This window comes from Bacillus sp. NP247, assembly GCF_018966865.1.
Taxonomy (GTDB): Bacteria; Bacillota; Bacilli; order Bacillales; family Bacillaceae_G; genus Bacillus_A.
Genome location: NZ_CP076653.1, coordinates 3,371,199 through 3,412,500, shown reverse-complemented (window position 1 = coordinate 3,412,500; position 41,302 = coordinate 3,371,199). Strand labels below are relative to the sequence as shown.

Sequence of the window (41,302 nt, the reverse complement as noted above, 5' to 3'; positions counted from 1 at the left end):
AACTTACTATACACTATCATCAACCAGACAGTATTCCACATAAATTCCTAATCTTTAGCCCTCTTCCTTTTAAATTTCACAATAACCATAACTCTACTTAAGAAGGACAAATAACCATTTAAATGTAGAGTAACAAAAAACGAGTCCACTATACTAGAGCAAAACTTTAATTAATGCTTCTCTTCAACAATCAGGAATTTCACTTGCATAAATAACGAACTTCCCTTCAAAATATTAACTTAAGATAATTGTTAGAATTTTTTTACATTTAATTAATGAAAAATATCCATTTTTTGTTATATAGTAAGAAAGTGCCCACAAAACTATAAATAAACTAATGGAGGAATTATCTTATGGATAGGTTAACAAAGTTTTCATTAAAAAACCGAGCCGCTATTATCATCATGGTTTTTCTTATTTCCATACTCGGCGTTTATTCCGGCTCTAAATTACCTATGGAATTTTTACCAAGCATCGATAACCCCGCAATAACTGTTACGACATTGTCTCAAGGGCTCGATGCTGAAACGATGACCAAGGACGTGACTGACCCTCTCGAAAAACAATTTCGTAATTTAGAACATATCGATGGCATCACTTCTTCTACACATGAAGGGTTATCACGCATCGACATCGCATATACATCCAAGGCAAATATGAAAGACGCGGCACGCGAAGTCGAGAAAGCAATTAATACAATTAAGTTACCTAAAGATGTAACTAAGCCTGTAGTTAGTCAATTAAATACTTCTATGATTCCACTCGCTCAAATCACCATCCAGAAGCAAAACGGATTTTCAAAAGCTGACGAAAAACAAATCGAGAAAGAAATCGTACCACAACTCGAAAGCATTGATGGTGTTGCCAATGTTATGTTTTTCGGAAAATCAACTTCCGAATTATCCATCGTACTTGATCCTAACCAACTAAAAGATAAAAACGTAACATCACAGCAAGTATTAACAGTTTTACAAGGAAAAGAAACGTCCACCCCAGCCGGAGCAATTACCGTTAATAAGGAAGAATACAATCTTCGTGTCATCGGAGATATAAAAAATGTAAATGACATTAAAAATATTACCGTTACACCTCAAGTAAAGTTGCAAGATGTCGCTCAAATTGAACTAAAACAACATCATGATACAATCTCGCACATAAACGGAGAAGAAGGAACAGGATTAGTCATCATGAAAGAGCCGAGTAAAAACGCGGTTGCAATTGGAAAAGAGATTGATAAAAAGATTAAAGATATAAGTAAGCAATATAAAGATCAGTATTCTATTAAACTTTTAGCTTCAACTCATGAGCAAGTTGAAAATGCTGTTACTAGTATGGGCAAAGAAGTAATCCTTGGGGCAATTGCTGCAACTCTCATTATCTTAATCTTTTTACGTAGCTTTCGAACAACGCTCATCGCTGTCGTCAGTATCCCATTATCTATCCTATTAACACTATTTTTACTCCACCAATCTAACATCACACTTAACATTTTAACTCTAGGTGGCTTAGCCGTTGCAGTTGGACGTCTCGTCGATGATAGTATCGTTGTCATCGAGAATATTTTCCGTCGTTTACAAAAAGAATCTTTCTCTAAAGATATTATTCTCGATGCAACAAAAGAGGTCGCCGTCGCAATTACCTCTTCTACTTTAACAACAGTCGCCGTTTTTTTACCTATCGGTCTCGTATCGGGAGTAATCGGAAAACTAATGTTACCTATGGTGTTAGCAGTTGTATATTCTATACTTTCTTCCTTAATTGTGGCATTAACAGTCGTTCCACTTATGGCTTTTTTACTGCTCAAAAAAACAAAACGTCGCAATTCACATTCTTCACCGCGATATGTCGCTACATTAAAGTGGGCTCTTTCTCATAAGTTTATCATTCTACTCACTTCTTTTTTATTATTTGCAGGATCAATCGCAGCCTACATACTACTTCCGAAAGCGAACATAAAGTCTGAGGATGATACAATGCTTTCCGTTAACATGACATTTCCAGCTGGTTATGATTCTGAAGCTAAAAAACAAAAAGCCTTTGATTTCGAAAAGAAACTACTCTCTAATTCTGATGTAACAGATGTTATTTTGCGAATGGGATCTAGCGCAGAAGATGCACAATGGGGACAGACAACTCAAAACAACCTTGCAACTATATTTGTAGTCTTTAAAAAAGGTTCTGACATCGACCAATATATTAAAGAATTAAAAAAGGATCATACAGCTTTCGAACCAGCTGAACTTGATTATATAAAAACGAGTTACTCTGAATCCGGAGGCGGAAACAACTTACAATTTAATGTAACAGCTACTAACGAAACAAATTTACAAAAGGCCGCTAACATCGTCGAAACAAAACTAAAAAGCATGGATTCTCTTTCCAAAGTAAAAACAAATATAGAAGAATCTAAAAAAGAATGGCAAATTCATATCGATCAAACAAAGGCTGAGCAACTAGGTTTAACACCAGAAGTAGCAGCACAACAAGTATCATTCCTTATGAAGAAATCTCCTATTGGGGAAATCTCAATCAATAATGAAAAAACAACTATTATGATAGAACATAAAAAGGCATCCATTAACAAACAAGAAGATATTTTAAATACAAACATACTATCACCTATTAACGGACCAATTCCTTTAAAAGACATTGCAACTATTTCAGAAAAACAACTTCAAACGGAAATCTTCCATAAAGATGGGAAAGAAACGATTCAAATTACTGCAGAAGCTTCAAGTGAAGATTTAAGTAAAGTAAGCGCTGAAGTAAACAAAGCGATAGCTGACTTAGATTTACCTAACGGGGCAAAAGTAAATATCGCAGGTGCTACTGAATCTATGCAAGAGAACTTCACTGATTTATTTAAAATTATGGGGATTGCAATCGGGATTGTATATTTAATTATGGTTATCACATTCGGGCAAGCACGTGCTCCTTTCGCGATTTTATTCTCTTTACCATTAGCTGCTGTCGGCGGTATTTTAGGATTAATCATTTCAAGAACACCTGTTGACGTAAATTCATTAATCGGCGCATTAATGTTAATCGGGATTGTCGTTACAAATGCTATTGTATTAATAGAAAGAGTGCAACAAAATCAGGAAAACGGTATGGAAACAAGAGAAGCCTTACTAGAAGCAGGATCTACTAGATTACGCCCAATTATTATGACAGCTATAACAACAATCGTCGCTATGCTACCGCTCCTATTCGGTCAATCTCAAGCAGGAAGTATGGTATCCAAAAGTCTGGCCGTCGTTGTAATCGGTGGTTTGGCAGTCTCAACCGTTCTTACATTAGTAGTCGTTCCCGTTATGTATGAACTATTAGATAAAATCGGGAGAAAAAGACGCTCCCGCAGAAAAATAAATACGTCAACAGAAACACCTGATATTTAAACCAAAAGGCGTTATCTTCATAATTGAAGATAACGCCTTTTGTATCCCTCTACCTATCCATAAAGTGAAACTTTAATCAGTGAGGGCTTTGTCCTCCATCCCCCACTGATTATTAGCCCGCACCAATTGGGCGTTTACGGGCAGTTTAGCTCCCATCTAACTTTTTTGCTCCAGCTGAATTTTGAGGTGGGAGTTTTACTGCCCACAAATAGCAGGATAAATATAATCCATCACTTTTTTACCATACTTCTCTAGCGGCTCTCCAGAATCCACAATAAGATATTCACCATGTAAAGGCCTTTTACTGCCAGCCAGACATTTTTGAAATGCTACTTCTGATTCTACTTTTGTAATTTGACTTATCTTACGTTCACGCGTTTGTAACCTACGATTAATTTCTTCTATATTATTAAGATAACATTCAATATATTTATATGTAGCACCATGTTTCCGACATAAATCTATTCCTTTTTTAACCATCCCTTCGTAAAGACACGGACTATCTAATATCACACTGCGCTTTTGCCCCAACAAAAAACCGATCAGTTCCCACTCAATATCATAAGAGATTCCCCCAACCACTGTTGGTTCGACACCTTTTTCCTTTAATGATTTTAATAAAGCTGATTTCATGACGGCATGATCTACAATAACAGCACCTGTTAATTTAGCGATATACTTAGAAAGTGTCGATTCCCCAGATCCAGGAAACCCCGACATTTGCAGAAAAAACACTTCTAAACCCCTCCCTATTTTCATTCGAATTTCTATATATCAAGTTACCTATTTGGTCACTCTTCTTCTTTTCCTGCCAACAACAAAATGACCGTAAAAAAACTCCCTGTTTATAAACAGAGAGTTCTTACCTTCAACTTATGCCACTTTTACCTTCTTCGTCGTTTTACTTTTTCTTTTCGTTCCTGTAAAGCGCTTATGCAATACAGATGCTACCAAGCGTGAAATGACATTGAATAGTAATACCATAATAATTAATACAGCTGCAGATTTCGTTGCAATTAACTTCGCATCTGGGATAATCCCTTCCGAGTTTAATTTCCAAATGTGAACAGCTAACGTTTCAGCTGGTCTAAATGGATTTAAAGGATGCGCAGGGCTCGAGAAGTCCGCTGCTGAATTTAAAATAGGTGATGTTAAACCCGCTGTGTAAATTAATGCCGCCGCTTCACCAAATATACGGCCAGCCGCTAAAATAACACCTGTAATAATTTGTGGCAATGACGACGGGATAATAATACGCGCGATTGTTTGCCACTTTGTCGCACCTAATCCAAGACTCGCCTCTTTTACATTATGAGGAACTTCAGAAATCGCATTTTCACACACACGTGTTAAACCTGGTAAGTTTAAAATAGTTAAAGCAAGAGCACCACCCATTACTGTGTATCCCCAGCCTGTCATTGTAACGAACACTAACAAACCGAATAAACCAACAACAATAGAAGGTAAGGATGCCATTGTCTCAATGCATAAACGAACAAAACTTAAAAAACGCCCTTGTTTTGCATACTCAGCTAAATATATTCCAGCACCTAATCCAAGAGGAATAGATATAACAAGCGTTATAACAAGCATGTAAAAGGAATTGAATAACTGCGGACCAATTCCACCACCAGCTCTTGTATTGCTTGGTTCTCCGAATAAGAAACTAGGATCCCAAAATCCCCATCCCTTTTGCAGAATTTCATACATTAAAAAAGCCAGCAAAGCTACAACTAAAGCTGCAACCGCATAAAAGATACCTGTCCAAGCTTTATTTACCGTTCTTGCATTCATTATTATCGCTCACCTCTTTGACCAATCGCTCGAATTACTAAAATAAACAGGAATGAAATAACAAGTAAAATCATCGCTAACGTCCATAGCGCATTGTTCCAAGCCGTTCCGTTCAATGTATTCGTCATATCCATCGTCAGAATACCAGTTAACGTTGCTGTTGGACTATATATTCCTTCCGGTAATTTAATCGTGTTCCCGATTACCATTTGAACCGCTAACGCTTCACCAAAAGCACGCGCTAACCCTAAAACTATACCTGTTAAAATCCCTTGTTTTGCAGCAGGAACAATAACTCGGCTAATCGCTTGCCATTTCGTCGATCCTAGACCGTAAGAAGCTTCCAAGTAATCAAACGGAACAGAGCGTATTGCATCAGAGGCAATACTAGCAATAGTAGGTAAAATCATAATACTCAGGACAATAATACCCGCAATTAAACTAAAGCCCACTCCACCGAAAGAATCACGTAATAGAGGAACCAGGATCGTAACCCCTAATAATCCATATACAACTGATGGAATACCGACTAATAATTCTAAAACAGGCTTTAATACTTTATTCCCAAACTTCGGCGAAATTAAATTCATGAATATAGCAAGAGCTATAGCAATTGGTGCACTAATGACAACAGCACCTAACGACACAAGCGTCGAACCAACAATAAAGATTACAGCACCATACGTACCTTGATCAGCATTTGGATTCCATTTTGTCGAAGTTAACACCTCAGAAAATGAGATACCACTTTGCGTGAAAGATTGAATTCCTTTGCCGCAAATAAACGCAATAATAGCTAATGTAATAAAAACAATCAAGATACCGCAAAACGTAACAAGTGATCTACCTATATATTCACTCTTTACGTAATTAATTTGTTTTTTCCCCTTCATCACAGGACAGACCCCACTTCATAGATTGAAATGAACAGGACTGGCATTGCAGCCAGCCCCATAAAATTTTATTACTTATTTAATTTAGACATTGGGATGTAACCCATATCTTCTACTTGCTTTTCGAAATCTTTACCTTTTACATAGTCAATGTAAGCTTTTGTGGCTTCTTTTGCCTCACCTTTAGTTACCATGTACTCGTAAGACCAGAATGGATATTTACCAGCAGAGATATTTTCAACTTTCGGTTCAGATCCATCAATTTTAACCGTTTGTAACGCACCTTTTTTCTCACCAACCATGTAAGACATTGCTAAGTAACTAACTGAACCTGGAGTAGAGTTAATTGCTTGCTCTACAGCACCATTAGAATCTTGTGTCGTACCAGTTCCATCATTAATTTTCGCGTCTTTCATCACTGTCTTTTCAAAAGTAGCACGTGTACCAGATGAAGCTGGTCGGTTAATTACATTGATTTTTTCATCTTTTCCGCCTACTTCTTTCCAGTTCGTTACTTTTCCAGTGAAGATATCTTGCACTTGTTTTACTGTTAAGTTATCAACTTTTACATCTTTATTTACGACAAGTGCGAATGCGATACCCGCAACTTTGTTATCTACTAATTCTTTTGCTTTTTCAGCATCTTTTATTTTATCTCCAGCTGGAACATCTGAGTTACCAATTTGTACCGCACCTGAAGCTACTTGGTTAATCCCTGTTCCACTACCGCCACCTTGAACTTGAATAGAAACTTTTGAATTTTTCTCCATGAATTTCTTTCCAGCTTCCTCTGCAAGAGGTTGAAGCGCTGTAGAACCTGCAGCTGCAATCGTACCTGACAATTCTTGTTTTGCATTATCGCTTCCTTTAGCATTATCTTTACTAGCTGTATCTTCTGCTTTCCCACATCCAACTAATGCTCCTGCTACCACTAAAGCTGCTAAAGAAAATTTAATACCCTTTTTCATAACCATGTCTTGTACCCCCATTTGGATTATCACTTTTCACATTCGTCTACTTTTTTCGAACACAAACTCATTGTAGGACAACAATATTATGTGAGTGTTAAGCAATTTTTAATTTTAAGTAAATGGCGATAATAATCCTTAAAAGCTAGGAATCCCAACATTTATAGTTAAAGAACCCAACAAAATCCACACTAAACGAGCTGTAATGTAAATTTATTCTTAACAATGTAAACTCAATGTAAATATTTTTCTTCCTTTTCACCTTTTAGTTAAAACTACATTTACAATTCCCCTATATTTTTAAGTTTTTACACTCTTACTTTATTTACATTAAGAAGAATTTCAGTAATATTTTTTGGTACAACTAAATAAATTGGAACAATTCTAAAAATAATTGAATATTTTTAAAGTACTAATTGACAGCATCATCCAATGTGGTCTACTATATTACTAACAAAAAGTTTACCTTAGGAAACTTTTTAAACTTAAACTAACAATATAGAGATGAGGTAACTTTTATGGTATCGGCTAATACAAAACCACTTTCTGAATTTAAAACAGGAGAGTTTGTACAAATTGAGAAGATACAATTAGAAGGAACTATGAAACGACGTTTATTAGACTTAGGATTTATCCCTGGGGCAACGATTAAAGTATTACAACGCAGTCCACTTGGAGATCCGGTCGCTTATCAAGTAAGCAACACAACTATTGCACTACGTAAGGAAGAAAGTTCCCTTATTTTCGGGGTATTAATAGGAGATGATTTCAGATGAGCAAACATCGTATTGCTTTAGCTGGCAACCCGAATACCGGGAAAAGTACATTATTTAATACTTTAACAGGCTTAAAACAACATACTGGAAACTGGACGGGAAAAACTGTTTTAAAAGCTGAAGGGGAATATAAGCATAGCGGAAATATATATACATTAATTGATTTACCTGGAACTTACTCACTATATTCAAATTCCGCGGACGAAGAAGTAGCGAGGGATTATATTATATTTGAAAAACCAGAAGTAACTGTAGTTGTTATAGATGCAACGGCAATGGAAAGAAATTTAAATTTAGCACTCCAAGTGATGGAAATGACAAACGATGTGGTCATTTGTATTAACTTAATTGATGAAGCGGAGAAAAAAGGAATCATTATTGACGAAAAGAAATTAGCAAAATCACTCGGTGTACCTGTAGTTAAGATCTCTGCACGTAATCGAGTAGGCATTGGACATTTGCTAAATGTGATCGCTAAAGTAGCAAATAAAAAACTAATTCCAACACCAATTAAAATTTCTTACAGCGAAAAAATCGAAAGTATGATTCAGGAATTAGAACCACAAATTTATAAAGTGTTCGGTGATACGTATCCAGCACGTTGGATTGCGTTACGTATATTAGATGGAGATAAAAATTTCTTAACTACACTCCAAAAACACCATAATGAACCACTTGTAAGGGAGGTCGTAATGAATGGAATCTCACTCAGCCAGTAAAGCTCTTCCATTAGACTATATTATTCAACATGCACAGACACTCTCAAAAGAAGATATACGAGATGATATTGTCGGAGATATTTATCGAACATCTGCAAGCATATGTAAAGAGTCTGTTCAATATACAAATACTGATAAATTGTATCGTTCTGAAAAACTAGATAAAATTTTCACATCTCCCATCTGGGGATTCCCAATTATGCTCGGTATTTTATCTATTATTTTTTATCTTACAATTGCAGGCGCTAACGTACCCTCTGATATGATTGCTGAATTCTTCGGATGGGCAGAAGGATATTTAACATCTTGGTTCCAAGCAGCGCATGCACCTGAATGGTTACATGGCATTTTAATACTTGGTTTATTCCGTGGTATCGGTGCTGTTATTAGCGTTATGTTACCACCTATGGCAATCTTTTTCCCTATGTTCGCACTATTAGAAAACTACGGATACTTACCACGTGTCGCTTTTAATATGGATCGCTTATTCAAACGCTCCGGTGCACATGGCAAACAATCTTTAACAATGGCAATGGGTTTTGGTTGTAATGCAGCCGCTATTATGTCAACACGTATTATTGAATCACCACGTGAACGAATGCTTGCAATCTTAACAAACAACTTCGTTCCTTGTAACGGTCGCTGGCCTATGTTAATTTTAATGGCTTCATTATTTATGGCTGCTGGTTATACAGGTAGTATGCAAACATTAGTTACTGCAGGTGTCGTAGTTGGAATGGTGGTAATTGGTGTTATTATGACATTAACTGTTTCTTGGGTACTATCAAAAACAGCTTTAAAAGGTGTGCCAACTCACTACACTCTTGAGTTACCACCGTACCGTAAGCCAAAAGTTTGGAATACAATTGTACGTGCAACACTCGATAAATCAATTTATGTTTTAAAACGAGCTATAGTTGTGGCTGCCCCTGCAGCTGCATTAACTTGGTTACTTGCTAATATTTTCGTCGGTGACACGAGCTTACTTATGCATTTTGTGAACTTCTTAGATCCATTTGCTAAAATGTTAGGACTTGACGGATTTATTCTAGCGGCTTTTATTCTCGGACTACCAGCTAATGAAATTGTTATTCCGATTTTATTAATGTCTTACTTATCAACTGGTGCTTTAACTGAAATAGATGATTTTAATCAAATTAAAAATCTATTCTTAGAACACGGTTGGACTTGGTTAACGGCGTTAAACACAATGTTGTTCTCACTCCTTCATTTCCCGTGCGGAACAACACTGGTTAACATATATAAAGAAACAAAAAGTGCAAAATGGACATTTTTATCGTTTGCAATCCCTACTGTTATTGCCATTGTTGTTACATTCCTCTCTACACAATTGGTACATTGGTTAGGGCTTGTATAAAGCAAAGCATACATAGAAGGTATCCCCCTTCACATATGCTTTGCGCGAAAGAAACCTGAAATTATTCAGGTTTCTTTTTTTGTACATCAGTATTCCATGGCTGCGCTCCATACGTTGTCAGTTTTTTATGAATGAAGTATATAGCTCCCGGAAGAACTGCCATTAATATCGTGCAACTAATTCCTAGTCCAGTAAACAACTTAGATCACCTTATTTCACTCTCTTCGGTAAAGCTGAACCTGAATGCTCAATTGTCGGATGAACATGAACAGTAACCTCAGCATTACTAAAATAATTTTCACCTTGATCCCAATTCTTATCTATCTTCTTCCATTCTTTATAATTATGCCGCTTATATACTTCCCCTAATGTTAATACATCTACCTTATATTTTTTTTGAACAAGCTTAATCGATTTTTGGATACGCTTCTCCATTTCCTCCGCGATGTTTTTCTTCAATCGATTTTCACTCATAATTTGTTTATGATCACTAAAATGCAACTCTGCTAAGGTCCCTTCCAAAGATAAATAAATATCAAACTTCGGTTTTGTAGCATTTTCCGTAGATACTTTAATCTTCCGATGCATCTTATGAATTTCATATGTAATAAGCTGGTCTTTTTTTCGAATGGTAAAGAACCCTCCAATTTTCTTACCTATTACATAATTCATCCCTAATGTTTCCTCTCCATTCAAACTACCTACACACTTATTATCTTTCCCACGAAATAACGCCGCCCCGTTCATTTGCACCCCTTGTTTTGTTAGTTGAAGAATAGGTAATACGAAACTTCGGTTAGCAATCATTTTTTGTTGCACCTCACCAATTCTTGCAGCCTCAATCATTTGGGCATTTTTCGGAGGATGTTCAGCTAACATATCAATATACTGCGCCGGTAAATTTTCAGGCTTAGCACTCTGCTTCAAAATAGCTTCTGCATCTTTCTCAGAAACGAACAAACGAATATTTCGTCTCATCTCATGATCACGAATATATACATCTAGCGTATTTTGTAAAACATATGGATTCGCTAATAAATCTTTAGAAAAAATTATCACTTGTATATGCGGAAAGAATAATGAGCGACTAATTTTTTTAGCGATAATTCGTATTTGCTCAAAGACACTATCTGCTTTCGCACTAACATTAATATAATTTTCGCTATCTCCACCACCTTGTCCACCTTGCTGTGCTAGCTTACTGGGAAGTACCATCTGATACGTCCCTTTCATAATTGGATTCGATTTCTTTTTTTTCACAATATCATAGGCTGCACCTACTACAAATCCTCTTTCTTCTATTTCTTCTAGCTCAGAGCACCCACTTATAGATCCAGCTAAAACCATAAGCATTATAATTTTAAGAAGGTGTTTCATTTCTACCATTCCTTCTTTTTATTTTATATACAATAAAAACTAACAAAGGCGCTAACACAACAAAGCCCATATCTATCCAAGCTAAATACGTTCCGTAATTTGATAAAGTATTTAAATTACCAGGGATCATATTCAGCATAAAAATCATAGGAGCACTTACGAAAATAAAAATATGCTTCTTAACTTTCGGAAACATAGCACAAAACAATAGAGATGCAACGTCATAATACATTGCTGTGGTGTTATAAATAGTAATAATCCAAGTAGTAAAAAAGATCGCATCGAATCTTTCTAAAAACCCCCCACCAATTTCAATCTCCTTCCCCAATTCAATCGTTGGATATGTTAATCCCCGGGTTGTCATATATGTAAAAACACTAATACAAGTTAAATAAATTAAAATGTAAGACAATACGTTTACCATCACAGCTTTTGCAACTGCCATCGGCGCCTTTTTTGCTGTCTCGTTTAACATCACTGCATAAAATAGCGCTACCTCAAATCCAATAAACGTAAAAATAGAATTTTTAACTCCCACAGCATATTGACTTACGTCCGTTTGAAAAGCAGGTAGTAAATTATCTATTTCCATTAAGTTCACATTCAATAAAGAAAGAAGCACGATCGCAATTAAAACGATTGGTAAAAATAAAACATTTAACCTTAATAAAGCAGCCCTAGATCCAGCAATCCCATAAACAACAACTAACAAAAAAAAGAAGGATAACAATTGTATTGGTGTATCACTAAATAAATAAGTTTGTGAAATAATTGAAATTTTCCGGGCCTCATATGCTGTCAAAGCAACGAATGTTAACACTAAAATGATACTAATCGTGTATGAAACAGGCTTCGTCAAGTGCTCACTCGTATATTGAACAAAGTTTTGTTTTGGGAACAAAATAGCTACCCTCGTTACAAACCAACCTAAAACCGCACATATCAATCCACCCAAAAGCAAAATAATCCAACCGTCCGAAAATAAAGTTTGCGCAGCAATATCTCGTGGCATAGATAATGCACCTATACCGATAATTGTTGACGATACCGCAAAACCAAGTTCCCGAGATCCAATTTCTTCATCCCCATATTCAAATGGCTTCAATTACTCTCGCTCCTTTGGACGTAGTGTAGAGTCTTTCGTTTGTAAATATTCTGGTCTCTCTTTTAGCATTGATTTTGGTAGGCGAACCAATTCTTCTTCCCAATCTTTATAAAAAGCAGGAGCAATAGGTGTTGTATACGGTACCCCAACACTCTTTAAATTTGTAATATGGACCGCAAGTGCAATAAGAGCTAAAATAATCCCGTACAATCCAAAAGCAGTCGCGGCTAATACAAAAACGAAAAGTAAAATCCGAAACGTAATCGTAATGCTATATACAGGAAGTGAGAATGTAGCAATTGCGGTAACCGCAATAATAATTACTAAAAACGGATTTACAATCCCCGCATTTACTGCCGCTTCTCCAATTACAAGACCGCCTACGATGCCAATTGTTTGTCCCATCGGTTTCGGAAGCCTAATCCCGGCTTCTCGTATTAATTCCATCGTTAATGCCATCATTAACGTTTCTATATAAGCAGGAAACGGTACCCCTTCTCTTGCTCCCGCAATGGAATAAGCTAGTTTAGATGGAATAAGCCCTTGATGATACGATACAAGCGCTACGTACATGGCAGGTAATAAAACAGCAGCGATACCTGATCCCATACGTAACATTCTTAATAACGTTCCAATTATCCAACGCTCATAATGATCTTCTACAGATTGAAAAATATCAACAAATACTAGTGGAGCTATAAGAGCAAATGGTGACCCATCTACTAAAATGGCCGCTTTCCCTTTCGCCAATGCAGCCACTATATTATCTGGTCTTTCTGTATTTAAAAACTGCGGAAACGGCGACAAATTATTATCTTGAATTAATTGCTCAATCGTTCCTGTCTCAAAAATGATATCTGTCACTATTGATTGAAGACGCCGATCTAGTTCGTTTACGATGTAAGGGTTAATAATATCCTCTATATATACTAGGGTTACTTCTTTCTGCGATCGCTTCCCCATAATATAAGAGTGAAACCGCAACTTCGGATCACGTAAACCACGGCGAATTAACATTTTATTCACATTAATATCTTCATTTAACCCAACCCTCGGTCCACGAATTAAATCTTCTGTCACTGGCGGTTCTAGACTTCTTTTCTCCCAAGCCCTACTGTTAACAACAATAGCCGTTTGAATATTATCAATTAATATGACTGTATCTCCTGCTAAAACCGCATTTATAATATCTGGAAAAGTCGTCTTCATACCGACTTCTGCAATAGAAATAAAACGATCCAATAATGTCTGAACCACAGCTGCTTCATTTGGTATTTCTTCATATTGAAGTGTACGAACTACATATTTATAAACATTATCCTTATCTGTCAATCCACATAAAAAAACAACCGCACAACGTGTAAAACTACCCGCAAGAGCAACTTCTCTAATTGTTAAATCATTAGGTGAACCTAACTCATCTCTAATTTCCTTCATAACTTCAAACAAGTTACCTTTTAGCTCTAACAATTTCCCCACCTAACTTCCTTTTTAACAAGTTTTTAGTTAGCGTCCGCTAATAAAGGCAAATATATACAAAAAGAGCTATCTCTTTTCAAAGATAGCTCTAACACGCGAATTACTTTTCTACTATTATATTGTCTTTCTTTATAGATACACTTTTCGTGAATCCACTAACGATAAACATCACAATCATATTCATTAACAATGCGACTATACCTACATTTAAATCTTTTATGTACTGGGAAAATTTGGAAACATGGTCGCTATAGTAGAACCAGATAAGGTGATATATGCGACAATTAACAACCCAATTCCCATCCCCGCAATCGCACCTTGTTGCGTAATAATTTGACGAGGAAACAAACTACATACAAGCGCAGGGAAAAGTTGCGTAACTATACTGTATCCCATTAAAAGAAGAGCCCCTATCGTTTCTCCCCCTTTAAATGTAAACAATACTGCAACAAACGTTACAACAGGTACAAATAACTTAGCTACTTTTGCAACTTGTCTATCTGAAGCAGATGGCACCATTGTTCGGTAAATATTTTTTGCTAACAACGTAGATGCCGCCATAACAAGCATGGAACCTGGAACTAATGCCGTTAACACTCCTGCACTACCAATAATACCAATAAACCATGGATCAAACGTTTGAAGAGCCAGACGGAATAATGAAAGATCTACATCCGCTCCCTTTAATCCTGGAACTTGCAAGATAGCAGCAAACCCTGCAAAGAATACGAAAAGCAACACTAAAGAATAAAGAGGCATAATCGCCGCGTTTTTCCTAAATACTTTTTCATTTTTTGCAGAGAAAGCCGAAGCGAATGTATGGGGCCACATATAGAAACCAAGAGCCGTTAATATAATAGTAGAAACAAACCAAGAGATACTCATTCCTTCTTCAGTTAAAGATAAAAAACCTGGTTTCGCTGCTTCTACAGCTTCGAACATCGGCTGCAATCCCCCACAATAATGGTACGGTAAATATATACCTAAAAACATAACGATAAATAGTATCATAATATCTTTCAAAGCAGCTGTCCAAGCCGATCCATGTATACCTGAAACCATTACATATATAGTTATAACAATTGCACCAATCCATACTGCAATAACTGGTGATACTCTTCCATAAGATGCTTCCGAAACGATGATCCCTAATCCCTTTAGCTGTAAAACGAGATATGGGATGATAGAAATTACACCAATAATTGGAACAATTATCCCAAGCGTCTTACTGCTATATTTTTTCGCAAAAAAATCGGACTGCGAAACGAGGTTATGCTCTTTTGCATATTTCCAAATTGGAGGCAATAAGAAATACGATAAAATATAAGCTAGTGCACCATACCCTAAAATATAAAAAGTAGGAGCTCCTTTACTATACGCCCAGCCACTTCCTCCTAAAAATGTGAATGTCGTATAAATTTCGCCTGCCATAAGGAGAAAAACGAAAATAGTTCCAAACCCTCTTCCTCCAACTGACCATTGCTCTAAATCCATATCTTTTCCACGTTGTGCTCGAATCCCTAAAAATAGTGCTAAAAATAAGAATAAAATAATGATAAGTAATGCTGTCATTTCACATCCCCCTTATTAGCAGGATCGAACACGTACACAAGCCCCATACAAAAAGACGTAATGAGCACTGATAATAATACCCAAAATAATAGAAAGGGCATCCCAAGTACGTAAGGAGTGACCGAATTTGCAAATACTGGTCCAATCACTAAACAAAGAACTGGAATAAGTGCTAGCACGTGTATTTTCTTCATCTCATTCTCCTTTACTTATAAAATTCATAATGGATGATACAAAGACTTCCATTCCAATTGGTAATGCATCTTCGTCAATTGTAAAACGAGGATGGTGATGCGGATATATAATTCCCTTCTCTTGATTGCCTGCCCCTATAAAAAAGAACGTCCCTGGTGCCTTTTGTAAAAATGCCGAAAAATCTTCTCCTGCCATCGTTGGTTGTAAACGAACAACTCCTTCTCTTCCATACAGCTGTAATGCCGTATGTTCAATAAGCTCTGTAACTTCATAATCGTTCACAACTGGTCGATATCCATACTCATAAGAAAATGTATAATTAGCACCGTATGATTCTGTAATATGTTTGACAATCCGTTCAAGCTTCTCCTTTGTTTCCTCTCTTAATTCATGCCTTAAACTTCTCACTGTCCCCTCAATCTCCGCTTGTTCTGGGATAACATTATGGGTTGTCCCAGAATGAAATTGTGTAACAGATACTACGAGAGAATCTAACGGGTTCGTGAGGCGAGATACAATTTGCTGGATTTGCGAAACAACTTGTGCACCAATGGCGATACTATCAACTGTTTCGTGCGGAATTCCAGCATGCCCACCTTTTCCCTCTATCGTAATTTTAAAAACGTCCGGTGCCGCCATCGCAGGACCATAAATTACACCTATTTTCCCAACCTCTAATGACGCCCAAAGATGAGCACCAATAATGTAATCCACACCTTCCATCACTCCCGCTGCGACCATTTCTTCTGCACCACCCGGAAAGTTTTCTTCCGCATGTTGAAATAAAAAGCGAATCTCTCCTTTAACTTTCTCTCTTTCCTCTACCAACTTATGTACTACACCAAGCAATATTGCCATGTGACCATCGTGACCACACGCATGCATCACACCTGGATATGTAGAAATAAAATCAAATTTATTTTCTTCATGAATAGGAAGAGCATCCATATCAGCACGAACCGCGATGGTTTTACCAGGCTGCTTACCAATTAACCTTGCCATTACACTATATTTAGTAGGCCTTGAGACTTCTAAATATGGGATTTTCCGAAGTATGTCGAATACAAATTGCGATGTTTTTTCCTCTTGAAAAGATAACTCTGGATACTTATGAAAATGCCTTCTCCACTCAATCAACTGATTCTTTGATAAAACAAGTTCCTTTGCGACATCCATTTCTCTTCTCCCCTTCTTCACCAAGTTAAATGTTATTATAGCGTGAACCGTTAACTTTTAAAAGAATATTCAGAATTTTCTACAATAAATACTTAAAAATAAAAAGCCATCTCAAGATGACTTTTCATTTTATCCCGCTATTTGTGGGCAGTAAAACTCCCACTGATTATAGTTTCACTTTATAAAATAGTAATTGCTTGTTTCCCCATTTGCTCCCATGCTTGCTCAAATTCTGCTCGTGGAACAGCGAAACGTGGATTGTTTTTTAGAGGATCATTTACATATACAAAGTTTTGATCATATCCAACCGCTACTACACTATGCTCAAAATATGTAATTTTCACTTCACCAGAACTTGTATTCCATGTTTCAAAACTACCTTCAGCTAGCGGCTTAAACGTTGTATTAATAATAACCCATACTGGAGAGCCAGAACTAATTACCTTATATAGATCTTTCACGTCTCTATCTGTTAAATTAATTACTTTTTCAGGAACATATTTTTCTGCCAAATTAAAGATTGGTTTATTGTATACACCATATCCTCGTTCAGCTTTCGTATAAATATTTCCAACGAATCCCTCATAAGGATTTCCACGCAAACCATTTTGTTCAAATGGAACACGATGAATTTCGCTAGCAAGTTGCATCTTATCTACTTGTACACCTTTATATTGCAGCAACATAGCTAAACTCGTCACTTCACATCCACGAGGTAATTCTGGTAATTGTTTTATAAATGGAACATCTTCAATCATAGCCGCTTCTTTCATTTCAGATAAAAAATCTAAGCGTAGCACTTGCGCCTTTTGTATAATTTTATCTTTCCCTATAAAAAACGCGGCAGCTAGTATAATTCCAAAAACAAAAAGATATTTTAGCTTTTTCATTATAAACAAAACTCCATTAATTATTATTTTACAGACACAACTCTTATCATTGTACCTTTCTTCTTACTAGTTTGCTAGAAAGATTCTGTGAATTATTATTCACAGATATCGTTTTAAAATTCTGATTATTTTTAATAAAAAGAAAAAAATATACTTTTCCAGAATTTTTTGCTAAAATCGAAATTATTAACCTAGTTAAAGAATTGAATTTATTTTACTAGGTTAATAAACATTCTAAGGTATTTAGTCATAGTTATCTTTTACATACTCAGTTCACAACAAAATAAGCCGAGTATGTTTTTCATCCCCCACTAATGATTAAAAGCCCAGAATGAAATCAAGTTAACACATACAAGAAAATATGGGGTGAGGGGCATATGAATCAACAAGTAGAACAAACAGATTTAAAACGAACAATGAAAAGTAGACACCTATTCATGATCGCACTTGGTGGAGTCATTGGAACTGGATTATTTATGGGTTCTGGACAAATCGTCCATAATGCAGGACCAGGCGGAGCTATTCTCGCATTTTTAGTGGGTGGTTTCGTTATGTATTTAACGATGTTATGTCTTGGCGAATTGTCAGTAGCTATGCCAGAAGCGGGTTCCTTCCAAAGTTACGCAAGCAAATTTATTTCACCTGGTTTTGGATTTGTTGTCGGTTGGATGTATTGGTTAAATTGGGCTGTTACAGTTGGAGTAGAGTTAACGACTGTTAGCATTTTAATGAAACGATGGTTTCCAGACGTTTCTTCTTGGATTTGGTGTGTTACTTTTGCCGTAGTACTCTTTCTTGTGAACGCTTTATCAGCAAAAGCATATGCAGAAGCTGAATTTTGGTTCGCTAGCGTAAAGGTGGCAACAATTGTTATCTTTATCGTTCTTGGAGGAGCGGTTATGTTTGGTCTCCTCGATTTTAATGGAAAGCCAGCTCCAATGCTTCACAATTTCACTGAAAATGGCGGGCTATTTCCAAACGGTGCATTAGCTGTTCTTCTTACCATGATCACAGTTAATTACTCATTCCAAGGAACAGAATTAATCGGAATTGCTTCAGGAGAAAGTGAAAATCCTGAAAAAACAATTCCAAAAGCAATCAAAAATACCATTTGGCGAACTCTATTCTTCTTCGTCCTAGCGATATCAGTTGTTGTAGGTTTACTCCCGTGGCAAGAGGCTAATCTAGTTGAAAGTCCATTTGTACTTGTATTTGATGTGGCTGGTATCCCTTATGCAGCGGACATTATGAACTTTGTTATTATTACAGCTGTATTATCCGTAGCTAACTCTGGTCTATACGCAAATTCTCGTATGCTTTGGGCGATGGCAAAACAAGGAATGGCTAGTCCAGCTTTTACGAAGTTAACTAAAAGAGGTGTACCACTAAATGCGTTAATTTTCAGTTTGATTTTCGCAAGCCTTTCTTTATTAACAAGTATATTTGCAGCAGATACTGTCTTTTTAATTTTAACTTCTATTGCAGCAATGGCTGCTGTTGTTGTTTGGATGTCGATTGCAGCTTCACAGTTTTTCTTCCGTAGAAATTTCGTGAAAAATGGCGGCGACATAAATGATTTAAAATACCGTACACCACTTTATCCAATAGTTCCAATCGTAGCTTTCTCACTCAATTTCATTACATTTGTTAGTTTAGCTTTCATTCCAGATCAGAGAATTGCTCTTTATTGTGGGATTCCATTTATGATTATTTGTTACATTTTATACCAAGTGAAATATAAAAAAGTTGTCACATTTGAACAGAAAAAAAATATAACTCAGGAAATAAACTAAATATACAAAATATTCAGCTATCTTTCTTATAATAAGATAGTTTTTTTCTATTTATTGGATATCTTGGTATAACTTTATTTATCTTAAAATTCTCACAATCAAGTTTTTATCTGGAAAATAGTTTACAATGTTATCAAGTTACAAATGATATTCACCTTAAAAAGCGTGCATTTGTGTCTATTTTTTAACAATATCACAAAAACTATTGCCATCTATAAATTAATAGGTTTATATTGTTTTATTGGCATAGTTTCAATCCAAGGAGAAAGGAGATTTTCAATCGTGCAACTAAAGAAAGCATTTTGGAAGTTAGCTTCGCTTCTTCCGTTATCATTACTTCTGTTCCTCGGCGGCTGTGATAAGAAACTCGCAGTATTAAATCCGCAAGGACCCGTTGCAAAGGCACAGTATGATTTAATTGTTTGGTCATTCTTGCTTATGTCATTAATTATCGCAATTGTATTCATCTTGTTTACAGTCATCTTGATTCGTTATCGTGAAAAACCAGAGAATATGGACTATGAGCCACCTGATCAACATGGTAACACATTATTAGAAATCATTTGGACGGTTATTCCTGTTATTATCGTTATCGCATTATCGATTCCAACAGTTAAGGCAACTTATGCTTCGGAAGAGGTTCCGCAAGAGTCCAAACATATTAAACCAGTTGAAATTTATGTTACATCTGCGAACTGGAAATGGTTATTTAGTTACCCGGAGGAAAAAATTGAAACCGTTAACTATTTAAACATCCCAGCTGGTGTACCAATTCAATTTAAGCTTACTTCTGTAGGTCCAATGAATGCATTCTGGGTTCCAGAACTTGGTGGTATGAAGTACACTATGGATGGCATGATTATGGATTTATATTTACAAGCTGATAAGCCTGGTTCTTACCTAGGCCGTAGTTCGAACTTCTCTGGTGAAGGGTTCACTCATATGGAGTTCGAAGTTGAAGCAAAAACAAAAGAAAAGTATGACAAGTGGGTAAAAGAAGTACAAGAAACTGCTCCTAAACTAACAGAAAATAAGTACAACGAAATTGTTAAACCTGGTGTAGTTGGTCGTATGACATTCTCTAGTCATCACTTAAGTTATGTAGATCCAAAATCACTTGAATATTGTGATTACAACTACTACAAAAACAAAAAATAATAGCTATTATTCCAACAGATTGGAGTGAACACAGTGAAGCTTGATGAATTTTTTGTCACAGGTGACCCGATTATTTACGGAGCTGACGCATCTATCGTTCTTGTGACATTAGCGATTCTTTTCGTACTAACAAAGTACAAAAAATGGAGATGGCTTTGGGATGAATGGTTGACAACTGTTGACCATAAAAAAATAGGGACCATGTATATTATCTCTGCCGTTATAATGTTATTCCGTGGTGGTATGGATGGTTTAATGATCCGTGCACAGTTAACATTCCCAGAAACAACTTATTTAAACGCTGAACACTATAACGGAATCTTTACAACACATGGTACAGTAATGATTCTTTTCATGGCAATGCCATTCGTTATGGGATTAATGAACCTTGTAGTACCATTACAAATTGGTGCTCGTGACGTTGCATATCCGTTCTTAAATGCTTTAAGTTTCTGGTTATTCTTTGTCGGAGCAATGTTATTCAACATCGCTTTCGTAATCGGTGGTTCTCCAGACGCTGGGTGGACTTCTTACTTCCCAATGGCAGGTACAGAGTTTACTTCTGGTGTAGGAAATAACTACTACGCAATTGCATTGCAGATTTCAGGTCTCGGTACGCTAATGACCGGTATTAACTTCCTTGTTACTATCTTAAAAATGCGTACACCTGGTATGAAATTAATGAGAATGCCAATGTTTACTTGGTCAATCTTAATTACAACAATTATCATTATTTTCGCTTTCCCAGTATTAACAGTTGCTCTTGCATTAATGACATTTGACCGTCTATTCGATGCTCACTTCTTTACGATGGCGAGCGGCGGTATGCCGATGTTATGGGCCAACCTATTCTGGGTATGGGGTCACCCTGAAGTATATATCGTTATTTTACCGGCATTCGGTATTTTCTCTGAAATCATTAGTACATTCTCACGTAAACGTCTATTCGGTTACAGTGCGATGGTGTACTCGATGGTTGCAATTTCTTTACTAAGTTTCGTCGTATGGCTTCACCATTTCTTCACTATGGGTGCAGGTCCAGCGGTTAACTCATTCTTCTCGATTTCGACAATGGCGATTTCGATTCCAACCGGTGTTAAGATCTTTAACTGGTTGTTTACACTGTATAAAGGACGTATTCGTTTTACAGTTCCAATGCTTTGGTCATTGGCATTTATTCCAAACTTCGTAGTTGGTGGAGTTACAGGGGTTATGCTTGGAATGGCAGCAGCTGATTATCAATACCATAACAGTTACTTCCTAATTGCTCACTTCCACTACGTATTAATCGCAGGTACAGTATTCGCTATGCTTGCTGGATTCACATACTGGTATCCAAAAATGACAGGTCATATGTTAAATGAACGCCTAGGTAAATGGACATTCTGGATCTTTATGAGCGGATTTAACATCTGTTTCTTCCCAATGTACTTCTTAGGTTTAGACGGTATGACTCGTCGTATGTACACTTACTCTGAAAGTCTTGGCTGGGGCTGGCTAAACCAAATCGCATCTGTTGGTGCTGTAATGATGGGTATTGGCTTCCTAATCCTTTGCTATAACGTAATTTGGAGTGCACGTCACGGTGAGCGTGACACAACTGGAGATCCATGGGACGGCCGTACACTTGAATGGGCAACTCAATCTCCTGTACAACATTACAACTTCGCGAAACTTCCTGAAATTAAAGAAGCTGATGCTTTCTGGTTCATGAAAAAACGCGGAGAAACAGTTACACCAGCTGCAGAAGAAATAAAACCAATTCACATGCCAAGTAACTCTGGCGTGCCTATTATTGCGTCTTTATTCTTCGGTCTTGCAGGTTTTGCATTAGTATTTAGTTGGTTCTGGCTTGCTGCAATCGGCGGAGTTGGTATTTTAGGTTGCTTAATCTATCGTTCATTCGATTATGACGATGGTTACTACGTAAGTGTTGATGAAATTAAAGAAACAGAACATATAGCATGAGAGGTGAAATGACATGGCGGCTTTAGATAAAAGCTTACCTTTGGAATATCAATCCGAGCAAAGCAGATTGAATATCCTAGGATTCTGGATTTTTCTTGGGGCTGAAATTATGCTGTTCGCAACACTTTTCGCCTCTTATCTAGTCCTTGCTGGTCGTACGGCAGATGGCCCAACACCAGCGCAACTGTTTGAACTTAAAACGCTTTTAATTCAAACACTACTACTTTTAACAAGTAGTTTCACATGTGGTATCGCAATTCATGAAATGCGTAAACACAATCAAAAAGGAATGTTAGCCTGGTTTATCCTAACTTTACTTTTAGGTGCAGGTTTCCTATTCTTCGAAATCGAAGAGTTCATTATGTACATTGGTGAAGGTGCAACAATTCAAACAAGTGCTTTCTTATCTGCATTCTTCGTTCTTCTTGGAACGCATGGTGCCCACGTAACAGGTGGTATCATTTGGGCAACTTGTGTTATTATCCAAATTTTAAAACGAGGTTTAACACCAGTCACAGCTCGTAAAGTATTTATTATCAGCTTATACTGGCATTTCCTTGATCTTGTTTGGGTCTTTATTTACACACTAGTTTACTTGAACGGGATGGTGGCGTAAATGGGTCAAAATAACAATCAAGCAAATGGGCATGCGCATAGCGGATTCCCATGGTCACACGTTTTCGGATTTATTTTATCGCTTGCACTAACGTTTCTAGCTTTATACGTGGCACTTTATACAACCCTGCCACTTTCAACGATATTAACAACTATTATCATAATGGCTGTTGCGCAAGCTTTATTACAATTAATTATGTTCATGCATTTAAAAGAAGGAGAAGGAAGAGTTCAAATTCTTACAATGATATACAGTTTCTTCGTTGCAACTGCAACAGTTGGTTTAACTGTATGGATCTTCTTCTCAATGTAATTTGCATAAAAAAGACTGCTGAGGAATCTCAGCAGTTTTTTTTATTCTCCCCCTATTACATCCACATTACGGAATTAACAACAAAATCATGGAAAATATACTTATTATGACAAATCTTAAGAAAACTCTTTCTTTATGAAATCGAAACCATATCCGTTGCTTTTCTACCTATTATATGGCTAAATAGTTACTATATTTATTTGAAGGGAGAGAACGCAGTGGAACATCATTCTTCTGTTCTATCACTTATGGTTGTGGTCGCAATCGCGTTTTTCATTCCCCTTTTGTTACAGCGCTTTAAATTAAAAGCACTTCCTGTCGTTGTTGCAGAAATTATCGCAGGAATCTTTGTAGGTAAAAGTGGATTTAACATCATTGAGCCAGATATGTGGCTTCAAGTCTTATCAACACTAGGGTTTATCTTCCTAATGTTTTTAAGTGGTTTAGAAATTGACTTTTCGATCTTTAAACAAAAAGGGAAAAAGAATACGACAAACGAACCGAACACATTCCAAGCAGCGAGCATTATCTTCTTGTTTATTTTCATTTTATCTTATGCCCTATCATTAATATTCGTATGGCTAGGATTCGTAGATAATGCAATGTTCATGACTTTAATTATTTCAACTATTTCTTTAGGTGTTGTCGTGCCAACATTGAAAGAAAATAACTTAGGAAAAACCGCAATCGGGCAAATCATTTTATTAGTCGCTGTTATTGCAGACTTAGTTACAATGATTTTACTCGCTGTATTCGTCGGATTAAATTCCGAAAGTGGCCAAAGCATGTGGCTTCTACTTCTTCTATTCGGTGCTGGTATTGTAATTTACTTTGTCGCAAGACGTTTTAAAAATATTCCATACCTAGAAAGCTTAAAAGCCGGCAGTGTACAAATTGATACACGAGCTGTTTTTGCACTCATTTTAATATTAGTTGGATTATCTGAATCTGTTGGGGCAGAAAATATTTTGGGAGCCTTTTTAGCAGGTGTACTTGTATCTTTATTATCACCAAATGAAGATATGGTTGAAAAACTTGATTCCATCGGATATGGTTTCTTCATCCCTATTTTCTTCGTAATGGTTGGTGTAAATTTAGAAGTATGGTCCATTTTTAAAGAGCCTTCTAGTATGCTAATGATTCCAATTCTAATTGTGGGACTCTTTATTTCAAAACTGTTGCCATCACTCGTCTTACGAAAATGGTACCCACGCAATATCGTACTCGGAAGTGCTATTTTGTTAACATCAACACTTTCTTTAGTTATTGCGGCTGCACAAATCGGTGAAAAGCTAAGCATCATTAGCCCAAGTTTATCAGCATCTCTTATTTTAAGCGCCGTTATTACTTGTATTTTTGCACCTATATTATTTAAAAAGATGTTTCCAAAAGTGGAAACACCAAAACCGAAAGTATCTATTATTGGTGCAAGCAGAATTACCCTTCCGTTATCACTTGATTTAAAACGTGAAGATTATGACGTAACACTATATATGATACGTCAAAATAAAGTAAATGATCAGGAAGCGAAATCTCATGACTTCCCTATTGTAAAATTAGATGAGATTACTATTCAATCTTTAATGGAGCAAAAAGCTTTCGAAGCAGACCGTGTTGTCGTTGCGACAAGTGATGATGAACAAAACTTATTGTTAGCAGAACACGCAAAAGAATTAGGTGTTGAACACGTCATCGCAAGTGTAGAAGATCCCCTTCTACAAGAAAAAGCGACTCAAGAACATATCGCTGTATTCTCGACTATTAACTCTACACGTATTTTATTACGTGCACTTATTGATAAACCAAGTCTCGTTCGCTTAATTACAACAGCAAATGAAACGGTGCGTGAGGTTGCACTACAAAGTAATAAATATAACGGTTTAGCACTTCGTCGCCTTCCGTTTTTAGGTGATGTACTTGTCATTCAAATTTACCGTGGTAATAAAGCATTAATACCACATGGTGATACGAAGTTACAGTATGGCGATACTTTACTTGTAACGGGTTCAAAAGAACATATTGATACAATGAAAAACATATTAGAATAGAAAAATGCCCCTCACATAATTGAGGGGCATTTTTTCAATTTCATATGGTAAAATGTTACTATCACATATTATGGGGATGAATAACATTATGTCTATTTCAACTTTAGCTCTCTTATTATTAGCAGAAGTACTCGTCGCCATTATTCTCATCGGTATTAGCATTGAAATTTGTAGTTATGGATGGAAAAAATCGAATGGAATTAAGTACTTTTGTCTCCTAGTTTCACTCCTTCTCGGAACCGCTAGCATACTAGGACTTCTCGTTGCACCCGCATATTTCTTCTTACAACTTATAGAAAAAGGATGATAAGAAAGGATGATATTTTGATTACCGTGAAACAGATTGATGCGTCTGAAACATATTTATTTCGTCAAACGATTTTGCGTCCCAATCAATCATTAGAAGATTGTAAATACGATTCAGATTACGAAACAGACGCCTTTCATTTAGGTGCATTTCTACATGATGAACTTGTTAGCATCGCCTCCTTCTCTAAAGAAATACATCCTGATTTACAAGCTGGTACCCACTATCGTCTACGAGGAATGGCAACATTACCTAATTTCCGAAACCAGCATGCTGGCAGCTCCTTAATCCGTAAAGCTGAACAAGTCCTCCAAGAACGCGAAGCAAATATTCTATGGTGTAATGCCCGAATTACCGTAGCGGATTATTACAAACGATTAGGTTTCCATGAGCATGGTGAAATCTTCGAGATTGATCCAATGGGACTACATAAAGTAATGTATAAAGAAATATAAGAAAAGCTTTCTGCATATTGCAGAAAGCTTTTCTTATATCTCATCTTCACTTTTTATTTTTTTCATATATATGTATATAAACAAACTAGGAACTAAAAAACAAGCAAACATAATAAGTCCTGTTATACTAATTTCCTTCATTGAAATATTCGGTGTTACAATAATACAAATACCTAAAATACCAATAACAATCCCTACTGGAATGAATAATAGTTTCATGAAATAACTACGAGATACTCCCCCTGTATGCTCATACACTTCCACCGAATTTTTTAAGTTTAAAAAGTTAATAACTATTATCCCACCCATAAATACCATTAATAAATCCGAAACACTTTCATATCCTGCCCCTTGCAAGACATAGCGGTAAAAAACAATACTTAATATTACGATATTTTGTAAGATGAAAGCCAATCTAACATGTTTTAACCCCTCGATCATTAAACGTTCATCTTTCACGATTTTCACCCTATCACTCCTTTTCCACCCAAAACAAATCATTCAATGTTTTATCTACCGCATAACAAATTTTCAAACATAAATCTAAAGACGGGTTGTATTTCCCCTTCTCAATTAAACTAATCGTTTGCCTTGTAACGCCTACTTTTTCTGCTAATTGTTGCTGTGTTAAACCTAACTGAACACGCGCGACTTTTATTTTACTTACAGCCATTCATGTTCCTCCTCTACCTTTATTGTAACATATATATTCCATTAAGTAATTTATATTTTACGTAATTAATTTGATTTTCACTTTATCCCGCTATTTGTGGGCGATAAAACCCCCACTGATTATAGTTTCACTTAATTATACACAAAAAAGGAGCCTCTCATAAGAAGCCCCTCTCCTATCTATATTATAAGAATAAATGACATCCAAATAAAATTGTAAATAAGTATAGTAACGGATGCACTTCCATCCCTTTCCCTTTCACAATCTTTAAGACTGGATACACTAAAAATCCGATTGCAATTCCATTCGCAATACTAGATGTCAACGGAATACCAACGAAAATTAAAAATGCCGGTAATGCGTCTTCAAATTCATTCCAATTAATATCCCGAATGCTTTGTGCCATTAAACTACCTACAATAATTAATGAAGGAGCTGTAATAGCGGCTACACTTGATAAAGAAGCAATAACAGGGCTGAAGAATGCCGTTATAATTGTTAGACCAACAACTACAATACCTGTTAACCCCGTTTTACCACCCGCAGCAATACCAGCTGACGATTCAATTGTCGCTGCTGTTGGACTTGTTCCAAAGATAGAACCTGTCGTTCCGCCAACCGCATCTGCAATAAACGCTTTACCAAAACGTTTCTCTGTATTATCTGTAATTAAACCTGCTTGTTTAATTAAACCGAGTAATGCACCTGTCGTATCAAATAAAAGTACAAGCAAAAACGAAAATACAACACCATATAGTCCGTATTCGATTACATCTGAAAATGCATTGATTGGATTCGAAACGATAATTCCCTCTGGTAAATGAGGCATCGCTACAATTTTATCCTCAAACTTCAGTTGCCCTGTAAAGAAGGCGATAACTCCTGTCACAATCATACTAATAAATAATGCACCACTCACACGTAATGTCATTAATACCGCCGCTAAAATTAAACCGATTAAAGTTAAAATAACGGCTGGAGAATGAAAATCACCAATCGTAACTAAATTAGATGGATGATCAACGATAATTCCAGAAAGGCGTAATCCAATAAAAGCAATAAATAGTCCAATTCCACCTGCAATTGCATGCTTTAAACTATCAGGAATTGCTAAAATTAACTTTTGCCTAAACGAAGTAAAAGATAATAAAAGAAAAATAATCCCTGTTACAAATACCGCTGAAAAGGCAATTACATATGTAATCCCCTCTGCCTGTTGAACAACAGAATACGCAAAATATGCATTCATTCCCATAGCTGGAGCAATAACAATTGGATAGTTAGCTAAAAACGCCATACATAGCGTCCCAATAACTGTCGCAATAATAGTTGCCGTAAAAGCTTGATCAAATGGTACACCTGCATCAGATAATATTTTCGGATTGATGACCAGAATATACGCAAATGTAAAAAAAGTTGTGATGCCAGCTAAAAGCTCTTGCTTCACAGAAGTGTTATATTTTTGTAATTGAAACATGCTTATGTACCCTTCCTACATCTGAATTATTATCACACATTCTTTTCTTACTAGTATGTGAGAAAATATAATACTTAATCTTAACAATCAATAAAAAGAAGAGTCAATATATTCTCTAATAGTGAGAATTTTAAGTTTAAGTCTGACAAGTACAGATGTAGTACAGTTCATTTTGATTATTTTTGTAGCATAACAGATAGAAATGTTTTATAATTTGAAATAGTTAAATATTTAGTAAACGCATTCAAATAACGTTCACTCAACAAGGAGGATTCTTCTTATGCAGCACACAAACAAATCAGGAACTTTAAATCGAGGTTTAAAAGAACGGCATATTACTTTAATGTCTCTCGGTTCAGCTATTGGCGTTGGACTATTTTTAGGATCAGCTTCTGCTATTAAACTAGCTGGTCCTTCCATTTTACTAGGTTATATGATCGCTGGGCTCGTTATTTTTTTCATTATGCGGGCGCTCGGAGAAATGGCAATTGAACAACCAGTTGCTGGTTCTTTTAGTAAATATGCTAATGATTATATCGGCCCACTAGCTGGCTATATTACTGGTTGGAACTACTGGTTCTTATGGGTTGTTACTTGTATGGCTGAAATTACAGCAGCTGGAATTTACATGCAGTACTGGTTCCCAGATATCCCGCGCTGGACTTGGGCGTTACTCGCTCTATTATTAATGAGCGCTTTCAACTTCTTATCGGTAAAAGTATTTGGAGAACTTGAGTTTTGGTTTGCTCTCATTAAAATTGTCACAATTATCTGTATGATAGTAGTTGGAGCTGGAATTATTTTATTCGGATTCGGAAACGGCGGTATCGCTACTGGTATTTCAAATCTTTGGTCACATGGTGGCTGGTTCCCAAATGGTTTTTCTGGGTTACTACTCTCTTTACAAATGGTGTTATTCGCTTATTTAGGCGTTGAACTAATCGGTGTTACAGCTGGTGAAGCTCAAAATCCGAAGAAAACACTCGCAAAAGCAATTGATAACGTGTTTTGGAGAATATTACTGTTCTACGTTGGGGCTCTATTCGTTATGATGGCAATTTATCCATGGAACGAACTTGGCGAGAAAGGAAGTCCATTCGTATTAACATTCCAGCAAATCGGTATCGCAAAAGCAGCAGGTATTATTAACTTTGTCGTATTAACAGCAGCTCTTTCTTCTTGTAACGGCGGTTTATTTAGTACAGGCCGTATGCTATTTACATTAGCTCAGCAGAAGAAAGCTCCTGAAAGATTTGGTCGTTTAAATAAAAATGGCATTCCAAGTCAAGGAATTGTAGCAACTACTATCGTTTTACTCATTGGTGTTATATTAAACTATCTCGTACCTGCAAAGGTATTTACATGGCTCACTAGCATTTCAACTTTCGGGGCAATTTGGACTTGGGGCATTATATTAGTTGCACAAATTAAGTTCCGTAAAGGTTTGCCCACGCAAAACAAACAAAAATTATCGTATAAAATGCCTTTATTCCCATTAAGTTCATATTTCTCACTCGCTTTCCTTGCATTAGTATTGGGTATAATGGCGTATTCAGAAGATACACGAATTGCATTGATTGTCGGCCCAATTTGGCTTATTGGCTTAGCTATCGTGTATTACATGAAAGGATTTCATAAGATTGATGAAACACCTAATTCAAAAATTAGTTAAACAAGCTATCCCTTCCTTATTAATTGGAAGGGATTCTTTATTGTCTATATAAATATTTCTCAACAAAATTAACGGTATTTTTACAATTTTTTAATATTTTTTACGTTTTCTGTCTTTATTTTTTCAGAAAAATAAATTACATTATTAATGCACTTATATTTATTATTAGGGGGATTCTTCTATGAAGAATAAAAAATGGATTCAATTTTCTTTAGCAACAGCAATCACACTTAGTATAGGGAGTTCTTACATTCCGTCTACTTACGCCGAAAGCTCCGTAGACCCAGCTCCTGAAATTACTGCAAAAGTTGTAAATCAAAACAATGGTAAGAAAGTATTATTCGATAATACACACGGTCAAACGGCTGGGACAGCTGATTGGGTTATTGATGGTGGTTTTTCTGATTTCGGAAACGGCATTGCCCAAAACGGATATCATGTAAAAGAACTGCGTAAATCAACACCTATTACATATGACGATTTAAAAAATTACAATGTGTTTATCGTTCCCGAAGCCAATATTCCTTATAAAAAATCTGAGCAAGACGCAATGTTACAATACGTGAAAAATGGCGGCAGTATTTTCTTCATTGCCGATCATTATAATGCAGATCGTAATAAAAACCGCTGGGACTCCTCAGAAGTGTTCAATGGATATAGACGCGGGGCATGGGATAATCCAGCAAAGGGAATGTCTACTGAAGAAACAACTTCACAAGCTATGCAAGGAGTAGAAAGCTCTGATTGGCTATCCGATAATTTTGGCATTCGCTTCCGTTACAATGCACTTGGTGATGTTTCAGCTAAAAATATCGTCTCACCTGCACAATCATTCGGAATTACAGAAGGCGTTTCATCTGTAGCAATGCATGCCGGCTCTACTCTTGCGATTACAAATCCAAAACTAGCGAAAGGTCTTGTGTATCTTCCAGAAAATCCATCAAAATGGAATAACGCTGTTGATAGCGGCGTTTATAACGGCGGTGGTGTTGCAGAGGGGCCTTATGCTGCTATTTCGAAAGTTGGCCTTGGAAAAGCAGCCTTTATTGGTGATTCTTCTCCTGTTGAAGATGCTACGCCAAAATATGTTCGCGAAGACTCAGGTCAAACAAAGAAAACTTATGATGGTTATAAAGAAGAAAACGATGCTGTTCTATTAGAAAACATCGTGAATTGGTTAGCGAAGCAAGAAACATTTACAAGCTTAGATCAAGTGAGTGGCTTACAGCTTGATGCACCTACAGCTCTACAAACATTTGAACAACCAAGTTTATCAACCGAACCACAACCAGAACCTTGGAGTGCACCAAACGCTGGTTACCAATGGTTTAATACAAATACATTTAAACCTGGTTCATACGGATATAACGGCGCAGTAACAGCAAACGATTATACGATTACACGCCCTAGCATTCTACCAAACAATGAAGTGTTCCAAATAAAAATTCAAGTAAATAACTTATTACCAAACACAACATACAATAATTACTCTTTAGGTATATTCACTACTGGCGGTACACAAGTAGCAAAAGTTCAAAATACAAATGGTACTTGGCCATCTACTTTTGGATATAGTAGTGCATTCTCTTTCACAACAAACAGCTTTGGTTCTGCTGAGAAAATTGCAAACGTACAACTTGATTCAAATACAACTGGACAAGCAACACTTCGTCTAAGACAAAACACAACAGCGAAATATAATGAGGCTGTAACGATTAATAAGAAGTAAAAGAAAAGGCAATCCAAATGCGGATTGCCTTCTTCTCACTCCTCTTCTTTTGAGAAAAACATTCTTGAAATAACGATACCTATACTACCAACGATTAAGAATAACACCGCCCTAATCATCATCGACACCTCTGGTAGGTCGAGAAGGAATAACTTCCCTACTGTTACTACTAATACGACTAAGCCAGCATATAATATTTCGTTCATCTGTCTATAACGGCCAAACCAAACTGCAAATAACGCATATACCATCCATAATAACGATACAGATACGCTAATTATACTTCCATCTGTAGAAAGAACTTCACCGATCCTAGTAATTGTAATAAATACAATGACCATTAACGAGTAGAGCGCTATGGAATAAACATATTTACCAAAACTCGCTAACACTTCTTTCGCTTGTCTCATGCAATAATAGAACGTTCCTATCAAAATAACATGAGCGACAAATCCTGTCGAAATGAACTCATCAAACGGACTAAAAATCGTCTGTACCATTCCAATGGCATAAATCGTTACACTTACATACAATTTAATATTTTGCTTTACTTTAATAGCAGTAACCATACCAAGGAAACCTTGTAACAATAATACGATTGCTGCATTCACCAAACTGTACTCGTATAAAATCGCTAAACTAAATGACCCCATTGCAAAGCCAAATATTAGATTTGTAAATACAGAATGTTTATTCTTCCTATATTCAAGTGCGAACATAACAACATGCACAAATGCACTTATAACTAATCCCCACGTTGTAAATTCAGGAGTTTGAGAAATGGCTACAATAAAGAAAACTGCACTCGCACTAAATATCGCCAATCGTGCTTCTTGTATAAAACTTCTCTCCGAAAACATATGCCAAAATAATAGCAAGTGAATTGCGCCGTATACAACTGTTAACTGTACTTGCACATTCTCTACTAATATTGACATAACAGTAAAGAAGACAAATAGGACAATTGCCGCCACAACATAAGAAATCATATACAAGTACTTATAACGGTTTCTCAATGCATACCATAATAGACTAATTGTTAATATCGTCTCATAACTAAAGAAAATATACGTATTAGGAGTCGTACTATTTAACAAGAAAGGAACAAAAAATGCTCCCACCGCTATGAAAATAGCGAGGTATTCCGATCTATATCTTTTCGCTAAATAAATCCCTAAAATAACCCATATAATGTTGCAAATAAACGCAATACTTGCAGGAATAAATTCATATAAATAATGTGCCGCAAACGTCGTTAAAACAATTCCAGTAATACTTCCTCCAGCTAATACTAACCCTAACGCTTGCCGCTCTCTTTTAATTTGTATATCTCCTACATAATACAAACCGGCAGATAGTACTATACCAAATACAACCCGTATTGCTGGTGTTAACAATCCGGCATCTACCCCTGCTTTAAATAACCAAATAACGCCAAGTAGCATAATACCGACAAATATGCGTGGTAACCATGTTTGACAAAACTTTATAATATTAAATGGTTCTGGTTTAAATACAGATATATCTACTTGTTTCACCACTGGCTCTTGCATGGACTCCCTCTTCTTAACAACATCTTCTTGTAACTTTTCATTACTTACTGCTTCAATATATTCTTTCTTTTCTTTATTAACATTTTGTTGAACTTTATCTACTTCTATTTTTCTTTGTTTCGCTTTCAATTCATAAAGTGTCTCTTGCATCGTTTCAATTGCCGTTTCGAGCGCTTCTATTTTCTTATTTAAATCCTCCTTCATACAATCCCCCCTCATCAGCGACTTTTCGCTTGACCTATATATTACCAATTACCTTTATCATACTCTTAGTCTATTCATTTTCAATATTATTTTCCCAAAAAAGAAAGGTGTTTTCCGAAATAGGAAAACACCTCTTACTTATTTATTCTTATTTATAGCAATACTAACAATTACACCGAGGCAGGCACCTACAAATGCCGGAACAATCCAACCTACACCTTCTGAATAAAACGGAAGCATTTTTAGTAGTGGTGTCCATTTATTCATCAGTACACTTTTGTTTAAAATATCAATCGCACTAAATAACGCTACGATCCCAATCGTTACCGAATATACGTATACATACTTCCCAATATACTTATGGAATAACCCTAAAATAATAAGCGTTAGTGCAATTGGATAAATAAATCCAAGAATCGGTACCGATACTTTTAAAATTTGCGTTAATCCTAAATTAGCTAAAATCATACTCACAAAACTTAATATAAATGCCCAAACTTTATAAGACACTTTCGGAAATACACTTGCGAAAAATTGACTACAAGACGTAACAAGTCCGATTGAAACACATAGACAAGCGACAGTAAAAATAAGACCTAATAAAACTAACCCGCCTTGTCCAAATAATGTCGTCATAACTTGCGCCAATACTTTCGCACCGTTATCAAATGTACCCAATGAACCGCTAATTGAGCCAACATATCCAAGAATGACATAAATAATAGATAATAAAAGCCCTGCTCCAATACCAGCAATACTCATATATTTCGCTAAACCTTTATCATCTTCAATACCTTTTGCACGCAAAGCATTTGCAATAACAATCCCAAATATTAAAGCCGCTAACGCATCCATCGTTAAATATCCGTCTAAAAACCCTTGGAACATCGGAGCTTGTCCATAGTCCCCTATTGGCTCTTTCACATCTCCTACCGTTGTAAACATACTCTTTATAAAAATAAGTGCAATCATACATAATAATAACGGCGTCAATACTTTTCCGAACAAGCCCATTAATTTAGACGGTGATAAACTTAACCAGTAAACAATACTAAAGAAAATAGCCGTGTAACATAACAAAACTAAGCTACCCGCTTCTGGGAACAACTGACCTGGTCCCATTTCAAAAGCTAAACTTCCTGCACGTGGTATACCAAGACCTGGTCCAATAAATAAGTACACAATACATGGAAATATAATTGCAAACGAAGAATGAACCCTGCCCGCTAACGTTTGAAAGCTTCCCGCTTTCGCAATAGCGATAACCCCTAATATAGGAAGCCCTGTTGCTGATATAATAAAACCTAACAATGCAATCCATACATGTTCTCCTGCTTCATATCCAAGGAAAGGTGGAAATATAAGATTTCCCGCTCCAAAGAACATAGAGAATAACATAAGACTAATAAGTAAAATTTCTTTTTTCTGTAACAATTTCATTTCTTTCTGCTACTAAAAATATAGAAAAATGTACATTCTTAGAGTATTCCTGCTTCTATGTGTCCTGCCTCGCCACTAACTCGCTACTGCAGTTTGCTGTGACACTCCACAGGCGTAAATTCCGATGTAGCCCACCGTACATATATACAATCTATTTACGTTAGTATTGTATATTTTTTTGCTTGTAAAAGGTTGATTGACGCGTTCCAATCTCTATCCATTACATTTCCACATTCACATGTATATACTCGGTCAGAAAGCTTTACATTCGTTTTCTTTTGACCACAACATGAACATAGCGTTGACGATGGATAGAACCTGCCTACTTGACGTAGTTCAATTCCATATTCCTCACATTTCGCCAATAACCATGTTTTAAATGTATAAAAGCATTGCTTAGCAACTGCTTTAGATAGATGTTTGTTCTTCATCATACCTTTTACATTCAAATCTTCTACTGTAATAAACATTGGCTTGGTTTTCACCACATCATTTACAATAGACCTTACATACGCTAATCGAATATTTGCTAGCCTGGCATGTAGTTTTTGCACCCTAAGAATATTTTTATCTATATTTGCTCTTTTGTTAGTAACAGATTGTTCACCTCTCTTTTTTTTATTTTCAAATTTACGCGATAAAGAACGTTGCTCACGTTTTAAGCGTTTTTCTATCTTTTTTACTTGCATTGTTTTATTAATGTTTTTATGAATGATACCATCGCTACGTATAGCGAAATCCTTCACTCCTAAATCAATCCCTACACCTATTTTATTGAGTGTTAGCTTCGTTTTTGTTTCTTCTAATTCGCAAAGCACAGATACAAAATATCTTCCTGCTCTTTTACTTATCGTTCCACTTTTTACAATCACGGTTTTGGGGATATCCCATATTCTTTTAACCTCATCCAACCAATCGTTGGGACTTTTACTCGATGTCTTTCTACTGTCCAATCTGTTTTGTTGTTTTTAGGGAAATAACATTTGACATCTTCATTCTTCTTTTTCTTATAGCGTGGAAATCCAGATAAGCCCCGAAAAAATCTTTTAAAAGCTTTATCTCCATTCATAATGGCTTGTTTTACAGCTTTACTCGACACTTCTTTAATCCACTGGTCACACTCTTTTGCATGGATGTTGTTTAGCCATTTAGAAAAGTCATAACCACTAAGAAATTTCCCCTCGGATTCATATATCTCTTTGTTTTTAGCGAGATACAGATTGTAAATATATCTGCACACTCCAATCGTTTGATTGATCTTAGCTATTTGCTCACTTGTCGGTTTTATCTCTATAAAATATGCTCTTCTCATATCTCTTTATCCTCCGACATTCTTTGTATTTTCTCAATCCATATATCCTACGACTACATACATGAATGATAGATAGCAAATCTTGAACAAGTGCTTCTTGTGGAGATCGTTTTTCATGTATCTTTTTAATTTCGATAAGCAGTTAAAATACCTTGATTATCCTATCTTTTCAATATTTCAATAGACCTATGAATCATTCCAAAAAATACTTTCGACATATACTGCTGTTTCATAATTACATTGTAATACATATATCTATGATTGCTTACTTTTTCGATTAAGGCTTAAAACTCCTTCTTCAATTTCACCTCTCATGAAATCAATTCCACACATAAAAAATGCGGTAATCCGCTTCCTTACAAAGAAAACATAGTCCATAGTCTATCACAAAAGAAACACCCATTCTATAGCTATTTCCCTTTTCAAATTTCTTCTGAAAAATCAACCTTTATTGACTTATAATAGTTAATAAGGTAAAATATTAATCATACAAAACTATTAACTTTGTTTTTTGCTTGTGTCAGGAGGAAAATATTATGGAATCAGCGATACAACTAGAAAGAGAACAACAAAGAAAAAAGAAACATCCTCCAGGTTTATACTTACTCTTCTTTACAGAAATGTGGGAAAGATTTAGTTACTATGGATTACGAGGATTATTAACATTATATTTAACGACAGCTTTAGTAAGCGGTGGTCTTGGGTTTAGTCCAGCGTGGGCACTCTCTATTTACGGATTCTATACTGGTGCTTGTTATTTCACACCATTAATCGGTGGATACTTAACAGACCGTTTTCTAGGTAAACGAAAAGCCATCACAATTGGTGGTATAACGATGGCAATTGGTAACCTTACACTATTTGCCTTGCAAAACCAAGTCGGCCTATACCTCGGATTAGCGCTTATTATTATCGGTAATGGATTCTTCAAACCGAATATCTCTACACTTGTTGGAGAATTATACGAAGAGCACGATCCAAAGCGTGATAGTGCATTTACAATTTTCTATATGGGTATTAACGTTGGCTCGTTTTTAGCTCCACTCGTTTGCGGATTTTTATCAGAAAATTTATTCAAAACAACAGTAGATGGCGTTGTTCATTTCGGATTCCGTTACGGCTTCTTAGCCGCTTCAATCGGAATGATCATTGGACAAATTTTATTTACAACACTATCTAATCGCTTCCTTGGTGATATTGGTAAAAAACCAACCCGCGATTTACAAACAACAGATGGACAACCAACAGTAGGAAATACACCATTAACAAAAAAAGAAAAACAACATACAGCAGTTATCGTCATTTTAACGTGCTTCGTTGTCTTCTTCTGGGCTGGCTTTGAACAAGCTGGTAGTTCGTTAACATTATATACAAATAAATTCGTTGACCGCTCCGTATTCGGATGGGAAGTACCAACGTCTTGGTTCCAATCGGTCAATCCGTTATTTATTATTTTACTTGCACCAGCCATTTCAGCATTATGGGCGAAACTGGCAACTAGAAAAAATGGTGACATGAAAATCCCAACAAAAATGGGACTTGGTATGATCTTACTCGGTATCGGTTATATTGTTCTTGTTATCGCTACATTAAAAACAGGCAGTGACGAACATAACATTACAGAAAAAGCAAACTTACTATTTATCGTCTTTACGTATCTTTTCCATACGTTAGGTGAGCTATTCTTATCACCTGTCGGGCTATCAATGGTTAGTGCTCTCGCTCCAGTAAAACTAGCCTCTTTATTAATGGGCGTATGGTTAGCAAGCTCAGGTATTGCTAATATTTTAGGCGGACAGCTTGCAAGCTTCACAACTTCACTTGGATATGCAGAAGTATTCACAGTTATTGGCGCTGTGGCGATCGTTTTAGGTTGTGTTTTATTATCAATTTCTAAGAAATTAGTGAAATGGATGGATTAAAAAAAGATGAGGAATTTTCCTCATCTTTTTTTACGCTTTCTTTCCCTTTTCTATTGCTTGTTCATACAAGCCTTTATGTTCTTTATATTCACTTGGCACGAAACTCTTATAGAAGAACGAAAGCCAACTGTCTCCTTTTTTATATCCTTCTTCTCGAATTTCCGCTGCCTTTTTATTTGATTTAAATCCTTCCGTAAACCATTTCTTTAATGTTTCATTCTTTTCATACTTAGCAGGAACTTTTAAGTCGTAGTTTTCAAGTGCATATGTATATCCAGCTTTTTCCGCCATTTTTTGGGCAGACTTATATCCTTTTTCATACGCGGTTTCATATGCTTTCACATATGTACCCTTTTCAGTATTTCCAGGTTTCTTTTCAGCTAATTCTTTACCAGCCTTTTCACCAAGTTCCGCTTGCTCTTTTTCAACTTTTTCTGTTCTCTCTTTATTCCCTACTTGGAAACCTTCTGCAAAGTTCCCCTTAAACTCTGGAGCAACTTGACTATCATCCATCGTCTCTTGTGCTAAACCTTGTTTTTTTCCTTTTTCAAAATGCATTTTTTTCTGCTCTTCTAAAGACCAAGCTGCAGCATAAGCAGTTGTAAATGCTTGTTTATATGTATCAGATTTTCCAGCTAAATGCCCTTCCGCATTGTTTTTTCCTGCTTTAAAATCTGTCTCTCCACTTTTTTGACCTTCAACTTGCCCTTTTTCCATATCTGCTTGGCGCTGCGCTTCCTCTTGCTTACGCGCTTCTTCTGCTTTTCTTTGCTCCTCAGCTATACGTTGTCGCTCTTCTTCAGCTTTACGTTGTTCTTCCGCAGCACGTTGTTTCTCTGCCTCTACCTTACGCTGTGCTTCTGCTTCTACCGCACCATTATTATTTTGACTAGGTGCAGGGCTCGTTGTGCCACCGCTAGAAGCTGGTTTATTGTGATAATGGTATTCCCCGTACTGTAATCCCCATTTTTCACAATTAGTACGACACGTATGCCCCCCATTAGCATCCGTTCGTCCCGGATGTGCATAAGCAGAAATTGGTGCTACCAATAATGCTATACTTGTTGTTAAAAGAAGTTTTCTCACTTGTTGTTTCACTTTTGTTCCTCCCAAAATCTAGAATTATAAATTTCATTATACAGAAATACAAAAATACTTAAATACAAACTAAAATATTCTATTATTTCTCAACATTAGTAAAAAAGAAGGTCAACTCTTTAAAGAGTTGACCTTCTTTTTTTACTTCTTCGCCTTCGTTCCTACTAAATCACCAGCAACAACATAACGCTTAGAATTATCCTTCACAGATACACATGTAATAAGCGTTATTTCATCCTTCCCATGATCCTCTACAACTTCCCATTTATCAGGAGTTACTTCAGATACACCAGTAACCGCATACTCATATTCATTTTCATTGTCATACAAATAAATTTTATCGCCTTTTTTCAAAGAGGATATATCACTAAATAAAACACCTTTTTTAGACATGTTATGTCCTGCTAGTGCGTAATTCCCTTTTCCCATAACTTGGTTTTCCTTTACTGTCGCTGCACCTGATAATAGATTTTTTTCAGTAGAAGCTTTTAAAACAGGAAGTTCTACTGACACACTTGGAATCGAAATACGACCGATTACTTGCTTTTTATCTAATGATGCATCCGCTACCTCTGCCAAGTCTGGTTGATTAATTTTGGAAGCATCTACAAATTCCGTCTCATGCTTTTCATAATCCATCTTTTGAACAGTCTGTACATTTTCAGTCTGTTTCTTTTCAGCCTGATATCCATCATAAAATGGCTTTCCGATTAATACACCACCTACAACAAATAGAAGGATTGCTACTATACTATAAATTCTTTGCTTATTCATATACAATTCCTTTCCCTTACAAAATCTTACTCTATATAAAATGATAAAATAATATTGCTATATGTACAAGTATAAGCTGAAAGAAACCTTCTTGCTGGTGCAAGAAGGTTTCTTTTTAAGCTAATTTATTTCTGTATAATGATACGTGGAAGACTGTCATTTGAATAAAGAAAATAGAAAATATAATATACAGTGGGTATCCAGGAAGATATTCATTAATAATAGGCGAAAAAGTTAAAAATCCAACTGCACAAGGTAACACATACCATAACGAAACAAAAGTTGTTCGACAAGCTTTCTCCGTAATCGCTTTTTCACGTTCATCTTCTAGTGGAAATAATAATGGATACATCCAAAAAGATAAATTTTTATATTTTTTCTTTTGAATTCTATAAAAAATTGTAACTATGATAGCTCCAATAAATAATAAAATGAATGGCACTCCATTAAACCACACTTCAAATGGGAACTTCTCATTTTTAATTATATCTGTTAGCTCTGTAGTAACACTATAAAATTCAACAAATGTCCAGCATGCTAACGCAGTATAAAGCACGTTTACGATATAAGAAAAACCAATTCTATTCATCCTCTTCCCCCTCCTTATTTAAAAGAAACACATCTTCCATCTTTAACTCAAACACATCACAAATCGTTAACGCTAGTAACAATGAAGGAACATAATCCCCTTTTTCAATTGCAGCGATTGTTTGTCTCGTCACCCCAACCTTTTCTGCTAATACACTTTGCGTAAAATTAAAGCGAGCTCTTAATTCCTTCACTCTGTTTAAAATGGTCAAATTTACCACCTCTCACCTTTATTGTATGCTACACTTAACAAAATGTAAACCCGACTTAACATTATTTTTACAAAAAAATCCAACCTTACGCATTGTAAAGTTGGATTTCGTTTTAGTTTAAAATTGTAACTTTAACATTTTTTCTGCCCCAATTACTAGATGAAGCTTTATCTGGCATTAAAACGTCGATTTTGTGACCTTTAATCGCGCCACCAGTATCTGCTGCAATTGCTTGCCCGTATCCTTCAACATATACAGTAGATCCTAATGG

Annotated in this window: 36 protein-coding genes and 3 pseudogenes (1 of these 39 running past the window's edge); 15 read left to right on the top strand and 24 right to left on the bottom strand. The window is 36.1% G+C overall.

Features of this window, described 5'->3' with window-relative positions; translation table 11 throughout:
* Window positions 1–353: 353 nt before the first annotated feature.
* The gene (locus KPL75_RS17740; protein WP_219917185.1) at window positions 354–3,398 is read left to right on the top strand and encodes an efflux RND transporter permease subunit; all 3,045 of its coding nucleotides are present in this window, start codon (window positions 354–356) and stop codon (window positions 3,396–3,398) included.
* A gap of 195 nt (window positions 3,399–3,593) precedes the next feature.
* Here KPL75_RS17740 and KPL75_RS17735 read toward each other — a convergent pair whose 3' ends face one another.
* The 4 genes from KPL75_RS17735 to KPL75_RS17720 all read right to left on the bottom strand — a co-directional run bounded on the left by KPL75_RS17735 (window position 3,594) and on the right by KPL75_RS17720 (window position 7,059).
* On the bottom strand, window positions 3,594–4,133 hold the full coding sequence (locus KPL75_RS17735) for a P-loop nucleotide/nucleoside kinase family protein (RefSeq protein WP_219917184.1): 540 nt from the start codon (window positions 4,131–4,133) through the stop codon (window positions 3,594–3,596).
* 138 nt (window positions 4,134–4,271) lie between these two features.
* Window positions 4,272–5,192 carry a phosphate ABC transporter permease PstA gene (pstA, locus tag KPL75_RS17730; RefSeq protein WP_219917183.1) on the bottom strand — a complete coding sequence of 307 codons (921 nt, stop codon included), beginning with the start codon at window positions 5,190–5,192 and terminating at the stop codon, window positions 4,272–4,274.
* 2 nt (window positions 5,193–5,194) lie between these two features.
* Window positions 5,195–6,085, bottom strand: coding sequence for a phosphate ABC transporter permease subunit PstC (gene pstC / locus KPL75_RS17725; RefSeq protein WP_219917182.1), 891 nt, complete (start codon window positions 6,083–6,085; stop codon window positions 5,195–5,197).
* A 71-nt stretch (window positions 6,086–6,156) separates the two neighbouring features.
* Entirely contained in the window at window positions 6,157–7,059 is a 903-nt protein-coding gene (locus KPL75_RS17720) for a phosphate ABC transporter substrate-binding protein PstS family protein (RefSeq protein ID WP_219917181.1), read from the bottom strand.
* A 512-nt stretch (window positions 7,060–7,571) separates the two neighbouring features.
* Between KPL75_RS17720 and KPL75_RS17715 the strand changes: the two genes are divergently transcribed.
* Genes KPL75_RS17715 through KPL75_RS17705 form a run of 3 tightly spaced genes read left to right on the top strand, consistent with a single transcriptional unit; the run spans window position 7,572 to window position 9,926 of the window.
* The gene (locus tag KPL75_RS17715; protein WP_000252989.1) at window positions 7,572–7,829 is read left to right on the top strand and encodes a FeoA family protein; all 258 of its coding nucleotides are present in this window, start codon (window positions 7,572–7,574) and stop codon (window positions 7,827–7,829) included.
* Window positions 7,826–8,548, top strand: coding sequence for a FeoB small GTPase domain-containing protein (locus KPL75_RS17710; protein WP_219917180.1), 723 nt, complete (start codon window positions 7,826–7,828; stop codon window positions 8,546–8,548). Before KPL75_RS17715 ends, KPL75_RS17710 begins: the two co-directional genes overlap by 4 nt.
* A complete protein-coding gene (locus KPL75_RS17705) occupies window positions 8,526–9,926 on the top strand; it encodes a nucleoside recognition domain-containing protein (protein WP_219917179.1) in 1,401 nt (466 codons plus the stop codon). The genes KPL75_RS17710 and KPL75_RS17705 overlap by 23 nt, the downstream gene beginning before the upstream one ends.
* Window positions 9,927–9,987: 61 nt before the next feature.
* Here the strand turns inward: KPL75_RS17705 and KPL75_RS17700 are convergent, their stop codons facing one another.
* The 8 genes and pseudogenes from KPL75_RS17700 to KPL75_RS17665 all read right to left on the bottom strand — a co-directional run bounded on the left by KPL75_RS17700 (window position 9,988) and on the right by KPL75_RS17665 (window position 17,720).
* Window positions 9,988–10,125: a hypothetical protein gene (locus KPL75_RS17700; RefSeq protein ID WP_000493991.1), complete on the bottom strand. Its 138-nt coding sequence runs from the start codon at window positions 10,123–10,125 to the stop codon at window positions 9,988–9,990.
* Window positions 10,126–10,136: 11 nt separating this feature from the next.
* Complete coding sequence (locus KPL75_RS17695) at window positions 10,137–11,303, bottom strand: Ger(x)C family spore germination protein (RefSeq protein ID WP_219917178.1); 1,167 nt, start codon at window positions 11,301–11,303, stop codon at window positions 10,137–10,139.
* Complete coding sequence (locus KPL75_RS17690; RefSeq protein WP_219917177.1) at window positions 11,287–12,408, bottom strand: endospore germination permease; 1,122 nt, start codon at window positions 12,406–12,408, stop codon at window positions 11,287–11,289. The genes KPL75_RS17695 and KPL75_RS17690 overlap by 17 nt, the downstream gene beginning before the upstream one ends.
* The gene (gene gerLA / locus KPL75_RS17685) at window positions 12,409–13,887 is read right to left on the bottom strand and encodes a spore germination protein GerLA (RefSeq protein WP_219917176.1); all 1,479 of its coding nucleotides are present in this window, start codon (window positions 13,885–13,887) and stop codon (window positions 12,409–12,411) included. It lies immediately after the preceding gene.
* Window positions 13,888–13,987: 100 nt separating this feature from the next.
* Window positions 13,988–15,459, bottom strand: a pseudogene (locus tag KPL75_RS17680) (sodium:solute symporter).
* The gene (locus KPL75_RS17675; protein WP_219917175.1) at window positions 15,456–15,653 is read right to left on the bottom strand and encodes a DUF3311 domain-containing protein; all 198 of its coding nucleotides are present in this window, start codon (window positions 15,651–15,653) and stop codon (window positions 15,456–15,458) included. Before KPL75_RS17675 ends, KPL75_RS17680 begins: the two are co-directional and overlap by 4 nt.
* A gap of 1 nt (window position 15,654) precedes the next feature.
* Window positions 15,655–16,830 carry an amidohydrolase gene (locus KPL75_RS17670; protein ID WP_219917174.1) on the bottom strand — a complete coding sequence of 392 codons (1,176 nt, stop codon included), beginning with the start codon at window positions 16,828–16,830 and terminating at the stop codon, window positions 15,655–15,657.
* A gap of 179 nt (window positions 16,831–17,009) precedes the next feature.
* A complete protein-coding gene (locus KPL75_RS17665; RefSeq protein ID WP_219917173.1) occupies window positions 17,010–17,720 on the bottom strand; it encodes a C39 family peptidase in 711 nt (236 codons plus the stop codon).
* Window positions 17,721–18,097: 377 nt separating this feature from the next.
* Here KPL75_RS17665 and KPL75_RS17660 point away from each other — a divergent pair, with 377 nt between their 5' ends.
* From KPL75_RS17660 to KPL75_RS17625, 8 genes are all read left to right on the top strand, one after another.
* Window positions 18,098–19,513 (top strand): amino acid permease, encoded by a 1,416-nt coding sequence (locus tag KPL75_RS17660; protein ID WP_219917172.1) that lies wholly within the window; start codon window positions 18,098–18,100, stop codon window positions 19,511–19,513.
* A gap of 282 nt (window positions 19,514–19,795) precedes the next feature.
* Window positions 19,796–20,671: a cytochrome aa3 quinol oxidase subunit II gene (locus KPL75_RS17655; protein ID WP_219917171.1), complete on the top strand. Its 876-nt coding sequence runs from the start codon at window positions 19,796–19,798 to the stop codon at window positions 20,669–20,671.
* Between the two features lie 33 nt (window positions 20,672–20,704).
* The gene (gene qoxB / locus KPL75_RS17650) at window positions 20,705–22,639 is read left to right on the top strand and encodes a cytochrome aa3 quinol oxidase subunit I (RefSeq protein WP_000762387.1); all 1,935 of its coding nucleotides are present in this window, start codon (window positions 20,705–20,707) and stop codon (window positions 22,637–22,639) included.
* 13 nt (window positions 22,640–22,652) lie between these two features.
* Window positions 22,653–23,255 carry a cytochrome aa3 quinol oxidase subunit III gene (gene qoxC / locus KPL75_RS17645; RefSeq protein ID WP_002010602.1) on the top strand — a complete coding sequence of 201 codons (603 nt, stop codon included), beginning with the start codon at window positions 22,653–22,655 and terminating at the stop codon, window positions 23,253–23,255.
* The gene (gene qoxD / locus KPL75_RS17640) at window positions 23,256–23,567 is read left to right on the top strand and encodes a cytochrome aa3 quinol oxidase subunit IV (protein ID WP_000531385.1); all 312 of its coding nucleotides are present in this window, start codon (window positions 23,256–23,258) and stop codon (window positions 23,565–23,567) included.
* A 218-nt stretch (window positions 23,568–23,785) separates the two neighbouring features.
* Window positions 23,786–25,615 carry a monovalent cation:proton antiporter family protein gene (locus KPL75_RS17635; protein ID WP_219917170.1) on the top strand — a complete coding sequence of 610 codons (1,830 nt, stop codon included), beginning with the start codon at window positions 23,786–23,788 and terminating at the stop codon, window positions 25,613–25,615.
* 52 nt (window positions 25,616–25,667) lie between these two features.
* Window positions 25,668–25,922, top strand: a complete 255-nt coding sequence (locus KPL75_RS17630; protein ID WP_219917169.1) for a DUF4022 family protein — start codon at window positions 25,668–25,670, stop codon at window positions 25,920–25,922.
* Between the two features lie 17 nt (window positions 25,923–25,939).
* The gene (locus KPL75_RS17625) at window positions 25,940–26,377 is read left to right on the top strand and encodes a GNAT family N-acetyltransferase (protein ID WP_219917168.1); all 438 of its coding nucleotides are present in this window, start codon (window positions 25,940–25,942) and stop codon (window positions 26,375–26,377) included.
* Window positions 26,378–26,410: 33 nt separating this feature from the next.
* Here the strand turns inward: KPL75_RS17625 and KPL75_RS17620 are convergent, their stop codons facing one another.
* The 3 genes from KPL75_RS17620 to KPL75_RS17610 form a co-directional block, all read right to left on the bottom strand.
* Complete coding sequence (locus KPL75_RS17620) at window positions 26,411–26,845, bottom strand: hypothetical protein (protein ID WP_219917167.1); 435 nt, start codon at window positions 26,843–26,845, stop codon at window positions 26,411–26,413.
* 4 nt (window positions 26,846–26,849) lie between these two features.
* On the bottom strand, window positions 26,850–27,050 hold the full coding sequence (locus KPL75_RS17615) for a helix-turn-helix transcriptional regulator (protein WP_219917166.1): 201 nt from the start codon (window positions 27,048–27,050) through the stop codon (window positions 26,850–26,852).
* A 184-nt stretch (window positions 27,051–27,234) separates the two neighbouring features.
* Window positions 27,235–28,527, bottom strand: a complete 1,293-nt coding sequence (locus KPL75_RS17610; protein WP_219917165.1) for an NCS2 family permease — start codon at window positions 28,525–28,527, stop codon at window positions 27,235–27,237.
* A gap of 280 nt (window positions 28,528–28,807) precedes the next feature.
* Here KPL75_RS17610 and KPL75_RS17605 point away from each other — a divergent pair, with 280 nt between their 5' ends.
* Both KPL75_RS17605 and KPL75_RS17600 read left to right on the top strand, forming a co-directional pair.
* Window positions 28,808–30,199: an amino acid permease gene (locus KPL75_RS17605; protein WP_219917164.1), complete on the top strand. Its 1,392-nt coding sequence runs from the start codon at window positions 28,808–28,810 to the stop codon at window positions 30,197–30,199.
* Between the two features lie 181 nt (window positions 30,200–30,380).
* Window positions 30,381–31,928, top strand: coding sequence for a DNA-binding protein (locus tag KPL75_RS17600; RefSeq protein WP_219917163.1), 1,548 nt, complete (start codon window positions 30,381–30,383; stop codon window positions 31,926–31,928).
* A gap of 35 nt (window positions 31,929–31,963) precedes the next feature.
* Here KPL75_RS17600 and KPL75_RS17595 read toward each other — a convergent pair whose 3' ends face one another.
* The 4 genes and pseudogenes from KPL75_RS17595 to KPL75_RS27445 form a co-directional block, all read right to left on the bottom strand.
* Window positions 31,964–33,685 carry a DUF2339 domain-containing protein gene (locus KPL75_RS17595; RefSeq protein ID WP_219917162.1) on the bottom strand — a complete coding sequence of 574 codons (1,722 nt, stop codon included), beginning with the start codon at window positions 33,683–33,685 and terminating at the stop codon, window positions 31,964–31,966.
* Between the two features lie 138 nt (window positions 33,686–33,823).
* A complete protein-coding gene (brnQ, locus tag KPL75_RS17590) occupies window positions 33,824–35,125 on the bottom strand; it encodes a branched-chain amino acid transport system II carrier protein BrnQ1 (protein WP_219917161.1) in 1,302 nt (433 codons plus the stop codon).
* A 155-nt stretch (window positions 35,126–35,280) separates the two neighbouring features.
* Window positions 35,281–36,437 (bottom strand): annotated as a pseudogene (locus tag KPL75_RS17585) (RNA-guided endonuclease InsQ/TnpB family protein).
* Window positions 36,397–36,555, bottom strand: a pseudogene (locus tag KPL75_RS27445) (IS607 family transposase); the annotation flags it as partial. The pseudogenes KPL75_RS27445 and KPL75_RS17585, both read right to left, overlap by 41 nt.
* A gap of 418 nt (window positions 36,556–36,973) precedes the next feature.
* Here KPL75_RS27445 and KPL75_RS17580 point away from each other — a divergent pair.
* Window positions 36,974–38,359 (top strand): peptide MFS transporter, encoded by a 1,386-nt coding sequence (locus tag KPL75_RS17580; RefSeq protein ID WP_002204414.1) that lies wholly within the window; start codon window positions 36,974–36,976, stop codon window positions 38,357–38,359.
* Window positions 38,360–38,389: 30 nt separating this feature from the next.
* Here the strand turns inward: KPL75_RS17580 and KPL75_RS17575 are convergent, their stop codons facing one another.
* The 5 genes from KPL75_RS17575 to KPL75_RS17555 all read right to left on the bottom strand — a co-directional run.
* On the bottom strand, window positions 38,390–39,457 hold the full coding sequence (locus KPL75_RS17575; protein WP_219917160.1) for a YHYH domain-containing protein: 1,068 nt from the start codon (window positions 39,455–39,457) through the stop codon (window positions 38,390–38,392).
* Between the two features lie 141 nt (window positions 39,458–39,598).
* A complete protein-coding gene (locus KPL75_RS17570; RefSeq protein WP_219917159.1) occupies window positions 39,599–40,231 on the bottom strand; it encodes a class A sortase in 633 nt (210 codons plus the stop codon).
* 115 nt (window positions 40,232–40,346) lie between these two features.
* On the bottom strand, window positions 40,347–40,820 hold the full coding sequence (locus tag KPL75_RS17565) for a DUF2178 domain-containing protein (protein WP_219917158.1): 474 nt from the start codon (window positions 40,818–40,820) through the stop codon (window positions 40,347–40,349).
* Window positions 40,813–41,031 (bottom strand): helix-turn-helix transcriptional regulator, encoded by a 219-nt coding sequence (locus KPL75_RS17560; protein ID WP_219917157.1) that lies wholly within the window; start codon window positions 41,029–41,031, stop codon window positions 40,813–40,815. The genes KPL75_RS17565 and KPL75_RS17560 overlap by 8 nt, the downstream gene beginning before the upstream one ends.
* 112 nt (window positions 41,032–41,143) lie before the next feature.
* Window positions 41,144–41,302 carry the 3' portion of a 3D domain-containing protein gene (locus tag KPL75_RS17555; protein WP_219917156.1) on the bottom strand. It continues 1,104 nt past the right edge of the window, so 159 of the gene's 1,263 nt are visible here — the last part of the coding sequence; its start codon lies off the right edge, out of view — the gene reads right to left on this strand; the stop codon is at window positions 41,144–41,146.

Bases quoted from the DNA above. Each gene is read 5' to 3' on its own strand.
- KPL75_RS17570 (WP_219917159.1), bottom strand. From the start codon at position 40,231: ATGAATAAGCAAAGAATTTATAGTATAGTAGCAATCCTTCTATTTGTT.
- KPL75_RS17630 (WP_219917169.1), top strand. From the start codon at position 25,668: ATGTTACTATCACATATTATGGGGATGAATAACATTATGTCTATTTCA.
- KPL75_RS17710 (WP_219917180.1), top strand. From the start codon at position 7,826: ATGAGCAAACATCGTATTGCTTTAGCTGGCAACCCGAATACCGGGAAA.
- KPL75_RS17600 (WP_219917163.1), top strand. From the start codon at position 30,381: ATGAAGAATAAAAAATGGATTCAATTTTCTTTAGCAACAGCAATCACA.
- KPL75_RS17605 (WP_219917164.1), top strand. From the start codon at position 28,808: ATGCAGCACACAAACAAATCAGGAACTTTAAATCGAGGTTTAAAAGAA.
- KPL75_RS17595 (WP_219917162.1), bottom strand. From the start codon at position 33,685: ATGAAGGAGGATTTAAATAAGAAAATAGAAGCGCTCGAAACGGCAATT.
- KPL75_RS17670 (WP_219917174.1), bottom strand. From the start codon at position 16,830: ATGGATGTCGCAAAGGAACTTGTTTTATCAAAGAATCAGTTGATTGAG.
- KPL75_RS17695 (WP_219917178.1), bottom strand. From the start codon at position 11,303: ATGAAACACCTTCTTAAAATTATAATGCTTATGGTTTTAGCTGGATCT.
- pstC (WP_219917182.1), bottom strand. From the start codon at position 6,085: ATGAAGGGGAAAAAACAAATTAATTACGTAAAGAGTGAATATATAGGT.
- KPL75_RS17580 (WP_002204414.1), top strand. From the start codon at position 36,974: ATGGAATCAGCGATACAACTAGAAAGAGAACAACAAAGAAAAAAGAAA.
- KPL75_RS17740 (WP_219917185.1), top strand. From the start codon at position 354: ATGGATAGGTTAACAAAGTTTTCATTAAAAAACCGAGCCGCTATTATC.
- KPL75_RS17715 (WP_000252989.1), top strand. From the start codon at position 7,572: ATGGTATCGGCTAATACAAAACCACTTTCTGAATTTAAAACAGGAGAG.
- KPL75_RS17720 (WP_219917181.1), bottom strand. From the start codon at position 7,059: ATGGTTATGAAAAAGGGTATTAAATTTTCTTTAGCAGCTTTAGTGGTA.
- KPL75_RS17660 (WP_219917172.1), top strand. From the start codon at position 18,098: ATGAATCAACAAGTAGAACAAACAGATTTAAAACGAACAATGAAAAGT.
- brnQ (WP_219917161.1), bottom strand. From the start codon at position 35,125: ATGAAATTGTTACAGAAAAAAGAAATTTTACTTATTAGTCTTATGTTA.
- KPL75_RS17675 (WP_219917175.1), bottom strand. From the start codon at position 15,653: ATGAAGAAAATACACGTGCTAGCACTTATTCCAGTTCTTTGTTTAGTG.
- KPL75_RS17665 (WP_219917173.1), bottom strand. From the start codon at position 17,720: ATGAAAAAGCTAAAATATCTTTTTGTTTTTGGAATTATACTAGCTGCC.
- KPL75_RS17705 (WP_219917179.1), top strand. From the start codon at position 8,526: ATGGAATCTCACTCAGCCAGTAAAGCTCTTCCATTAGACTATATTATT.
- qoxD (WP_000531385.1), top strand. From the start codon at position 23,256: ATGGGTCAAAATAACAATCAAGCAAATGGGCATGCGCATAGCGGATTC.
- KPL75_RS17565 (WP_219917158.1), bottom strand. From the start codon at position 40,820: ATGAATAGAATTGGTTTTTCTTATATCGTAAACGTGCTTTATACTGCG.
- qoxC (WP_002010602.1), top strand. From the start codon at position 22,653: ATGGCGGCTTTAGATAAAAGCTTACCTTTGGAATATCAATCCGAGCAA.
- KPL75_RS17610 (WP_219917165.1), bottom strand. From the start codon at position 28,527: ATGTTTCAATTACAAAAATATAACACTTCTGTGAAGCAAGAGCTTTTA.
- pstA (WP_219917183.1), bottom strand. From the start codon at position 5,192: ATGAATGCAAGAACGGTAAATAAAGCTTGGACAGGTATCTTTTATGCG.
- KPL75_RS17615 (WP_219917166.1), bottom strand. From the start codon at position 27,050: ATGGCTGTAAGTAAAATAAAAGTCGCGCGTGTTCAGTTAGGTTTAACA.